The sequence below is a fragment of the Microbispora sp. KK1-11 genome (assembly GCF_006874435.1).
In the GTDB taxonomy this organism is placed as follows: domain Bacteria; phylum Actinomycetota; class Actinomycetes; order Streptosporangiales; family Streptosporangiaceae; genus Microbispora; species Microbispora catharanthi.
On record NZ_VIRJ01000015.1, the window covers coordinates 173015 to 217204 of the forward strand.

Consider the following 44190-nt stretch of genomic DNA (forward strand, 5'->3'; position numbering starts at 1 on the left):
TCGGCACGGGTGATGCCCCCGGCCCCGAAGCAAGCGGCCCCGACCCCGACGGCGCGGCTCCGCCGGCCCCGGCAGGCAGGCGGGAGACCGCGATCCAGGTCCCCGCGAGGGCCGCGACCACCGCTCCCGTGCCGGCCAGCAGAGCCCGGCGGGGCAGCCGGTGCTCCCCGCCGCCCGTCCTTTCCGGCGCGATCTGCCCGATCGCCGCCTGCCGGCCCATCTGGAGCGCCGCGACGTCCCCGCCGGAGGGCGGCACGTCGTCCAGGAGGCTCAGGAGGACCTCGCGGGCGGTCGGTCGTCGCGTCGGGTCCTTGTCCAGGCAGCGTGCCACCAGGTCGCGCAGCCCGCCCGCCAGGTCACCGAGGACGGGTTCGCCCTGCACGATCCGGTAGGCGATGGCCGCGGGCGTGTCCCGGCCGAACGGCGGCGCCCCCGTGGCCGCGTACGTGATGGTGGAGCCCCAGGCGAACACGTCCGCCGGAGGGCCGATCCGGTCACCGTGGAAGTGCTCGGGCGCCATGTAGGGCGGCGTGCCGGCGGTGGGACCGGTGGTGGCCGAAGCGTCCACCAGCCGGGCGATGCCGAAGTCGATGACGCGTGGCCCGTCGGGGCCGACCAGCACGTTGCTCGGCTTGAAGTCGCGGTGCACCACCCCCGCTCGATGGACGGCCGCCAAGGCGGTGATGGTGCCGATGGCCAGCCGGTGCAGCACCGCGCCCCTGAGCGGTCCGCCGCTCTCGATCACCTGCTGGAGCGACGGGCCGTCGACGACCTCGCTCACGATGTAGGGCGGGTCGGCGTCCAGCCTGGCGTCGAGGATGCGCACTGTGCAGAACTCGGCCACCTGGCGTGCCGCGGCCAGTTCCCTGGCGAAGGACGCGGGAACGCCGAGGGACGGCCGCGCCCGCATGACCTTCACCGCCACCCTCTCCCCGGCCGGGGTCTCGCCGAGATACACGACGCCCTGGCCGCCTTCCCCCAGGCGGCCCAGGAGGCGGTAGTCACCCAGCCGTTCAGGGTCTCCGGCACGTAACGGACTTTCGGCCATGTAGCCCCTCATCCATCGCGATCACCGCTCTGCGGGCCAGCGTAGCGAAAGCGCCTGCCCCGTCCAGGCGTCGTGCCAGGCGCCCGATGGGTCGGCTCCGGCCGGGGATCCGGCCCGGCCGGAGCGGAATTGTCCGACGGGGGCACTAGGCTCTGTGGCGATCTTCTATGGCCCCCCAGGAGTCCTTCGTGCGTGAACGTGTCCGCCGCCTGATCGAGTCGCGGCGGTTCCAGCAGGCGATCACCGCGGTGATCCTCTTCAACGCGGCCACGCTGGGCGTCGAGACCTCCGCCGAGGCGGTCGCCCGGTACGGCACGGAACTGCACGTCGCCGACCATGTCGCCCTGTACGTCTTCGTGGCGGAGATCCTTGCCAAGATCTACGTCTACGGGTGGCGGTTCCTCCGCGACGCCTGGAACGTCTTCGACCTGCTGATCATCGGCTTCTCGTTCCTCCCCACGGCGGGCGGTCTGTCGGTGCTGCGGGCCCTGCGCGTCCTGCGGGCGCTGCGGCTGATCTCGGTGGTGCCGTCGCTGCGGCGGGTGGTCTCCGCGCTGCTCACCGCCATCCCCGGGATGACCTCGATCGTCGTCCTGCTCGGCCTCGTCCTGTACGTCGCCGGCGTCATGGGCACCAAGCTGTACGGCGCCGCCGCGCCCGAGTACTTCCGCGACCTGCCCACGTCGCTGTACACGCTGTTCCAGGTCATGACGGGCGACGGCTGGTCGGACATCAACCGTGAGTTGATGGAGACCCATCCCTCGTCGTGGATCTACTTCGTCGTGTTCGTGCTGATCTGCACCTTCGTCGTGCTGAACCTCTTCATCGCGGTCGTGGTGAGCGCGATGGAGGAGGAGGCCAGGGACGAGCGCTCGACGCTCGCCGAGCTGTCGGCCCTGCGCGAGGAGATCAGGAGCCTGCGCGAGAGCCTGGGCGAACGGGTGCCCTCCTGAGCCGGGTCTCTTGGACCATGATCGTCGCTTGCTAGACTCCGCGCATGCGGCTTCCGACGGACGCCGAGATCCGCGCACTGCACGTGAGACACGCGCCCACGGAGGAAGCGTTCGATCTCGTCCACACGCACTGCGAGATCGTCTGTGCGATCGCGCTGCGGCTGGCCGGCCGCGCCGGGCTCGACGTCGACGCCGAGCTGGTGCGGGCCGGCAGCCTCCTGCACGACATCGGCGTCTACCTGCTCTACGACGAGGACGGGCGGCTCGACCACGCCGGTTACGTACGCCACGGGATCCTCGGCCACGAACTGCTCCGCGGGGAGGGACTACCCGAGAGCCTGTGCCGGTTCTGCTCTCACCACACGGGGGTGGGGATCAGCCGGGAGGACGTGCTGCGGCAGGGCCTGCCGCTGCCTCCCGCCGACTATCACGCCGAGTCGGTCGAGGAACAGCTCGTGATGTTCGCGGACAAGTTCCACAGCAAGACCGAGCCGCCGAGGTTCGTCACCGCCGACGCCTACGCGGCCCACGTCCGCCGCTACGGCGAGGACAAGGCCGAGACGTTCGCGTCGATGTGCGCGGCCTTCGGCGTTCCCGACCTGCGGCCGCTCGCCGCGGCGTACGGGCACGAGATCGTGTGACCGGCGACCGGCGACCGGCGTGAGCCGCGAGGGCTACGGCGTCAGCACGATCCTGCCGAACACCTCGCCCGCGTCCATCTTCCGGTGGGCCGACACGGCCTGCTCCAACGGCAGCACCTCGTGCACCACCGTCTGCAGCGCGCCGCGGCTCGCGGCGGCGAACTGCTCGACGCGCACGGCACGCCGATCGGGCCCGGCCACCGTGTCGGCGCTGAAGGTGGCGAACGACATCGACTTCCGGAACGCCGCCATCATCCTCATGCCGAAGTCCGCCGGCGGCCGGCCACCAACCGCGCCGACGGCCACCAGGCGACCGTTCGGGTTGAGCCTGGCGAAGAACGAAGGCATGTCCGCGCCGGCGACGACGTCGATGATGACGTCGTAACCCGCGGGAGCGTCCGCGCCTCCCTCGCCGGAGCGGTCGAGCACGTGGGTCGCGCCGAGCTTGCGCAGGCGCTCGCCGCGCTCCGGCGACGATGTCGTGACCGCCACCGCTCCGGCGCCGCGGTGAGCGGCGAGCTGGACCGTCATGATCCCGATGCTGCCGGCCGCGCCGCGCACCAGCACCGACTCGCCGGGAGCGAAGCGGGCATGGGCGAGGCCGAAGTGGGCCACCACACCGGAGCTCCCGAGCGTCACCGCGTCGACGGCGGACAGGTTCGCGGGAAGGGGAAGGATCTCCTCGGCCGCGGCAGTCGCCTGTTCGACGTAGCCGCCGCCCACGCCGGTGAACGCCCACACCCGCTGACCGATCCACGAGGTGTCGACGTCGTCGCCGACGGCGATCACGGTGCCCGCCACCTCGCCGCCGGGGATATGGCCTTCCGCGAAACCGTAGGCGGCCAGAGCGCCGCTCCGGATCACCGCGTCGACGCCGCCCACGCCGATCGCCTCGGTGGCGATCAGCACCTGCCCGGCGGCGGGAGCCGGGGCAGGGAGGTCGATGACCGCCAGACCTTCGGGGCCTCCGAACGCCTGGATCGCGACTGCCTTCAATGTCTTCTCCGAGTTCTGGGATCGACCGGGACCCGGCCCGCGCCGGACACCGGCGGAAGCGCGGCGCCTCCACGCCTCGGACCGTAACGGGCGCCGCCGTCCGCACAGCCGAAGTGAGAGGGGCGATCGGCCCTTTGCCTCACATCCCGCGTTCCCGGGCGGCGAGAACGTTCGAACGCGCCTACGCCCTCGCCAGCAGCCCGTCGATCTGGTCCTCCAGCGGGGGCGCGCCGAGGCGGTTGTCGACCTCGTCGTACGGCACGGCGGGCGGCTCGTCGACGCGGATGGCGCGCAGGTATTCGGCGAACCTCTCCAGCTTCTGCCCGTCCCTGGCGAGGCCCCGGCGGATGAGCCGCTCACGCAGCGTCGGGCCGTCGGAGCGGATCCAGACCAGGCGCACCTCGGGTCCGCCCAGCGCCTCCACCCACGCGTGCCAGAGCGCCGCGTCGTGCACCTGGGAGGTGAAGGGCCCGCCGAGCATCACCGGGCAGCCGTGGGAGCGGATCTCCCTGGCCGTCGCCGTCATGCCGGCGTACTCGTGCCGCTTGACGTACTCGTCGTACCACGGCCCCTCGCGCTCGCCCGGGGGCCTGCCGTGCGCGGCGAGCGTGGCCTCGACGAAGCCGCCGTACATCGTGTCCTTGTCGAGCAGGGCGGGCACAGGGGCGAGGCGGGCCAGCAGCAGGTCGCAGACGGTCGACTTGCCCGCGCCCGGCGGACCGGACACCACCCAGACGGGAGCGGTCATCGCGGCGGGCCGTAGGGCTCGATGGGCGGATCGGAGTACGGCCCGCCGTCCGCCGCCCCGTCGCCCGAGTCGCCGACGCGCCGTCCTGCGTCCTCCGTCACCCGCAGGACGTACAGGTTCCTGCCGGGATCGACCGGCACCAGGCCGTACGCGGTGTCGACCTCGTCCTCGGTGAGGCCGAGCCGCCGCATCGCGGCCTCCAGCGTCGCGGGCGCGGCGAGCCGCACGGTGATGAGCACCTCGGCCACCGGCCCCGCCTCCCCCTGCTGGACGTCTCGTCACCGGACGGCGTGGCGGCCTAAGGCCGCCTCCGCGGCGCTGTGGGTTCTCAGGCCGCTTTCGCGGCGCGGTAGTGGTCAGGCCGCCTTCGCGGCGCGGCGGCGCAGCGCGGCGATGATGCCGGCGGCGTCCACCACGCCGTATCCGTAGTCGTGGTCATACCCTACGGCACTGCGATCATCGGCCGTCCGGCGGAGCAGGGTCCTGAGCTGGGCGGGCGGCAGCACCGTGGAGGGCCATCGCGAGCGGACGGCGGCGACCAGCCCGGCCGCGACGGGGCAGGCCGCGGAGGTGCCCGAGTCGGGCTCGTCGTCGCCGAGGGCTCCCGAGCCGGCGAAGTGCGTGTAGGCGCAGACGTCCGGCTTGCGCGCGGCCAGCCGCCCGGGGCCCTGCGAGGAGTAGCCCACCCGCGTCCCCGCCGTGTCGATCCCGCCGATCGACAGCGCGCGGGGATGGGAGTTGGCCCCGACGATGGGCCGGTCGGGGTAGGCGCACCTGCTGTCGCGGCACTGCGCCCCGCAGTTGCCCGCGGCGAACAGGATGTCCGCCCCCGCCTCGGCCAGGCTGCCGACGATCAGGTTGAACGGATGGGCCGGGTTGTCGGAATAGTTGCCGGGGTGGCCGGGCGGGAAGTCCCAGCGCGGGGAGAACGACCCCCAGCTGTTGGTCACCACGAGCGCCCGCGACTCGGCGGGCTGGGCGTCGAGGACCTCGCGCAGATGGGCGTACGCGGCGATCGCGTCGGACAGCAGGCCGTCGAGCGTCGAGCCGCCCTGCCGCCGCGACAGCAGCACGGGCACGTCCACCAGCGACGCCTTGGGCGCGGCGATCAGCGCGTCGAAGGCGCACATCGTGCCATGGTCGACCGGAAAGTCCCCCGGGGTTCCGGAGACGCTCTGCGGGTTCCAGCTCCGCTCGTGATCCACTGTCACGTCGTGGCCGCGGGCGGACTTGACGTACGCCGCGTTGATGCCGGTGTCGATGACCGCGAGGGGGACGCCGGAACCGTCCAGCCCCTCGGCCGTCAGGTCGGGCACGCGCAGCAGGCGTTCGACGTCGTGCCAGTCGCCGACGGCGGGGTCGCCCCCGCAGGTGAGCGAGGTCTCGATCGCCGGGTCGGCGTACACGGCGACCACGTCGCGGCGGGCCGCGGGCAGGAGGGCGATCCTGCTGGTGACCTCGTCGTCGGCGATCTCCCCGCGGACCACGACCGAGGCGTCCTGGGGCGCCATGGAGAAGACCAGCGGCTGATTGAGCGACAGCGGGTCCCCGCCGGGGGACGCGGGCATCGGGCGGGGCACGGCCACGGGGGCGTACGAGTGGTCGAGGACGACCCCGGGCAGGCCGTCGGCGACGTCCGACGCCATCGAGGAGACCGACGGGTCGGCGACGGCGGCGACCAGGTCGGGGGACGGACGCAACTGGATGAGTACGCGCACGACGAGTCCACTCCGTTACTAGGCGGATCGTGACTGGGCGGATACGTTACGTGACAACCTTGCTGCATCCGGAGGGCGGCGTCCACGCCTTCGCGGAAAATCCCGCCGGTGTCGCCCGGTCGGAAGCCCTGGCTCAGAAGTGCCCGTTCAGAAGTGCTCGTTCAGAAGCCTTCGACTCAGAAGCCGCACAGCTCCGACAGGCTCTTGGCCGCCTTGTCGTTCGTGGTGGGCGTCTTGCGGGGGCTCGCCCCGGCGACGACCGGGGTACGGGAGGGAGACGGACTCGGCGACGCGGACGGGGAGTGCGAGCCGGAGGGGGTGGCGGACGCCGCCGATCCGGCGGACGTCATCGGCGAGGCGGTCGCCGCGACCACGTTCCGGTCGGACATCGACTCCCGGATCGCGTCCTTGGTCAGCTGCCTGATCTTGACCCAGTCCGGGTTGCCCGTGTAGATGAGAGGCGGCACGAACTGGAGGCTGGTGATCTTGGCGCTGCGCACCTTCATGCCGAGCGGGACGAGGTGCTCCAGCAGGTCGCGGGGGATGTCGGTGCGGAACATGTGCCGGGCCGCCGCGGCGATCTTGTTGAAGTTCGCGAGCACCGTGGCCGGGGTGACCTGCTGGGCGAGCGCGCCGATGACGCAGCGCTGGCGGGCCATGCGGGAGAAGTCGTCGCTGTCCACCCGCGAGCGGCCGTACCAGAGCACCTCCTCGCCGTTGAGCGTCCGGTAACCGGCCTTGATGGTCCCGGCGGTGCCGAACTTGCCGCCCCACCTGATGTCCTGCTCGACCCGGATCTTGAGCCCGCCGACCGCGTCGATCAGGGCCGCGAAGCCGTACATGTCGACAATCGCGTAGTAGTCGATGTTCAGACCAAGGGTGTAGCCGATGGCGTCCTTCAGCGCCTGCGCGCCCTTGTTCTTGCCACCCATGACCTGGGGGTTGTTGTCGGCGTAGTACCAGACGGAGTTGAGCAGGCCCTGCCCCTCGGCGTTGAAGCCGTTGGGGAACACCTTGCGCAGGGGGCTGCTCGGGGGGAAGCGGACGTACTGGAGGTTGCGCGGGAGGCTGAACAGGACGGTGTTGCCGGTGGCGATGTTCACGCTGGCCACGGTCATCGAGTCGGTGCGCACCCCGAGCCGGTTGCCCGCCGCGTCGCCGCCGATCAGCAGGAAGTTCACGCGCGTGCGGCCGTTCCACGGGTCCTCGGCGCGTACGGGGACGGGGGTCGAGCCCTCCACCGGAGCCGTGACGTCGTCGAGTAACTGGCTGGCCGTCCTGATCGTGTTGGCGGTGAAGGCGAACGGGGCCGTCACGGCCACGCACAGCACGCCCGCGACGATGCCGGACACCACCTGCCCGGTCTGCGTCAGGCGCTGCGGGCGCAGAGCGACGAACGACAGGAGCACGAGCGCGAACCAGGCGAGCGCGCACACGGCGGCGCCGGCCATGACGGCGGTCATCGTGCTGCCGCGCAGCGCGACCCCCGCGTTGTCCTTCAGGCGCAGGACCAGGACCACCAGGGCGACCAGCACGACGCCGAACGTCGCCAGCAGCACGATCCCCGTGCGGCGGTTGCCCGCCCGCAGGTGGGCCGCCCCGGGCAGGACGGCCGACAGCGCCGTCCAGCCGATAAGGGAGGCGGTGGACAGCGGAGGGCCGAAACGCGGCCCCTTGCCGCGCGCGGCCGCGGGGGGCGGCGGGGGCGGCGGGCCCGTGGGTTCCTTGTCGTTCCCACTCCCGCCACGCCGGCCTGCGTCGCCACCGGGCCGAGCCGCGCTTCCGCTGCGCTGAGCTGCGTCGCCACCGGGCTGAGCCGCGCTTCCGCTGGGCTGAGCGGCGCTTCCGACGCGCTGAGCTGCGTTTCCGCTGGGCTGACTTGGGTCTCCGCTGCGCTGAGCCGCGCTTGCGCTGCCTTCGCCGGTCTGACCTGGCCGCTGACCTTCCCCAGGCCCTCCGGCCTCGTCAGCGGGACCCCCGCCTCGCATGGTTCACCGCTCTCTCCTCCGAAGCTGTGGCTAGGGATTCTAACCCCCATATCGGGACAAGGTAGACGTAAATCGGGGGGTCCATCACGACACGGAACTGGAGCCGACGACCCAGGTGTTGCACTGGTAGGCCATCGGGCGGGTGTATCCCTGGCGGAACCAGGCGGCGTTGCTGCGCGTGTTCCCGTGGTCGCGCGGCCCTCCCGGCTGGTCGCCCAGGTGGCTGTACGCCCACAGGAGCGTGTTGCGCCGGGTGGTGTCGATCGGATACGAGGCGGCGACCGACCGCATGAACATGCCGCCGAAACACGTCGCCTGCAGTTCGTGCCGGCGACTCAGGGCCATCTTTCCGCTCCGCGAGCCGGAGTCGAGCGTCTGCCGCCACCAGGAGTCGGAGATGCCCGACAGATTCTGGATGTGGTGGCCGTACTCGTGGGCCATCATGCTGATGATGATCCCGTTCCACGACCCGAGCGGGCCGTACTCCCTCGTCATGGCCGAGGTGGATGCGTAGATCGTGCTGTTGCTCGGGCAGTAGTACGGCACGTTGCTGCCGGGAGAGGGGTAGTCGCCGCACGCGCCCCTGCCCCTGCGGGCCGCGATCATGTACTTCGGCGGGCTCCAGTCGATCCCGACCCGCTCCAGTGCCGGCCCCCACGCCTTGCCCATGCACGCGCCGGTCTTGAGGATCAGCGCCTTGAACTGGGCGTGGTTGTAGATGCTGGCGTTCCCGGCCCGGCAGCTCGTCTTCGCCAGCGATCCGGCCCGGTAGAGGGTGTTGTTCTTCGTCGTGCGGTTGAGCACCGGAGTCGGCCGCGTCGTGGGCTGCGACGTCGGCTTCGAGGTGGGCTCCCGGGTCGGTTCCGTGTCCGTGGTGGCTTCGTGCGAGGGGAACGGCGAGAAGGTGAAGGTCGGGATCGCGATCGGCGAGACAGTTTCGTCGTGGTCCGACAGGCCGGCCAGTGCGCTCACGATCACGACGAGCACGAAGACCAGCGCCAGCACGCCCATGAGCGCGCCGACGACCGCCCCCGCGCCGGACTTGCGGCGGGGCGGCCGCCAGGCGGGCGGCGGATACGGGGCGGCGGGCCCGCGCGGGGGAGGCGGAGGCTGGGGGGCCCACCCCGGCCCCTGCGGCGGTGCCGTCTGCGGTGGTGCCTGCGGTGGCGGTGGCACCTGGAACGGCGCCGCCTGTGGTGCTGCCAGGGGCGCCGACTGCGGCGGTGCCTGGGGTGGCGCCGCCTGGAACGGCATGCCCTGCGATGGGACGGGGGCCGCCGTGTTCCCCTGCGACCCCGCTAAACCCTGCGGGTACGCAGGCCCGTTCGGCGTGTACGCCTGGCCTCCCTGGTAGCCCGCCGCCCCGTTCTGCGGCGCGTACGGAGCGCCGGGTGGGGCGGCGGGAGGCGGCGGGGGTGCGTAGGACTGCGCGTAGGGCCCCGCGTGAGCCTGAGCGGGGGGCTGCGAGGGTGGCTGCGCAAAGGACTGTGCGGGGGGCTGTGCGTGCGGTCCGGAGCCCGCCGCGCCCGGCCACCCCGGGGCCTGCGGCTGCGATTGCGCCCCGCCTTGGAACGGCGGCCCGAACTGCGGCCCGCCCTGGTAGGGCGTCGCGCCCGGGTATGGGCCGTTCGGCGCGTAGGCGCCGCCCTGCGCCTCGGCTCCTGGGTGCGCGCCTTGGCTATAGGTCGGCGCGGCCTGGGGGTAGGGGGTGCCGCCATTCGGTCCGGGGCTCGTCGGCCCGGGGCTCTGAAGACCGCCCTGTGGCTGAGACCCGGGGTAGGCCCCGGCGCCCTGCGGCGGGCCGCTCGGCGGGTAGACGGCGCCGGAAGGCTGCTGGCCGAAGGGAGGGGGGCTGGAAACGGGGGAGCCGGAAGGGTGGGGGCCGCTCTGCGGCGAGGCGTTCCCCGGATAGGCCGGGCCGTAGGACGGTGCGTTCCCCGGGTACGCGGCCGGGCCCTGGGGATGTGCCCCGGGCGGATAGGGACCGCCGTAAACCTGGCCTCCCGGCGCCTGGGAGCCGTTCTGCTGCTGCGCCTGCGGCGGGTAAGGAGCGGCGCCCGGCGCCTGCTGCCACGCGCCGCCCTCCGGGCCGCCCCACCCCGTCGGACCGTACGGCCCCGGCGCCGCGCCGGGAGATCGCGATCCGTCCGGCGAGCCGGGCACAGCCTCCGGTTGCGGCGAATACGGCGGCCCTGAATAGGGAGAACTCTCCCCGGGGGGATCTTGGGGAGGGTACTGCTGCGCCACGACTTTGCCCCCTTTGTGGATTTGGGGCAAAAGAATACTGAAATCTCATCCATCACGGATGTAGCAGATGTCGGGCACGATGTGTAATCGACCGGCGTGATCTCTGCGATGTTCCGGAATCGCCGGGCTCGTCTGCCCTAGCGTTTTTCGCATGAATCTGCAGCAGCTCCGTTACGTGGTCGCCACTGCGGAGCACCGCACCATGACCGATGCCGCCAGATCGCTCTATATCGCGCAGCCCGCTCTGTCCCGCGCGATACGCGACCTGGAACGTGAACTCGGAATGACGCTTTTCGCGCGCTCGGGCCGCGGGGTCGTCGTGACGGCCCAGGGACGCCGGGTCGTGAAGCTGGCCCGCGAGGCACTCGACGCGGTGGCCGAGATCGAGGCTCTCGCGACGCAGGGCAACTCCTCCGGCGCCGAATTGCGGATCGCGTCCACGCCGAGCCTGGAGCCCGGTCTCGCCGGGCGCCTGCTGCCCGCCTACGCCGCCGAGCATCCGGGGATCCGGGTGCACATCGTGCGGTGCGAGGGCCGGGAGGGGGTGGTCAGCGCGGTACGCGAGCAGCGCGCCGATCTCGGGCTGACCGACCTCCCGGTGCCCACCGACCTGGTGAGCCACCCGCTCGAACGCCAGGAGATCGTGCTGATCTCCCCGCCCGGCCTCGACCTGCCCGATCCCGTCCCCGTGGCCCGCCTCGACGGCATGCGGCTGGTGCTGCCCGCCCCCGGCAGCCCCCGCCGCAGGGAGTTCGACCAGATCTTCGCCACGTACGGCGTCCGCCCGATCCCGGCCCTCGAGTCCGACGAGCGGCGGGGCTGGCTGCGGACCGTACGGGAGGGGCGGGCCTCGCTGCTGTGGTATCGGGGCATGGCCGAGCAGGCGGGCAGGGCCGGCCTTGTGGTCCGCTCGCTCGACCCCTCGCTCCGGAAGATCATCGCGGTCGTGCACGCCCGGCGGCGGTTACCCGCGATGGCACAGGACTTCGTGGCCCTGGCCGAGGGCGGCTCCGCGGCGTGAGCGCATGCCGTGCGATTGGACCGTTCCACGACCGCGGCCCGCGGCGGGCACGCGATAGGACGACGTCCACCTAGTACGCTGGCGGCGATGTCCACTACGCCGATGCCCGCCGAGGCGCCCGGCCTGTCGGCCGTCCTGCGCCTGCGCGGCCGTGCCTTCGGTCCCGGCGACTTCGCGGTCATGGCCGTGGTCAACCGGACCCCCGACTCCTTCTACGACAGGGGATCGACCTACGCCTTCTCCGCCGCGGTCGACGCCGCCTCCCGCCTCATCGAGGAGGGGGCGGACATCGTGGACATCGGCGGCGTGAAGGCCGGTCCCGGCACGGAGGTCGATCCGGCCGAGGAGATCCGCCGCGTGGCGGAGGTGGTCGCCGCGGTGCGCGACCGGCACCCCGACGTGATCATCAGCGTCGACACCTGGCGGTCGGAGGTCGCCAAGGTCGTCGCCGAGGCCGGGGCCGACCTGCTGAACGACACCTGGGGCGGCGTGGACCCCAAGCTCGCCGAGGTCGCCGCGGCGTACGACATCGGCCTGGTGTGCGCGCACGCCGGGCGGGTGGAGCCGCGCACCCGGCCGCACCGCATCGCGTACGCCGACGTGGTGGCCGACGTGGTCGCGTACACGACGGACCTCGCGGAGCGCGCGGTCGCCGCGGGAGTCCGCCGCGACGCGATCCTGATCGACCCGGCTCACGACTTCGGCAAGAACACCTGGCACTCGCTGGAGGTCAGCAGGCGGCTCGGCGAGCTGGCCGCCACCGGATGGCCGGTGCTGGTGGCCGTCTCCAACAAGGACTTCGTCGGCGAGACGCTGGGCGGCCTTCCCGTGGACGAGCGCCACGCGGGCACGCTGGCCACGCTCGCCGTGTCGGCGCTGCAGGGCGCCCGGGTGTTCCGCGTCCACGACGCGGCGAGCGCCCGTACGGCTCTCGCGGTCGTCGCCCGCCTCGGCGGCGCGCTGTCCTGACCCTCCAGGGGCCCGGCACGCCCAGTGCGTCGTCCCCTGAGGTTCACTGCCTTCGACGAGAAGGGCCTGGCCGTCCCGAGCCCTCAGCGGGCCGGAGGCCGTCCCCGCCTGATCGGTGACGACGACGTCGCGTTCATCGTCGCGACGGCCTTGGTCTAGAGGTCGATGACGACCTTGCCGTGCACGTGCCGGCCGGCCTGAAGCTCGGCCGCGCGGCGGATCTGCTCGACCGGGAAGCTCGCCGCGATAGGCACCCGGAGTCGGCCCGCCGCGACCAGGCGGGCGACCTCTTTCAGGGCGCCGGGGGCGGCGTTCGCGCCGTTGGCCGCCGACACTCCTTCGACGTGCGCGGCGATGGTGCAGATGCGGCCGTCCGGGACGGCGAGTTCCCTTGCGGCGTGCACTGTCTCCGTCCCGTGCAGGTCGATGGCGGCGGTGACACCGCCGGGAGCGAGGGCTCGGACCCGGTCGGCCAGGCCGTCGCCGTAGGCGACCGGCTCGGCTCCGAGATCGCGCAGGAAATCGGATGATGTCGCCGATCCCGTCCCGATCACGCGCGCTCCTGCGATCCGGGCCAACTGGACAGCGAACACCCCGACCCCGCCCGCCGCGCCGCCGATCAGCACGGTGTCGTCCGGACCGGGGTCGACCACGGCGAGGGCGGCGGATGCCGTGCGCCCGGCGATCGTGAGGGTGGCGGCGGTGCGGTCGTCGACGCGGTCGGGAGTGTGATGGGCCTCGTTCGCCGCGATCCCCCCGGCCGGGTCGACCACCACGAAGTCGGCGACCGCGCGGGACAGGGCGCCCCCGAACACCCGGTCGCCGGGCGCGAAACCGGTCACCCCGTCACCGACCTGGTCGACCACTCCCGCGTAGTCGGTCCCGAACCCGGCCGGGAGGCTCAAGCCGAACCGGGCGGCGGTGTCCGCGTCGGCGGTCATGATCCAGTCCATCGGGTTCAGACCGGCCGCGGTGACCCGCACGCGGATCTGTCCCGGGCCGGCCTGCGGAGCGGGAACGTCACGGATGTCCAGGACGTCGGACCCGCCGAATGAATCGAGCCGGACCGCCCTGCTCCTGCCCGTCGACCGTTGATCGCTCTGTTCCTGCATGTACGCCTGTCTCCTTGGGGATGGAGGGAACGCCTTGAAACGGACTATGCTCCGTTTCCATGGATGACCCTAACACAACCGGAGCGTGATCCGTTTTGACTGAGGCGGAGATGCGCGCGCCACGGGCGGACGCAACCCGTAACCGCGACCAGTTGCTCGCGGTGGCGACCCGCGTGTTCGCGTCGGCTGACGCCGAGCCGTCGATGCGTGCGATCGCCCGCGAGGCCGGAGTCGGCATCGCCACGCTCTACCGGCACTTCCCCACCCGCGAGTCGCTGGTCGACGCGGTCTACCGGGACCAGGTCGCGCGGCTGACGACCGGCGCCCGCGAACTGCTCGGCCAGCTGCCCCCGGCCGCGGCGATGCGGCGCTGGATGGACTTGTTCGGGGACTGGATCGCGACCAAGAACGGCATGCTCGACACGCTGCTCGCGATGATCGAGTCGGGCGAGATCGCCCATGCACAGACCCGGAGCGAGCTACTGGCGGCCATCACCACGATTCTCGACGCCGGTCGCGCGGCGGGCGACCTCCGCTCCGACGTCAGCGCCGAAGACATCGCCGCCTCCCTCATCGGCATCTTCACCGTGGCCTCCCGGCGCGAGCAGGAAGCCAAGGCCGGTCGCCTGCTGGACCTCCTGATGGACGGCCTCCGGCCCGCCGCCCGGCCTGCCTGAGCCCGGATCGAGGCGGCCAGTACTCCAGTGACACATCAGGACGTCGCGGTGGCGGGCGTTGACGTTGCGCCGGCGCAGGCAGGCGTGCAGGGCCGGGCCCTGGCACGGTTTCCGGCAGAGCCCGGGGCGCCAGCGGAAGCAGGCGGGCCGGACTGGCCGCGATCAAAGCGGTGGACAGGGCGCTCGCGCCGTGACTAACGTGTCGGCCATGTCGAGCCCCGAGGCGTCGAGACGCTAGCCACCGGTCATTCGGTGGCTGACTCGTCGTACCGCTGAGCTGTCGCACCGCTCGTCTGGCGCGCTGAACCGCCGCGGCCGGCGCCGCCCGGCGTTGCCGTATGGGGACTCCCGCACGCGATCCGCGCCGCTGCGCGGTTCCTGTCACCGAATCACCGTCGTACGGGCCGTTCGTCCCGGGCCCCGCGCACGGTCGCCCCCGTCATCGAGTGCTTCCGTCGCCGGACCCCGGGTTCCCTCGCGCGGTGATCCCGCGTGCCCGGCCGGACGCTCCCCTCGTCGTCCGGCTGTGGCCCGCCGTGTCGCCGCGTCCTCATCGACCGTTCGCGATCCTTCGTGGGCTTTCGCGACCTCTTCGACGCGGTGTGGAGCTGTCATGCCAATCGCCATCTACATGCTCGGACTGGCGGTCTTCGCCCAGGGGACCTCCGAGTTCATGCTGTCGGGCCTGGTGCCCGACATCGCCCGTGACCTGCACGTGTCCGTCCCGGCCGCCGGGGCGCTGACGTCGGCCTTCGCCGTGGGGATGATCGTGGGCGCGCCGCTGACTGCCGTCCTCAGCCTGCGGTGGCCGAGGCGGCGGGCGCTGCTGGTCTTCCTGACCGTCTTCATGATCCTTCACGTGGCCGGCGCGGTCACCACCGACTTCGGCGTTCTGCTGGCCGCCCGCGTCGCCGGAGCGCTGGCCAACGCCGGGTTCCTGGCCGTGGGTCTCGCGACGGCGACCGCCATGGCCGGGCCCGGCGCCAAGGGCCGGGCCGCCTCCGTACTGCTCGGCGGGATCACGCTCGCTTGCGTCGCCGGGGTGCCGGCCGGCGCCGTGCTCGGCCAGATGTGGGGCTGGCGCTCGGCGTTCTGGGCGGTGGCGGTCGTCTCGGTGCCGGCCGTCGTCGCGGTCGCGCGCGCCGTTCCGGCCACGCCACCGGACGCGGCCGTGCCCGACGCGCGGCGGGAGTTGCGGGCGCTGCGCCGGCCCCGGCTGCTCGTGACCCTGCTGCTGGGCGCCCTGGTGAACGGCGCCACTTTCTGCACCTTCACCTACCTCGCTCCGGTGGTCACCGACGTCGGCGGCTACGGCCGGCAGTGGGTGCCGGTGCTGCTGGCGCTCTTCGGCCTGGGGTCGTTCGCCGGGGTGTCGATCGGCGGCCGGATGGCGGACAGGCGGCCGATGCGGCTGCTGGTGCCCGGCGGCCTGGCCCTGCTGGCCGGCTGGATCGTGTTCGGCGTGGCCGCGGGCGACGCGGCGGCGGTGTTCGTGCTCGTCTTCGTGCAGGGCACGCTGTCCTTCGCCGTCGGCTCCACGCTGATCGCGCGGGCGCTCTACGCTGCGGCCGACGCGCCGTCCCTGGGCGGCTCGTTCGCGACCGCCGCCTTCAACGTGGGCGCGACCGCCGGGCCCCTGCTGGGCGGGGCCGCCATCGAAGCCGGTCTGGGCTACCGATCTGCGCTGTGGGTCAGCGCGCTGCTGGTGGCGCTGGCGTTCGCCGTGGCGGGGCCGGCTCTGGCGGTGCGAAAGGCCGGCGGGAACGGCAGGAGAACGCCGTCTCCACGCGATGCCGTCCGCTGAGCACCGGCCCGCGACCTCGAAGCAGGCGCGGACGGCGTCGCAGTCGCGCGAGCCCCGCGCGGGGCCGGTGAAGACCTCGCCGTCAGTCGTCGTCAGTCGCCGTCCTCGTGCCTCCCGGCCCGGTCGCCGGGCACAAATCCCCGTATCCAGTGCCTGGGCGCGGGCATGATCGACGCGTCACCCTTGACGCTCTTCCAGATGGCCTGGTTGAAGACCTGTTCGTCGATCTGGTCCTCCTTGCCCAGGCTCTGCTCGGCGGACTGCGCGGCCATGGGAGCGTCCGCGCCGTTCACCTCGGCCATCGTGCCGGGCCGGATCGCCTTGTACGGCGTGAAGGCGGGCTTGTTGGTGAAGGACCCGGTCATCGGAGTGGCGTACGCGTCGAACTGGGTCAGCGGGCGCAGCCCGGCGAACAACTCGATCGTGCGGAGCATCGACGCGGTGCTGTAGAAGGTGGAGTCCACCCGCCCGGTCTGGGTATAGGGGCTGATCACCAGGGCGACCGTGCGGTGCGCGTCGACGTGGTCGGGGCCGTTCTGGGAGTCGTCCTCCGTGACGAAGACGGCGGTCGACTTCCAGTATCTCGAGTGCGACACGCTCTCCACGAGCTTGCCGAGCGCCCAGTCGTTGTCGCCGACGTACGCCCGCGGGGTGGGCGAGCCGGCCCTGGTGCCGGCGGTGTGGTCGTTGGGCAGGCGCACGAACTCCACGGCCGGCAGACCGCCGTCTGCCACGTACCGGTCGAACTCCCGCTTCCACTCGGTGAACCGGTCGGTGGGGCCGCATATGGCGGCCCGGGGCTCGAAGGAGCCGGGACCGTCGGGGCAGCCGAGGGCGAACCCGGTGAAGGCGTGGTCGGTGTGCGCGTCGAGCACCGGGTCGCCCGCGACGAACCGCCGCTTGGAGCCGCGGGTCACGTAGAAGCCGTAGTTCCGGAACGAGACGCCGGCCTTGGCGAGCCGCTGCCAGATGTAGGCGTCGTCGGGCCTCTGGGGGGCGATGGCCGGGTCGTCGCTCTCCGAGGGGTAGGAATGGTTGCGGCCGGAGTAGTTCGCGGGCCATCCCTGCTCGGAGTAGGGGTTGGAGTTGGCGGCGACCACCCAGTTCCAGCCCTGCGCGCTGACCTCGGCGTCGGCGTAGAAGTTGTCGATCGTGACGAAGCGCCTGGCCAGGGCGCGGGCGTTCGGCGCCGACTCGTCGCCGAAGAGGTTCAGCGAGGGGTCGCCGTCGCCCTTGCCGATGCTGCCGAGCTCCTGGTCGAACGTACGGTTCTCGCGCACCACGTAGATCACGTGCTTGATGGGCGAGGGCTCCCTGGCCCGGCGCGGCACCACGCTGGAGGCTGCCCCCGGCGTCGTGCCGCCGCCCGCGCGGTGGAAGCCGTTGTCGGCGTCGACCTGGCGGGTCCACTTGGCGAGCCGGTCCTGCCGGATCGGCAGCGAGATCCGGGACAGCGTGCCGACGATCATCGTCCCGGAGTACCGGCCGGGGGAGACGGAGGGGGCGTAGGGGTCGGGACGGCCGGGACCGTCGTTGGGCCCGGCGCCCAGGCCCTTGGCGTTCGTCACCAGCAGCCGCCCGCCGAGGGACACCACAGCAGTCGGATACCAGCCCGTCGGGATCAGGCCCCTGACCCCGCCCCGGGCGGCGTCGACGACGGCGACGTCGTTGTTGCCGGAGTCGGCGACGTAGAGCGTTTTCCCGTCCGGGGACAGCGCGAGCGCGTCGGGATTGCTTCCGACCCGCGCCCCGCGGTACGGCGCCAGGCTGATGGTGCGGATCGTCCTGCCGGCCGTGGTGTCGACGACGCTCACGTCGTCGCTGTCGCCGTCGGCGACGTAGAGGAGGCTCCGCGCCGGGTCCAGGACCGACTGGTTGGGGTGGGTTCCCACGGTGATCGTGGACAGGACCGCGGGCTCGGCCGCCGTCAGGTCGAGCACGGAGACGGTCTCGGCGCCCTGGTCGGTGACGTACGCCCTGGTGCCGTCCGGGCTGATCGTGACGCCGTACGGCGCGTGGCCGACGGCCACGGTCCTGCTCGTCCCGTCGGCGAGTGTGATGACGGTGGCCGCGTCGGCGAGGTGATCGGCGACGACCAGCCTCGCGCCGTCGGGGGTGACGGCGATCTGGGCCGGATAGGGATTGATCGTCTGGCCGTCCGGGTTCGTGACGGGCAGCGGGATCGGCGTGGTCTCGGTCAGCCGGTCTCCGGCGACGGTGTACACACGGATCTTGTTGTTGCCGCCGGCGCTGACGTACGCCTTCGTCCCGTCCGGGCTGAAGGCCGCACCCGCGAACACCGCCTGGGGCGAGGCGTACCGGATGGTCTGCCGCACGCCGCCGTCCCGCGGGGAGACCACCTGGACGGACTGGACGCCCTGGCCCGCGTTGACCACGAGCACCGCCCGCCCGCCCGGGAACGGCTTGGCGACGAGCGGAAGGTCCCCGAGCCTGCTCTGCGAACCGGCCGGGGTGACCCGGTATCCGACGGGAATGACGGCGGTGCCGTCGTCTTTTTCGACGCGGGGCCGCGGCCCCGCGTCGAACACGCCGGCACCGGCGGTCGCGACGCCGATGCCCAGCAGCGTGACGCCGGCCCCGGCGATGAGGGCGCGGGTCACCGCTCCGTGACCACGCATACCGACTCCCTTCCCGAAGACGCGTACGGGACGGCAGGGAGCGACCGATAAGTACAACGAGCGGCCGGCCTGGTAGCCGGGCATGACCCGCGTAACGGTTCGGCGAAGAGTGCGTCGACTCCTCAGGAGTACAGGACCGACAGGAACCGGACGAGGATCGCCTCGCGGGTCGCGGCCGGCAGCGCGTCGAGCACGGCGTTCACGACCGCCATTCCGGGCTGTCCCGCCGCGGTGAGGTCGATCCCCACCGACGCGGCGAGCTCGGCGAACGTGGCGTCGTCCAGTGAGTCGAGGTCGAGGGACGCGATGAGCTCGGGCAGGCCCTCGGGCACATCGGCCGGCCCCCGTCGCCGGGCGGCCTCGGCCGCCTCCGCGATCACTTCCAGCATCGCGTCCACCCCCGCGAGGGTCACACCGGTGACCGTCACGTGGATGTTGGCCGGGATCCCGGCGTACGACAGTTGCGGCTGGAGGAACCAGCCGAGCCGGCGCGCCTCGTCGGCGAGCACGAAGACGTCCACCTCGGCGGAGCCGGCGATGGCGACCAGGGCGGCCTCCGGCTCCCCGAGCACCCGCAGTCCGGGGATCTTGCCCACGCCCTCCGCCAGCCGCCGGGTCGCCTCCAGCGTCCTGCGGCCGAGCTCCAGGTAGCCCTCCCTGCCGAGGGCCTGCAGGGTTGCCCAGGCGCCGCCGAGCGGCCCGGCCGACCGGGAGCTCTGCACGGTCGCGTTGATGATCGTGTAGCCGGGCCAGGCCGCGGAGGCGAAGTAGGCCCGGCGGCGCAGTTCCGCGTCGCGGAACAGCAGCACCGAGGCTCCCTTCGGCGCGTACCCGAACTTGTGCAGGTCGCACGAGATCGAGGTGACGCCGGGCACGCCCAGGTCGAAGGGCGGGATCGCCGCGCCCGCCTCGCGCAGCCACGGCAGCAGCCAACCGCCGACGCAGGCGTCCACGTGGCACGGCACGCCGCGCGCGGCGGCGAGCGCGGCCACCTCCTCGACCGGGTCGACGACACCCTGCGGATAGGACGGCGCGGAGACCACCGCCAGGGCCGTACGGTCGTCCAGTGCGGCCTCGAACGCCGGGACGGAGGCCCGGTAGGTGCCGGGGTCGACCGGGACCGGCACGATCTCCATGCCGAGGTAGTGCGCCGCCTTGTGGAACGCCGGGTGCGCGGTGACCGGCAGCACGACCCGGGTGGCGCCGGGACGGGCGTCGCGGGCGGCCTTCACGGCCAGCATGATCGACTCGGTGCCGCCGCTGGTGAAGATGCCCGGCGCACCGGGCCGTCCGAGCAGCTCGGCGACGGCCCCGACCACCTGCCGCTCCAGCGCGACCATGCTGGGGAAGGCCGTCGGGTCGAGCATGTTCACTTCGAGCATCTCCGCGTACGCCCGGTGCGCGGCCTCGTGCACCTCCGGCAGCCCGGTGTCGTAGACGTAGGCCGTCACCTTGCCGCCGCGCACCGGCAGGTCGGCCTCCTTCAGGGCGGTCAGCTCGGCGAGCAGTTCGGTGACGGGCCTGCCGTACTCGGGAAGCATGAAACTCCTCAACGTGCCAGGGGGAGCCGGACGACGGCGCGCAGTCCGGGGGAGGCGTCCTCCAGGTGGACCGTACCGCCGTGAGCCTCGACCGTGGTGCGCACGATCGCGAGACCGAGCCCGGCCCCGCCGTCGTCGCGGCTGCGGGCGTCGTCGAGCCGGGTGAACCGGTCGAAGACCCGCTCCCGGTCCTCGGGCGGGATACCCGGCCCGTCGTCGGTGACGGTGAGCTCGGCGGCGCTCCCCTCGGCGCGTACGCCGATCCGGATCGCCGACGCTGCGTGCCGCAGGGCGTTGTCGACCAGGTTGGCGAGCACCCGCCGCAGGTCCAGCGCGTCGCCCAGCACGACGGGAGACGCACCGGGCGCGAGGTCGAGGCCGAGGCCGTACCGCTCGGCCGTACGGCGGGCCATCTCGGCCAGGTCGACCGGTTCCCGCCGCCCCAGGCGGCCCTCGTCGAGCCGGGCGAGCGCGAGCAGGTCCTCGGCGAGGCGGGACAGCCGGAGGGTGTCCTCGAGCACCCCCTCGGCCGTCTCCTTCCAGTCCTGTCCCTCCGGGTGGCTGAGCGCGACCTCCAGCTGGAGCCGGATGCTCGCGAGCGGGCTGCGCAACTCGTGCGCCGCGTCGGAGACGAGGGCCCGCTGGCGCGCGTCGGCCTCCTCCAGCCGCCCGAGCATGTCGTTGAGGGTCGTGGCGAGCGCGCGGACCTCGTCGCGCGCCTCGGGCACCGGCAGCCGCCGCGACCGCGCCGTGGCGCCCACCTCGGCCGCGCCCCGCCGCAGCAGCGCGATCGGCCGCAGCGTGCGCCCGACGACCAGCCACGAGACCGCCGCCAGCAGCGCGAGCAGGAGCGGCACGCCGGCGATCAGCACGTGCCCGATGGTCACCAGGCTGCTCTCCACCTCGCCGAACGACCGCGCCACGATCACCGTCACGCCGCGGTCCGCGCTCAGCGCCCGCACCCGCAGCGGTCCCGGCAGGGCGTACGGCCGGCCGTCCAGGAAGCGGGGCGCGCCGGTGCGCACGGCGGCCTCCCGCGCCTCCGCGGGCAGCAGGGGAACCAGGCGGTCGGTGTTCGGGGTGGCGTCGACGATCCGCCCGTCCCGGTCGAGCACCTGCACGATCGTGTTGTCCACCGAGACGACGGGATCGGACAGCCGGTTCGCGTCGGACAGCGCGACGATCTCACGTCCCCGCTGGTAGACCTGGTCGTCGATGCCGCGGACGAGCGCCTCGCCGAGCACCGCGACGAACACGTACGCCGACCCGGCGAGGGCGAGCGCCAGCACGGCCGTCGCGGCGGCGGTGACCCGGAACCGCAGGCTCTGCCGCCGCCACCACGTCACCGGGCGCGCGAGCACGGCCAGACCGGATGCGGGTGATTTCGGCCCCGGTGAGGTGGACACGGCTCAGCCGCCGTCGCTCGCGAGCCGGTATCCGGCCCCGCGCACGGTCTGCAGGGCGGCGCGGCCGAAGGGCGTGTCGATCTTCCTGCGCAGATACCCGACGTACACCTCGACCACGTTCGGATCGGTGTCGTAGGTGTCCCACACGTGCTCCAGGATCTCCGGCTTCGAGACCACCTCGCCCGGCCGGCGCATGAGGTACTCGAGCAGGGCGAACTCCCTGGGCGTCAGCTCGACCGGCGCCTCGCCCCGCGTGACCTCCCGCGCCGCGGGGTCGAGCGACAGGTCGCCCGCGCGCAGCACGGCGGGCCTGCGGCCGCCGCCCCGGCGCAGCAGTGCCCGGAGCCGGGCCACCAGCACCACGTACGAGAACGGCTTGGTGAGGTAGTCGTCGGCGCCGAGATCGAGCCCGTCGGCCATGTCGTACTCGCCGTCCTTGGCCGACAGCATGAGGATCGGCACCCAGTTCTCCTCCGCGCGCAACTGCTTGCACACGTTGTAGCCGGACATTCCGGGCAGCATGATGTCGAGCACGACCACGTCGTAGTCGCCGATACGGGCCAGGTGCAGGCCCTCGTTCCCGTCGTGCGCCAGGTCGACGGCGAAGCCCTCCGCCTGCAGCCCGCGGCGCAGCGCCGCCGCCATCCGCCGCTCGTCCTCCACCACCAGAACCCGCATTGCCCCAGTGTGGACCCTTCCGGACGTGGGGTGCGGCGAGCCTGAGAGCCCTCTCAGCCCGTCTCAGCGTCGGCACAGGAACGTCCCGGCAGTCTCGGGTCGTCAGGTTTTCCGCCCATAGTGGGAGATGTGAAATGGCGAAGAGAGCCCGCGCCGTGAGGTGGGGAGTGCCGGTGGCGGCGGTGGCCGTGGTGGCGGCTGCCGTGGGGACGGGACCGGTGATCGCGGCGGTGCGCGGCGACGCGTCCCTGCCGGACCGTACGGCGGAGCAGTTGCTGGCCGACGTCGCGCGCACCTGGCGGAGCGGCGGGATGCCGCCGATGTCCGGCACGATCGTCGAGACGGCGTCGCTCGGCCTGCCCGCGCTGCCCGGCCTGTCCGGGGGGCCGGGGCCGTCCGGGGCCTCGGCGGCGTCGCTGCTGTCGGGGTCGCACCAGCTCAAGATCTGGTACGCGGGGGAGGACCGGTTCCGCCTCATGCTGCCGGGGGAGATGAGCGAGACCGACGTCGTCGCCGACGGCGACACGGTCTGGCTGTGGGACAGCGCCGCCAACAAGGCGACCCGTCTCACCGCCCCGGCGGCCGCCGGCGGCAGACCCGAACACCCCTTCCCGCTGCGGTCCGGAGCCGCGTCGCCGTACGCGACGCCGGAGCAGGCGGCGCGGCAGGCGCTGCAGGCGGCCGGGACCGACACCGCGATCAGCGTCGGCGACGACGTCACGGTCGCGGGCCGCGCGGCCTACCAGATCGTGCTGACGCCGAAGTCGGCCGACTCGCTGATCAAGGACGTCCGGGTGGCGCTCGACGGCGAGAAGCTGATGCCGCTGCGCGTCCAGGTGTACACCAAGGGGGCGGCCGAGCCGGCCTTCGAGGTCGGCTTCGAGTCGCTGTCGTTCACCGCTCCCGCGCCGGAGAACTTCTCCTTCACGCCGCCGGCCGGCGCGAAGATCGAGCAGGGGACGGCCACGCCTCCGGCCGGCCACCGGCCGGAGGCGGCCGCCGAGGCGCACGACCGCGGTCGCGTCGTCGGCTCCGGCTGGGACAGCGTGCTCGTCACCTCCCTGCCCGACGTTCCCGCCCAGAAGCAGGACGGGAAGGGGCCTGACGGCGTGGACGTGACCGCGCTGCTCGACGGCCTGAAGGGGGCGGCCACCCCCGTCAGCGGAGAGTGGGGCAGCGGCCGGCTGCTGCGCACGAAGGTGGTGTCGATCCTGATCACCGACGACGGCCGCCTGCTCGCCGGCGCCGTGACCCCGGAGGCCCTCTACCGCGCGGCCGGTGTGAAGGGATGACCGAGCCCACGCACCGCGGACGAGCGGGGGTCGCGGTGGACGCGGTGGACGCGGTGACGGTGGGCACGCGCGCGGGGGCGCCACGGGAGGACACCGGGGCGCCCCCGCCCTCCCCCGAGGGTGCCGGCGCGCACGCCATCGTCACGTCCGGTCTCACCAAGCGCTTCCGCGGCGGTCAGGTGGCCGTCGACGGCGTCGACCTGGCCGTGCCGCGCGGATCGGTCTTCGGCTTCCTCGGCCCCAACGGCTCGGGCAAGACCACGACGATCCGCATGCTGCTCGGCCTGGTCGCCCCGACCTCCGGCACGTGGTCGCTCCTTGGGACGCCCATGCCCGCCGGACTGGCCCGGGCGCTGCCGCGCGTCGGCGCGGTGGTCGAGGGGCCGGCCTTCTATCCGTACCTGTCGGGCGAGGCCAACCTGCGCCGCCTCGACGCGGCCGACCCGTCGGCCGACGCGCGTACGGCGCGGGCCAGGATCGGCGCGGCGCTGGAGCGGGTGGGGCTGACGGCGGCGGCGGGCAAGCGCTACCGCACCTACTCGCTCGGCATGCGCCAGCGCCTGGCCATCGCGGCCGCGCTGCTGGTCTCGAGGGAGCTGCTCGTGCTGGACGAGCCGACCAACGGCCTCGATCCGCAGGGCACCCGGGAGGTCCGCACGCTGATCAGGAGGATCGCCGAGGACGGCACGACCGTCTTCGTCTCCTCCCACCTGCTGAGCGAGGTCGAGCAGATGTGCACCCACGTGGGCGTCATGCGCACCGGCAGACTCGTCGCCCAGGGCCCGATCGCCGCGCTGCGCGCCTCGGGCGAGGAGCCGCGCCTGCGCGTCGAGACGCCGGACGTCGGCGCGGCGGCGGCCGTGCTGGCCCGGGCCGGGCTCGGCGACGTGCGCGCCGCGGACGACGAGGTCACGGCGGTCATCGGCGCCCGGGCGCCGGAAGAGATCTGCGCGCTGCTCGTCGGCGAGGACGTGGCCGTGCGCGGGTTCGGCGTGGTGCGTCCCACGCTCGAGGAGGTCTTCGTCGGTCTGACGGGGGAGGGGTTCGATGTCGGTGCGTGAGAACACGGCGGCCGTGTCCGAGGCCCGGACGGAGGAGGAGGCCACGCCGTCAGGGCGGGCGGAGGCGCGGACGGTGCCACGGGAGGAGGGGCCGTCGGCGCACGCCGCCGGGCCCGCCCCGGGCCACGTGCGGCACCTGACACGGCTGCTGGCCTCCGAGATCGGGCTGACGTTCCGCCGCCCGCGCAATCTCGCGATGCTCGGGGTGCTCGCGGTCGTGCCGGTGCTGGTCGGCGTCGCGGTGCGGGTCGCGTCGGACGGCGACGCGGGCGGCTCGATCATCGGCCAGATCGCCGGCAACGGCCTGATGCTGACCTTCGCGGCGTTCGTCGTCATGATGCCGATCGTGCTGCCGCTGACCGTGGCGGTCGTGGCGGGCGACGCGATCGCCGGCGAGGCGGCGCAGGGCACGCTGCGCTACCTGCTGGTCGCTCCGGCGGGCCGGACCAGGCTGCTGCTGGTGAAGTACGCCAACGTCGTGGTCTTCTGCCTCGCGGCGTGCGCGCTGGTGGCGCTGTCGGCGCTGGTGACCGGGCTGGTGCTGTTTCCTGTCGGACCGGTGACGCTGCTGTCCGGCACGACGATCCCGGCGGCCGACGCCCTGCTGCGCGTCGGGGTGGTCGTCCTGTACGCCGCCGCGGGGATGGCCGCGCTCGGCGCGGTGGCCCTCGCCGTCTCCACGCTGACCGAGGCGCCGATCGGGGCGGTGGCCGCGAGCGTCGTGCTGGTGGTGGTCAGCCAGGTCCTGAGCGCGATCCCGCAGGTGGCGGCCGTGCGGCCGGTCCTGCTGACCTCGTGGTGGGGCGCGTTCGACGGGGCGTTGCGGGCGCCGGTGGCGTTCGACCAGATGGGGCAGGGGCTGCTCGCCTTCGCCGCGTACGTCCTGGTTTTCGGCTCCCTCGCCTGGTCGCGCTTCACGAGCAAGGACATCACGGCGTAAGTGCTGCCCTTTACCGTTCTTTGTCGCTAGTGTTGCCGCGGACCTCTCACCCAAGGCGGTGTTCATGCGGCACTTCTTCGGGCTGCTCCTGGGCGTTGTCGTCGCGGCGGCTCTTCTCCTCGGTGGTGGATGGGCGTCCCAGGAGGCGGTCCGGGGAGCGGCACAGAGCATCGATCCGGCCAAGGACACGCGGATGCTGATCGCCCTCGGCGTGATGGCCGTCGTGGGCCTGCTGCTCGGGCTGGTGCTGGTCGGCCGGGTGTCTCCGCTGGCGACGTTCGTCCCGTCGATGGCGTTGCTGGCGTGGACCGTGGTCTACGTCCTCGACGTGTCGCGCGCCGCGAGCCTCCTGCCCACCGGGCCGTCCGTGCAGGCCGAGTTGCTGCAGGCCGGCCGGGGCATGCTCACGCTGCTGTCCACCGGCGTGTACGGCCTGCTCGGCGTCGCGCTGTTCCTCCCGGTGCTCATGCCGTCCCGCTGGGCCCGTCCTGAGCCGGACGAGGAGCAGGAGGAGTACGAGGAGTCGTTCGGCTTCTGAGATAGAGGTCGGCCACCACCTCCTCGATCGACGTCACGCCGGGCGCTGTCGCCCGCAGGTCGTCCGGGGTGCCGTCGAAGGCCGGCCGGCCGTGGTCGATCAGCAGCACGCGGCGGCACAGCCGTTCCACGTCGCCCAGGTCGAGCAGGTCGCACATCTCGTCGAGCCGCTCGCGGAACCCACCTTGCGATCTACTTTGTAAAGGGGCCGGACCGGTTCCAGGCTGTCCCGGAGCGGCAGGTCCCACCACAGTGTCGTCCGCTGGCCGAAGACGACGCCGATCCTGCGGGCGAGAGCCGTACGGCGCCGGGAGGGATCGAGACCGGCCACCCTGATCCGGCCCGACGTGGGCGTGAGGATCCCGGTCAGCATCTTGATCGTGGTGGACTTGCCCGCGCCGTTCGGGCCGAGGCAGGCGACGAACTCCCCGGCCCCGATGCCGAAGGACAGGTCCCGTACGGCGTGCACGACACGGCGGCGATCACCGGTCGGCGAGGCGGTGGACGAAGCGCAGCCCCGACCACACCTCGTCCACGGCGCAGACCTTGTTGTCCACCAGCCCCTCGGCGAGCCCGAAGGCGCGGACGACGTCGCCCGACAGGTCGGTGGCGACGCCGCTCGACTTCTTGGGCCAGCCCACCCACAGGCCGCCGTCCCGCGCCAGGCGCTCGCGCGCCCGGGGGAACCCCGATCGCAGGGCGGCCTCGTCGGGGCAGAACACGACGATCACGTCATACGGCTCGGGACTTCCGTCGTCCTTGTCGTGGCCGTCGATAGGCAGATTTTGCGGAGCGTTTACCAGCAACACGCGGTGGCCGGGCTTGACACCGAGCTTCCGGGGCAGCGGAACCCCCGAATATCTATTCATAGGTGGCTCATGTCCTGCGACGTTACCCTCTCGTAACACCGCTGTAAGGGGAGTGAAACGTACCTACCGGTAGAACGGATGACCTATTGGGGAATGTCCCTTTTGGGAGGCTTGCATGGGACATGAGCTGAACGTAGACATCCGTCCGGAATATCCGGTCAGTTGGCAGGCCGCCGCGATCAACGGGGTCCTGCGGGGCACCATGAAACCGATCTCCACCATCCTCGTGCGCAACACCACGGGGATGGCCGTGGCCAGCCGCATCATCTGCCTCGGCGAGCGGGTCCCCGGCATCCTCCCCAAGCACGTGTCCATCGTTCCAGACGCGTTCGGCGCGTGCACGGGGGAATGGGTGCACGGCGGGCCCGGCCTGGACGAGGACAAGGTCGTGCTCTACTTCCACGGCGGGGCGTACTTCGTCTGCTCCCCGGCCACCCACCGGCCGATCACCTGGCGGCTTTCGGCCGTCACCGGCCGTCCGGTGTTCTCCCTCGACTACCGCCAGGGGCCGGTCCACTCCCTCGCCGAGTCGCTGACGGACGCGCTCCAGGCGTACGAGTGCCTGCTCGACCTCGGGTACGCCGCCCAGGACATCGTGCTGGCCGGGGACTCCGCCGGAGGCCATCTCACCCTCGCCACGCTGCTGTCCCTCCGCGACCGGGGCATGCCCCTTCCCGCCGCCGGGATCTGCCTGTCCCCCTGGGCCGACCTCAGCTCCAGCCGCCGCCGCGCCAACGTCTGGTCCGACCCCATGCTCCCCGCCGGCCGCGTCGACTGGCTCGCCCGCCGCTGGACCGACGGCCTCGACTGCTTCGACCCCCTCGTGTCCCCCGTGTACGGCGACTACACCGGCATCCCCCCGCTGATGATCGTCACCGGCTCCACCGAGGTCCTGCGCGACGAGGCCCGCCGGGTCGCCGTGAGCGCCCGCGAGAACGGCGTGCAGGTGACCTACGAGGAGTGGAACCGCATGCCGCACATCTTCCCCCTCCTCGCCGACGTCCTCCCGGAAGGCCGCCTGTTCTTCGAGCACGTCTCCCGCTTCCTCGGCGCCGTCCACGCCAACCACCCCGCCTCCGGCGTCGAGGCAGCCTGATCCGGCCGGCCGCCTCCTGAGCCTCTCGATCGGGTCGAGGCGCGCTTTGTGGCATATGAGGCCTATGTGACCTGCGGCTTCTCCGCCCGGCCTTACCTCAGGGTGCTATTGGCCTTACCTCTCATGCCGCTTGGCGCTACTTGAGCGCGTGGCGCGTTCCAAACGGCCACAGTGGCTGTGCGGCACTTCGAGAGAGGTAGCTTCCGTATGGCACGTGGCGGAACGGCTTCCCAGAACGGCATGCCTCCCGGTGTGCGCCCGCTGACCGTGGGCGACCCGGTCGTCATCGGGCGCTACCTGCTGCTCGGCCGGCTGGGCAGCGGCGGAATGGGCGTGGTCTACCTGGCCGAGCATCCCCGCGGGGGGTACGTCGCGCTGAAGACGCCGCATCCGGTGCACCTGGGGGACCCCACGCTGCGGGCCCGCTTCGCCGAGGAGGTCGCGCTCTCCCGGCGCGTGGTGCCGTTCTGCACGGCCGCCGTCATCGAGGACGGTCTCGACGGCGAGCGGCCCTACCTCGTCACCGAGTACGTCCCCGGCCCCGCGCTCTCCCAGGTGGTCGCCGCCCGGGGGCCGCTCACCCCCGACCTCGCGTACGGCGTGGCCCTCGGCACGGCCGCCGCGCTCGTGGCCACGCACGAGGCCGGCCTGGTCCACCGGGACCTCAAGCCCGGCAACGTGCTGCTGTCGCCGCGCGGGCCGTTCGTCATCGACTTCGGGATCGCCCGTGACCTCGACGTCGCGATGGCGCACACGCAGGCCGGGCAGATCATGGGCAGTCCGGGCTGGGTCGCCCCCGAGCGGCTTCGCGGCCACCACGCCATCCCCGCCTCGGACGTCTTCTCCTGGGGCTGCCTGGTCGCGTTCGCGGCGACCGGGCTGCATCCGTTCGGCGCCGGCGACCTCGACGTGCTCACCCGGCGCATCCTGGTCGAGGAGCCTCGGATCGACGCCGTGCCGAGGCTGCTGTGGGCCGGCGTGGCGGCGGCGCTGCGGCGCGAGCCGGCCGACCGTCCCGACGCGGCCTGGCTGCTCGCCTCCCTGCTCGCGGCGGGCGGGGTCCACATGACCGCCGACCCCCGGCGCGCGGTCGCCGCCGTGCTCGACGAGATCTGGCAGCCCGTGCCCTACCCGGCGGGGATCGGCCGGGCCACGCAGGGCCAGCGCACGCGGGGCAGGGACTCCCAGGAAGCGGCACAGGGATCGGCGCCGGGGCCCACACAGGGGCCGACCCAGGAGCCGACACAGGGCAGGGCGGCGCGGCGCCGGGCGGCGCGCTCGCGGGCGCAGGTGTCCCACGCGGGCTTCGCGGCGCTCGCCACCGTGACGATCGCCGCGGTGACAGTGGTGGCGGCGGGCACCGGGTCGGCCCACATGGAGAGAACGGCGGATCCGCCGCCCGCGCTGCCCGTGGTCATGCCCGGCGAGGACAGCGCCCTTCCACCGGAGGACGCGCTCGGCACCGCCCGGCCACCGGTGGTGCCCATCGCGGACGGTGCCCGGCCCAGGGTGACGGTGACGGCGACGCGGACCATGCCGCCGCCCGGGTCGGTGCCCGGGGCGGCGACCGGGCCGGCGACCGAAGACGGCGGACGGACGACCTCGGTGCCCTCGCCCTCGGCGGCCGGAGCCACCCTGCGTCCGCCCGCGGGCGGTCACTGCCTCACCGGGCGGCCGAGAGACTGCCGTTCCGACCGGCCCTCCCCACCAGGGCACCCAGGCCGGCCCGGGCAGCCGGGGCGGCCGGGCCAGACCCGCTCTCCGATCCCGTCGTCGGGGATCAGCCAGGAGCCGCAGTGGGGCGACGGGGAGTCGCCCCCGCCGAGCCCGAGCCCGCCGCCGGAGAGCGGGCCGCCCAGCGTGGTGGCCACGCCCGCGCCGTCCATACCCTGAAACGACGTCCCGATCGGGTGCCTCCATACAGCATGCTGTGTGTCCATGGAAGCAGCTCTCGAACTCGACGACGTGACCGTCCGCGTGGTCGGCCGGGCCCTGGTGACCGGCGCCGACTGGCGGGTGGAGCACGGCCAGCACTGGGTGATCCTCGGCCCCAACGGCGCCGGCAAGACGACGATGCTCTCGGTCGCCGCGGCCGTACGGCATCCGAGCTCGGGGACGGCCACAGTGCTCGGGCGGCGGCTCGGCACGGTCGACCTGAGGGAACTGCGCCGGAGCATCGGCCTGGTCGCGGCGAGCCAGCGGCTCGTGGACGAGTCGCTGCTGGAGGAGGAGGGCGCCACCGCGCTGACCGTCGTGCTCACGGGGCACACCGGGACGAGCGCGCCGTTGTGGGACCGGTACGGCGACGAGGAGCGGGAACGGGCGCACCGGCTGCTGGCGGACCTCGGCTGCAAGGACCTGGCCGACCGCAGGTTCCAGGTGTGCTCGCAGGGGGAGCGGGCCCGGGTCCGGGTGGCCAGGGCGCTGATGGCCGACCCGGCGATCCTGCTGCTCGACGAGCCGTTCGCGGGCCTCGACCTGCCGGCTCGGGAGGACCTGATCGAGGCGCTGGAGGACCTGGCCCGCACCCGCCGAGGGCTCACGACCGTGATGGTGACGCACCACCTGGAGGAGGTGCCGGCCACGACCACGCACGCCCTGCTGATGCGGGACACGCGCATCCTGACCGCCGGTCCCGTGGGTCAGGTGCTCACCGGGCCGAACCTGTCCGACTGTTTCGGCCGGCGGCTGCGCATCGACGCGCTGGACGGCCGCTGGTACGCCCGCGCGCTGCGCGTCTGACCGGCCCCGCGCACGGCGAGGCCCCGCCGCCGATCCGTCAGATCCCCGGGGGTGACCTGCGGATGGGCGGCGGGGCCCGCCACCGACCTGTGTCCGAGATGTCCGCTGTGGTTAGTGAGCCCCGGCGAACTGCGCCTCCTCCGTCGAGCCCTTCAGGGCCGTCGTGGAGGAGTCCGGCGCGACGGCCGTGCTGACCAGGTCGAAGTATCCGGTGCCGACCTCGCGCTGGTGGCGGGTGGCGGTGTAGCCGCGCTGCTCGGCGGCGAACTCGGCCTCCTGGAGCCCGACGTACGCCGTCATGCCCTCCTGGGCGTACCCGCGGGCCAGGTCGAACATCGAGTAGTTCAGCGAGTGGAAGCCGGCCAGGGTGATGAACTGGAACTTGTACCCCATGTGGCCCAGCTCGCGCTGGAACTTGGCGATCGTCGCGTCGTCCAGGTGCTTCTTCCAGTTGAAGGACGGCGAGCAGTTGTAGGCCAGCATCTGGTCGGGGTAGTCCCGCTTGATCGCCTCGGCGAACTCGCGGGCCACGTCGAGGTCGGGCGTGGAGGTCTCCATCCACAGCAGGTCGGCGTACGGCGCGTAGGCGAGGCCCCTGGCGACGCAGGCGTCGACGCCGTTGCGGACCCGGTAGAAGCCCTCGGCGGTGCGGTCCCCGGTGCAGAAGGCGCGGTCGCGGGGGTCCACGTCGCTGGTCAGGAGCGTCGCGGCCTGGGCGTCGGTCCGCGCGATGACCAGGGAGGGGACGCCCGCCACGTCGGCCGCGAGACGGGCCGCGTTGAGGGTCTTGATGTGCTGGCCGGTGGGGATCAGCACCTTGCCGCCGAGGTGGCCGCACTTCTTCTCCGAGGCGAGCTGGTCCTCCCAGTGCACGCCCGCGGCGCCGGCCGCGATCATGGCCTTCATCAGCTCGAACGCGTTGAGCACGCCGCCGAAGCCGGCCTCCGCGTCGGCCACGATGGGCGCCAGCCAGTGCGGGGCGTCCTCGTCGCCCTCGGCCCAGCTGATCTGGTCGGCCCGCAGCAGCGCGTTGTTGATCCGGCGGACCACGGCGGGGACCGAGTTGGCCGGGTAGAGGCTCTGGTCGGGGTAGGTGTGGCCGCTGAGGTTGGCGTCGGCGGCCACCTGCCAGCCGGACAGGTAGATGGCCTTGAGGCCCGCCTTCACCTGCTGGACCGCCTGGTTGCCGGTCAGTGCGCCCAGGGCGTGGACGTAGTCCTCGTGGTGCAGCAGGCCCCACAGGCGCTCCGCGCCGAGCCGGGCCAGCGTGTGCTCCTCCTGCACCGAGCCGCGCAGGCGGACCACGTCCTCGGCCGTGTAGGTCCGCTCGACGTTCGTCCACCGCGGATTGGTGTCCCAGTCCTGCTGCAGCCGCTGGGCGGCTGCGGTGAGGCGATCCGACATCTCCGGTCACTCCCTTGTTGCGTACGTTGTCGTCACCTGGGGCTTGCTTCCGAGTTTGTGTCGATATCAAGACACTCACAAGGAGGCGTCAGTCGAAAGAAGCCCAAATCTTCCGATCTAAGGAAGACTGGCGGGTATTCGACGGTGAAGAAACGCAGAGTTTTCGCTGTGGACTAGACCAATCCGTGTGGGGTGGATCACGCACCGCTGGAAGAAACGCCGATTTTCCGCATAAGATCGGGTCATGACCTCCGTTCTGGGCGAAGAACCGCTGTCTTTGACGCAGGAGCTCGATCTCCTGGCCTTCGGTCAGCGGCTCAAGCACCTGCGCAAGCAGCGCGGTCTCACGCTCTCCGAGCTCGGCGAGCGGGTCGGGCGTGCGCCCAGCCAGCTGTCGCTGCTCGAGAACGGCAAGCGCGAGCCCAAACTCTCGCTGCTGAAGTCGCTGGCCGCCGCGCTGAGCGTGCCGGTGGAGGAGCTGCTGCGCAGGCAGGCGCCGAACCGGCGGGCCCAGCTCGAGATCGCCCTGGAGGAGGCCCAGCGCGACCCGCTCTACGCGGGGCTCGGGCTGAGCCGGCTGAAGGTCTCCTCACGGGTGCCCAACGACGTGCTCGAGCACATCCTCGGCCTCTTCGAGGAGCTCAAGGCCAGGGAGGCGAAGGGCACGGCCACGCCGGAGGAGGCGCGGGCGGCCAACGCGGAGCTGCGGCGCAAGCAGCGCGAGCTGGGCAACTACTTCGAGGAGATCGAGAAGGCCGCCGCCGAGGCCCTGACCGCCGTCGGCTACCGGACCGGCGCGCTGTCGGAGAGCACCGTCCAGGCGCTGGTGTCGCACTTCGGGTTCGCCGTGCACACCGCGCCCGACCTGCCGCGATCGGCGCGCTCGGTGACCGACCTGCGCAACCGGCGCATCTACGTCAAACGCCAGCAACTGGGCATGCACACGCCGCGTACCGTGCTGCTGCAGACACTCGGGCACATCGCGCTCCAGCACCACAAGCCGCGCGACTTCGCCGACTTCCTGCGCCAGCGGGTGGAGGCCAACTACTTCGCCGCCGCCGTCCTCGTGCCCGAGGCGGCGGCCGTGCCCTACCTGCGGGAGGCCAAGCAGGACAAGGCGCTGTCGGTGGAGGACCTGCGCGACGTGTTCGCGGTGTCCTACGAGATGGCGGCGCACCGCTTCACCAACCTCGCCACCCGCCACCTCGACCTCGTCTGCCACTTCGTGCGCAACGACGCCGGAGGGATCATCTACAAGGCGTACGAGAACGACGGGATCGTCTTCCCGGCCGACGAGCAGGGGGCGATCGAGGGCCAGCGGATGTGCCAGCAGTGGTCGGGCCGCCAGGTGTTCCTCTCGCCCGACCGGTTCTCGCTGTACTACCAGTACTCCGACTCGCCCACCGGCACGTACTTCTGCGTCGCCCACGTGGACCCGTCGCAGGAGAAGGACTTCGCGATCACCCTGGGCGTGCCGTACCGGGAGTCGCGGTGGTTCCGCGGGCGCGAGACCACCCACCGCACCAAGTCGAACTGCCCGAACGGCGAGTGCTGCCGCCGCCCGCCTGCCGAGCTCGCGCAGCGCTGGGAGGGCTACGCCTGGCCGTCGGCGCGCGCCAACTCCCACGTGCTCGCCGCGCTGCCGCCCGGGTCGTTCCCGGGTGTCGACGAGGCCGACGTGTACGCGTTCCTGGAGCGCCACGCCGCCCACGGCTGAAACGCTGTCACTCCCGAACGCGCCGGAGACGGTCGTCTCAGCCGGGTGAGGGAGAAAGCCGTGGTTCCCTCCCGGTGACAGAGGCAGAAAAAAGTGCCTTCTGCCGCCGGCCGTGGCACTCGTGCAAGATCGAGGTCGTGAGATTCCTCGCCGCCACCCTGCTGTCCGACGATCCGAGCCTGCCCGGGTACGCCCCGGGCGGCGAGCGTGAGCGGTTCCGGGAGGTCGTCGACTTGGCGGTGTGGGCCGAGCGGATCGGCTACGACGCCTTCGGGGTCGGGGAGCGTCACAACCCGGTGTTCCTGTCGTCGGCGCCGGCGGTGGTGCTGTCGCACATCGCCGCGAAGACGACCCGCATTCGGCTGGTCACGACCGTGGCGGTGCTGTCGCTTGCGGATCCCGTACGGACCGCCGAGGAGTACGCGACGCTCGACCATCTCAGCGACGGACGTCTGGATCTGATCATCGGTAAGGGGAACGATCCCGTCTCGCCCGGAATGTTCGGCGTGGCGGAGGACGAGCTGTGGGACCGTCTGGAGGAGAGTTACGAGCTGGTACGGCGGCTGTGGCGCGAGGAGCGGGTGACCTGGTCCGGACGGTACCGGCCCGAGCTGAAGGACGCGACGACCCGGCCGCGCCCGTTCCAGCGGCCGGCCCCGCGGGTGTGGCACGGCTCGGCGACGAGTGAGCGCTCGATCGACCTGGCCGCGAAGTGGGGGGACCCGCTCTACTCGGCCAACGGGTTCCGGCGTACCGAGCACTACCTCGGCCTGGTGCGCCGTTATCGGGAGCGGCTCGCCCGGTACGGGCACGACCCGGATTCCACGCTGGTGGGCGTGGGGGCGCACTCGCCGGTCATCACCGATCGGTCCCAGGACGCGCTCGCCTTGGCCCGGCCCGCCTTCGAGTCCTTCCGGCGCCTGCCCGTCGCGGATCGCAACCACTTCCCGTTCGACTCGTTCGAGGACTTCCTGGCGAACGGGTCGGCGCTGGTGGGCACCGCCGAGCAGGTCACCGCCAAGCTGCTGGACCTGCATGCCTCCTTCGGCAACCAGCTCTTCGGCGTGGGCCTGGAGGGGTTCTTCTTCGCCGATTCCGCGGTCACCCGGGCCCACCTGGAGCGCTTCTTCGCCGAGGTGGTCCCCGTCGTGCGCAGGGAGATCCCCACACCCGCCTGGGAGGCGGCGGCCGAATCCCCACTGGGTCTATCGGGAAGGTGAAGTAATATCGCCATGGGGGTGGTGACCATGGCCGCGAGATCCTCCGACGGCGACACGCGACGGGAGTGGGTGCCCGCGGTCCTGGCCGCACGCGACGACACGACCTGCCGGGTACGCGAGGTGCTGGACCGGGTGGGCGAGAAGTGGGCGGTGACCGTCATCGCCGAGCTCGGCAGGAAGCCGCGGCGCTACAACGAGCTGCGGCGTGCCATCCCGGGCGTCAGCCAGCGCATGCTGACCGCGACCCTGCGCGGCCTCGAACGCGACGGACTGGTGCGGCGCACCGTGCATCCGGTGGTCCCGCCGCGCGTCGACTATGAGCTGACCCCGCTCGGCGGGACCCTGCTGGACACCGTGTCGGCGCTGCTCGACTGGGCCGTGAAGCACATCGACGACGTCGACGGGGCCCGCGCCGAGTACGACGGTCGGCAGGAGGTCGCGGCTCCGGGATGACGACGCCCGAGCGGGTCGGGACGGCTCAGGCGCCGACCTCGATCACGATCTTGCCGCGGGCGTGACCGTCCTCCACCGCCCGCAGCGCCGCGGGCGCCTGCTCGAAGGGGAACGCCTGCGTGACGAACGGCCGGAGCGCGCCGGTCGCGGCCAGGTCCGCCACCGCCTCCAGCACCGTCCTGTCGCGGACCCGCTCGACCGCCGAGCCGCCGAGACGGGTGACCGTCTCCAGGTCGACCGCCGTGATCAGCTTCGACCGGTCCTCCAGCAGACCGGCCACCTCCTCCAGGGCGCTGCCGCCGACCAGGTCGTAGATCGCGTCGACGCCGTCCGGCGCCGCGGCCCGCACGCGGTCGGCCGCGCCCGGTCCCGGCTCGACGTGGACCACGCCCAGCGACTCGAGGAAGTCCTTCTTGCCCGCACCGGCGGTGCCGATCACCCTCACACCGGTGTGCTTGGCGATCTGCGCCGCCGCCACCCCGACGCCGCCGCCGGCCCCGGTGATCAGCAAGGTGGCGCCGGGCGGCAGACCCAGTTGCCGCACGCCGTCGTACGCGGTGGCGGCCGCGATGGGCAGCGTCGCCGCGTCGGCGAACGACAGGCCGACGGGCTTGGGCGCGGTCAGTTCGAGCGGAAGCAGTGCGTACTCGGCGTACCCGCCGGCGACGGTGTTACCGAAGACCTCGTCGCCGGGCGCGAACTCACCGGCGCCGTTCCCCACCTCTTTGACCACTCCGGAGACCTCGCCGCCGAACACGGCCGGGAAGTCGACCGGAGCGATCTGCGCGAGGTAGCCGCTGCGCCGCTTCCAGTCGACGGGGTTGACCCCCGCCGCCCGCACCGCGACCAGCACCTGTCCGGGACCGGGGACCGGCCGCTCCACCTCCGCGAACGTCTCCACCTCCGGACCGCCGTACTGCGTGAACACGTATGCCTTCGGCATGGGAACCTCCTGCATCGGACAGGGACGACGAGGAATAACCTACCTAACAAGTAGGACTTAGCGGAATATGGGTTCGCGGTGAACATGAGGACATGCCCGGCGAGCGGTGCGGACGCGCCGGCTCTCGCGGCGGTGCGCCGAGTCGCGGCCGCGCCGGCGTTGTCCTCCACCACCCGCTCTCCGCACCTCCGGGCTGAACTCCCCGGAGGAGGATCCGCAGCGCGGCTTCCAGGGCCGGAGGGAGGTGCGCGAGTTCTACGAGCAGTGGGCCCCAGCCGAAGCCGGCGGCACCCGTCGGCGGGCGCCGGTCAGTTTCCGGCGGCGCCGGTCATCTCTCGACGGCGGGCGCTCATTTCTTGACGGCGGCGCGGACGAACGCCACGAGGTGCTCGCGCAGCGCCGCGTGTCCCTCGGGGGTCGCCGCCTCCTCACCCACCGTGATCCGGGCGAGCTGCGGCATGACGGTCGGCCACATCGCCATTCCCACCAGCGAGAACACCATCCGGGCGACCGAGACGTCCGGCTCCCGGCCGAGGCCCTCGGCGAGCGATTCGGTCTTCGACCGGCACTTGTCCACCCGGAGCTCCTGGCCGGGCAGCAGGTCGTCCTCACCCCTGTAGTGCAGCGCCTCCCACATCAGCAGGCGTACCAGGTCGGGGTGGGCGGAGTAGAAGTCGAAGAGGTTGCCGACGTACTCCGCCGGGTCCTTGCCCGGCATCGCCACCGCCGCGGCGACCTCGTCGAGCGCCGCCTTGATGACGGTGTCGAACAGCTTCTCCTTGCTGCCGAAGTGCCCGTAGATCCGCTCCTTGTTGACCCCGGCCCGCTCGGCGATGCGGTCCACCCGGGCGCCCGCCACGCCGTACGCCGCGAACTCCGTCCGCGCGGCCTCCAACAGGGCGGCTTTGGTGGCGGCGGTCGGGTCCTTGGCGTCTTTGCGGGGCGACATCGGCATCCTCCGTGTTCATGGCGGACGGGGCTCAGGGGCGCCCCTCAGCATACCCATTCCTGCCACCAACTAGTTGGTTGACACCCAACTGGTTGGTTGGTTACTGTCCCCGCCATGAGCACATCGACTCCCGTCGTTTCCGCACCCGCCGGACCCGCTGCTCCAGCCACCCCGCGTGAGACGTACGCGCCGGCGTGGCGCACCGTGGCCGCGTTCGTGCCGGCCGGGCTCCTCGCCACCGGACACCTCTACGTCGTGATCCCCCTGCTGTCCCGGATGTCGGCCGATTGGGGCGCCCCCGCCGCCGTCCTGACCTGGCTCGTCAGCGCCTTCGGCCTCGGTTATGCGGGTGGCTTCCTGCTGTTCGGCCCGCTGTCCGACCTGTACGGCAGGCGCCGCGTGATGACCTGGGGCATGGCTGCCACGGCGGTGACGACCGCGCTGGTCGCGCTGAGCCCAGGGCCCGGGGCGGCGCTCGCCCTGCGGGTGGTCGAAGGCATCACCACCGCGGTCTTCGCCCCCACCGCGTTCGCGTACATCGCCGAGCGCGTCGAACCCCGCCGCCGGGCCGTCACGATGACCTCCGTGGTCAGCGCGCTGTTCGCCTCGGCCGTCGTCGCCCAGCTCGCCGCCAAGACCCTCGTCGACCTGCTCGGGTGGCGGCCGGTCTTCCTGCTCGGCGCCGCCGCGTTCGCCGTCGTGACCGTGATGCTGCGCCGGGTGATGCTGCCCGACACCGCCCGGCGTGCCGGAGCGAACCCCTACGCCGTCGTCCCGGTGCTGCTGCGCAACCCGCGCCTGGTCCTGGTGTACGCCGCCACGCTGACGATCCTCGGCGCGTTCGTCGCCCTCTACACCGCGTTGCAGATCGAAGGTCCCGCGGGCATCGCCGGCGACCCTTCGGCATTGCTGACGCTGCGGGCCACCGCGCTGCCGGCGATCATCGCGATCCCGTTCGCCACGCCGTACCTGGCCCGGATCTCCCCGGCCCGCAGGGCGGCGCTTGCCATCGGGCTCGCCGCGCTGCTCGCGCTGGTGGTGGGGCTGGCCGCCCCCGGGGTCGCCGCGCTGGCGGTGCTGCTGGCCGTGTTCGCCTTCGCGATCGGCGTCGCCGCCCCCGCCGTGATCGAGACCGTGGGCCTGCTGGCCGGTCCCGCACGGGGCACGGCCGTCTCCCTGTTCACCTTCTTCCTGTTCACCGGGGCCAGCGTCGGCCCGGTCGTGGCCTCGGCCGCCGCGCCGTACGGCTTCGCCGCCCTCATGTACGGCGTGGCGGGGGTGCTCGCGCTGGGAGGGGGACTCGTGCTGATCGCCTCCTCCGGCCGCCGCATAAGGTGATGCCAGTGAACGTGGCGGACAGGGGGAGGACGGGCGTGCTGCCTGAGGTGGAGGCCTGGCTGAGTCGGCGTACCTCGTCGGCGGCCGACTGGCCGGCCCGCGCCCTGCTGTCCGCCAAGGGCGGCGCCACCATCTCGGTGGTGCTGCCCGCGAGGAACGAGGAGGAGACGGTCGGGGAGATCGTCTCCGCCGTGCGGCGCGACCTCGTCGAGGCCGTGCCGCTCGTGGACGAGCTGGTCGTGATCGACTCCCGGTCGTCGGACGACACGGCGGCCCGCGCCTTACGCGCAGGGGCGAAGGTCTTCGCGCAGGACGAGATCCTGCCCGAGCTGCACGATCCGCGCTACGACGGCAAGGGCGAGGCGCTCTGGAAGTCGCTCGCGGTGACGACCGGCGACCTGGTGGTGTTCGTCGACGCCGACCTGCGCGAGTTCCGGACCTCGTTCGTGACCGGCCTGCTGGGACCCCTGCTGACCGACCCCGCGGTCGGATACGTGAAGGCGTGCTACGACCGGCCCCTGTTCGGCGCGACGGAACCGAACGCCGGGGGCAGGGTCACCGAGCTGGTCGCCAGGCCACTGCTCAACCTGCACTGGCCGCTGCTCGCCGGATTCGTGCAGCCGCTCGCGGGGGAGTACGCCGGCCGCCGCGCGGTCCTGGAACGGGTGCCGTTCGTCACCGGGTATGGCGTGGAGCTGGGACTCCTCATCGACCTCCTGGACATGGTGGGGCTCGACGCGCTCGCCCAGGTCGACCTGGGCCGCCGGGTCCACTCCCACCAGTCGACGGAGGCGCTCGGCGGGATGGCCGGGCAGATCATGTACACCGCCTGGGCACGGCTGGAGCGCCAGGACAAGATCGTTCCGTTGCACGAGCCGTCCACGCGGCTCGTCCAGTTCGAACGCGGGCCCGCCGGGCACCGCCCGCTGACGCGGGACGTCGGGGTGGCCGAGCGCCCGCCGATGGCGACGGTCCCGCAGTACGCGTCCCGGCTGCACTGACCGGCTCCTTCCGCCGAGGTGTTACCGTTGGTAACACCAAGGAGAGGAGAGCCCCCGATGACCTTCTGCCCCGAGTTGAGCGACGACCTTCGCGAACTGCGCGACTGGGTCCACGAGTTCGCCCGGGATGTCATCCGCCCGGCTGGGGCGGAGTGGGACGAGCGCGAGGAGACGCCCTGGCCGGTCATCCAGGAGGCCGCCAAGATCGGGCTGTACTCGCTGGACTTCTTCGCCCAGCAGTGGTTCGAGGAATCGGGGCTCGGCCTGCCCGTGGCGTTCGAGGAGTTGTTCTGGGGGGACGCCGGGATCGGCCTGTCGATCGTCGGCACCGGCCTCGCCGCCGCCTCCATCGCCGCGAACGGCACCCCCGAGCAGATGGGGGAGTGGCTGCCCCAGATGTTCGGCACTCCCGACGACGTCAAGCTCGGCGCGTTCTGCTCCTCGGAGCCGGACGCGGGCAGCGACGTCGGCGCGATCAGGACGCGGGCCGTCTATGACGAGGCGAAGGACGAGTGGGTCCTCAACGGCGTGAAGACCTGGGCCACCAACGGCGGCATCGCCAACGTCCACGTCATCGTGGCGACGGTCGATTCCTCCCTGGGCACCCGGGGGCAGGCGTCCTTCATCGTCCCGCCGGGAACGCGCGGCCTGTCCCAGGGGCAGAAGTTCAAGAAGCACGGCATCCGCGCCTCGCACACCGCCGAGGTCGTCCTCGACGACGTACGGGTGCCCGGCCGGTGCCTGGTGGGCGGCAAGGAGAAGCTGGACGAGCGGCTCGCCCGGGTACGCGCCGGCGCCCGGTCCGGCGAGCAGGCCGCGATGCGGACCTTCGAGACCACCCGCCCCCTCGTCGCCGCCATGGCCGTCGGCGTCGCCCGTGCGGCCTACGAGTACGCCCGCGACTACGCCAGGGAGCGCGAGCAGTTCGGCCGCAAGATCGGGGAGAACCAGGCGGTCGCGTTCCTGCTGGCCGACATGGCCACCCGGGTGGACGTCGCCCGGCTGATGACCTGGCGGGCGGCGTGGACGGCCCGGAACGGCCGGCGGTTCGAGCAGGCCGAAGGGTCGATGAGCAAGCTGGTCGCGAGCGAGACGGCCGTCTGGACGACCGAGCAGGCCATCCAGATCCTCGGCGGGGCCGGCTACACCCGCGAGCACCCGGTCGAGCGCTTCCACCGCGACGCCAAGATCTTCACGATCTTCGAGGGCACCAGCGAGATCCAGCGCCTCATCATCGGCCGCGCCGTCACCGGCCTCCCCGTCCGCTGATTCGCCCCCGTCCGGACCCCTGTTCCGCACCTGTTCCGCCCGAGACGGAGCGCGGGCGGAACAGGCGGTCGTCGATCGCCTGTTCCGAGCACATCAGCGGGAGATGATTCCCTGGCGAAGTGGCGTCCGGGTCACGTCCGCTGAAGAGGACTTCCGCAACGGAGAGCCCGTCGGTCTGCTGCCACGCGAGTGGTCATCCGTCGATGACCGTGACCGGCTCGCCGCTGAGCCTGTCGATGATCTTCCGCTCCGCCAGCGGTGCTTTCAGCCGGAATTCCACCTTCAGTGGGTAGCCTTCGAGTGAAATGTATTCCTGCTGCCAGGGGAAGGCCGGTGCGCAGTTGTTACGCAATTGGACCGCGATGCGCACCTGGGTGGCGGACTCCTCGGTTTCCTTGTCCGTCACCTCGTAACAGGAGGTGCCGTCGTCTTCAGGAGGCCCTACCATCATTTCCGCGACAATGGTCCGCTCGTCATCCGAGACCGTCGCGCTGAGGACCCGATCCCAGTACGGCTGTCTGCCGCAGCCTGCCAGTAACGCCATCTGGCCGACAAGAAGCAGGCTCAAAGCGGTCCTCTTCACTGATCAGCCCTTCAGCAGCAGGCCTGTTCCGAGAACGACGATGACGACGGCTATTCGTATCACCCAATGGAAGTGGCGCCGGTGACTGTCTTCGATTATCCCCGCTCGCTGATAACTCTGCGCGACGGCGAGAGCTTGCATGGCGATGGTCAGGCCGATCCCGATCGAGACAACCGTCAGGGTAGCGTCGGAGCGGATGATCGATTCGGCCAGCTTGTGTGACCCCGGTTTGCCGCCGGCGACCACCAGGGCCGCCATCTCGAGCACGGTGAGCACGGAAAGGAATATGGTCTGCACGGCCAGGATGATCAGGAACTGGTTGGCTAATCCGCGTCCCTGTTCCGGGGACATCTTTTTTCGCGATTCCGTGCCGACGATACGCCAGGCCTCATAGGCGCCGCGGTATTCCACAATCACGGCCAGCAGGACCACCGGTATCACCTGCGCCAGCAGACCTGCGTAACTGGATGTGTCCATCTATGGTTTTTCTCCCGTTGTGCCGCCCGTGAGGGAACGGGAGCCCATCTTGCCAGACCGGCGAGCAGTATCGATCTTGCCCGGGACGGCTGATCGGACGGCATCGGCGGTCGGCCGGGTGCCGTGCTGGAAATCGAGTGTCGCGGTGAGTCGCCGCACTCTGTCGGCAGCGACGGCCTTCGCTCTCCGCTGCGCATCGTCAAAGCAGAGGTTCGCCGGTCAGGAACTCGTTCAGGGCCGCGATGATGATCTCACGTGCTTCCGGGCTCGCGAGGGCGGCCGGCTGGAGCGACGGGTACTTCGCGTAGCCGGCGGATTCGAGTTGACCGCGGAGACGGGCCGATCCCGGAAGGACGCTGAGCTTCTCGGCAAGCCGTGCCATGCGCTCTCGTGAAGCGCCGTGGTTGCGTATGGACCCGAAGTTGACGGCCAGGACGGACTTGGCCGGACCGGTGTAGATGCTCCACACGGAGGCCTTGTCGGAGCCGAGGTTGAACCAGGCGGTGACCGAGGGATACTCGCCTTCGCCGAAGTAGTACTCGTGGAAGGACGGGTGGCTCTCCGCGTGACGGTAGACGGCCAGCAGCGTGTCGCGCACGCCGGCGGGGCAGTACTCATGGACGGTCTCCAGGAAGCTGGGCTCGTCCCACGTGCGCTTTCCCCGGAGGCCGGTGACCGGTTCCGCCGCAACGGTCAGTGGGGCGGCTCGGAGTTCATCCCCGGTGTCGGGGGTCATGGCCGGAAGCGGGTCGCCGAGGGCTTGCTGGATGGCTATGGCCATCGTTTCGAGCCACTCGATGGTGGCCTCCGCCTCGGCGGCGGTGATCGGGGCCTTCTGCCCGGGACGTTCCGGATCGTGGTCGGCGGTGTGGGCGATGTTGTTCCTGCGCCAGGCGATCTCCCTCAGCCGGGTACGGACACCGTCTGCGGTGATCGGGTTCCTGGGGTCCTGTTCGGTCAGGACCTCGGCGACCTTCACCCAGAGGTTCACCGTGCTGACGTGCGCGAAGCCTTCCTTGATCTTCTCTGGGTTCTGAAAGGTCATGAAGGAGAAATGCCGCTCCAGGTGCGCACGGAAAGTCTCCCCGAGAGGTTTGTCGCGGTAGTGAATTCTTTCGAACAGCTCGACCGGGATGCTCAGATTGTTGAACTTGGGAGGACGGGGCGCTTCCGGAGTCAGAGCGAGGGCGACGGCCCGGTCGACGATCTCGCGCGTGATCCAGTGATCGAGGGCCGCCACGGACTGGGTCCAGGCTGCGCGGTAGAGGTCGGTGACGTCGAAGGAGCCGACCGCGAGCCGCTCCAGACTGCGGCCGCCGTCGATGAGTTGCCGTGCGTACTCGAGGTTCTGCTGGAACTGCTCGAACGCGGCCGGAGTCGGGTCGGGCGGAGACACGGGCCGGTGATCACCCGCTTCCGGCAGGACGATGCCGGCCTGGGTGAGCATCTCGCGCAAGCGGTCGGAGGTGATGCGCCGGCGGGGGTCGGCTCGGCCGCCCTGGTCGAAGGTCAGGCCTTCCGCTTCGAGCACCTCGCGCGGATCGTCGGTCCGCTCCGGGTCGGACCAGCGGAATTGGGGTGAGATCCGTCCTCCCGACTGCAGAACCCGGTGAGCATGGACGGTGTCGGCGCTCTCGGCCATGAAGCCTCCGACCGCCTGCGCTGACATGCCGACCAGAGTGGCAAGCTCGCCGTATGTGGTCCAGGAGCCCGGTTCCAGGCGCTTCAGGGCTTCCAAGACGATGTACCAGCGCGGGTCGCTGTAGACACGGCCTTGGGGCGGCAGTCTTCTCGCCCGGTATTGACGCGCTAGTTCGCGATAGAGCTCCGTGCCTTCGAAGTCGTCGAGCGCGCGGACGCCGGCTTCGGTGATCGCCCAGCCGTTCCGTTTGGTCATCCAGCCGAGTGAGGCGGCCTCCCCCGTGCGAAAGCCCAGTTGCGCCCGCCACCGCGCCTGACCGTGCGCGTTGGGCCCCCGGAGCTCCGGGTCACGTCCAGGGAAGTGGTGTACGAGCTGCCACCGCGTGATCCGTTTCTGCAGGTTATGCGGTGAGGCTGTCCGGGAGCTGTTCCTGGTCCGGTGTGTCGCCGGGGATCACCCGTAGGCGGGCTT

General features: G+C 72.0%; 39 protein-coding genes and 1 pseudogene (1 of these 40 running past the window's edge). 20 read left to right on the forward strand and 20 right to left on the reverse strand.

What is annotated here, in order from left to right; translation table 11 throughout:
* On the reverse strand, positions 1-1048 hold the 5' portion of the coding sequence (locus FLW16_RS22330; protein ID WP_185949553.1) for a serine/threonine-protein kinase. Its footprint begins 767 nt before the window's first position; 1048 of the gene's 1815 nt are visible here — the first part of the coding sequence; its start codon is at positions 1046-1048; its stop codon lies beyond the left edge, outside the window.
* 188 nt (positions 1049-1236) lie between these two features.
* Between FLW16_RS22330 and FLW16_RS22335 the strand changes: the two genes are divergently transcribed.
* A complete protein-coding gene (locus FLW16_RS22335; protein WP_142562049.1) occupies positions 1237-2001 on the forward strand; it encodes an ion transporter in 765 nt (254 codons plus the stop codon).
* A 44-nt stretch (positions 2002-2045) separates the two neighbouring features.
* The gene (locus tag FLW16_RS22340) at positions 2046-2642 is read left to right on the forward strand and encodes an HD domain-containing protein (RefSeq protein ID WP_142562050.1); all 597 of its coding nucleotides are present in this window, start codon (positions 2046-2048) and stop codon (positions 2640-2642) included.
* A 33-nt stretch (positions 2643-2675) separates the two neighbouring features.
* Here FLW16_RS22340 and FLW16_RS22345 read toward each other — a convergent pair whose 3' ends face one another.
* The 6 genes from FLW16_RS22345 to FLW16_RS22370 form a co-directional block, all read right to left on the reverse strand.
* Positions 2676-3638: a zinc-dependent alcohol dehydrogenase family protein gene (locus FLW16_RS22345; protein WP_142562051.1), complete on the reverse strand. Its 963-nt coding sequence runs from the start codon at positions 3636-3638 to the stop codon at positions 2676-2678.
* Between the two features lie 181 nt (positions 3639-3819).
* Positions 3820-4386 carry an AAA family ATPase gene (locus FLW16_RS22350; protein ID WP_142562052.1) on the reverse strand — a complete coding sequence of 189 codons (567 nt, stop codon included), beginning with the start codon at positions 4384-4386 and terminating at the stop codon, positions 3820-3822.
* A complete protein-coding gene (locus FLW16_RS22355) occupies positions 4383-4634 on the reverse strand; it encodes a hypothetical protein (RefSeq protein ID WP_260615472.1) in 252 nt (83 codons plus the stop codon). Before FLW16_RS22355 ends, FLW16_RS22350 begins: the two co-directional genes overlap by 4 nt.
* Positions 4635-4742: 108 nt before the next feature.
* Complete coding sequence (locus FLW16_RS22360; protein WP_142562053.1) at positions 4743-6104, reverse strand: S8 family serine peptidase; 1362 nt, start codon at positions 6102-6104, stop codon at positions 4743-4745.
* A gap of 176 nt (positions 6105-6280) precedes the next feature.
* Positions 6281-7663, reverse strand: coding sequence for an LCP family protein (locus FLW16_RS22365; protein WP_260615473.1), 1383 nt, complete (start codon positions 7661-7663; stop codon positions 6281-6283).
* A gap of 513 nt (positions 7664-8176) precedes the next feature.
* Positions 8177-9346 (reverse strand): neutral zinc metallopeptidase, encoded by a 1170-nt coding sequence (locus tag FLW16_RS22370; protein WP_142562055.1) that lies wholly within the window; start codon positions 9344-9346, stop codon positions 8177-8179.
* A 1144-nt stretch (positions 9347-10490) separates the two neighbouring features.
* Between FLW16_RS22370 and FLW16_RS22375 the strand changes: the two genes are divergently transcribed.
* From FLW16_RS22375 to FLW16_RS45300, 3 genes are all read left to right on the forward strand, one after another.
* A complete protein-coding gene (locus tag FLW16_RS22375; RefSeq protein WP_142562056.1) occupies positions 10491-11360 on the forward strand; it encodes a LysR family transcriptional regulator in 870 nt (289 codons plus the stop codon).
* An 87-nt stretch (positions 11361-11447) separates the two neighbouring features.
* The gene (gene folP, locus FLW16_RS22380; protein ID WP_142562057.1) at positions 11448-12329 is read left to right on the forward strand and encodes a dihydropteroate synthase; all 882 of its coding nucleotides are present in this window, start codon (positions 11448-11450) and stop codon (positions 12327-12329) included.
* Positions 12330-12353: 24 nt separating this feature from the next.
* Positions 12354-12488, forward strand: coding sequence for a hypothetical protein (locus FLW16_RS45300; protein ID WP_260615474.1), 135 nt, complete (start codon positions 12354-12356; stop codon positions 12486-12488).
* On the opposite strand, the gene FLW16_RS22385 is transcribed toward FLW16_RS45300, so the two are convergent.
* Positions 12485-13441: an NADP-dependent oxidoreductase gene (locus FLW16_RS22385; protein WP_142562058.1), complete on the reverse strand. Its 957-nt coding sequence runs from the start codon at positions 13439-13441 to the stop codon at positions 12485-12487. The genes FLW16_RS45300 and FLW16_RS22385 overlap by 4 nt on opposite strands.
* Positions 13442-13551: 110 nt before the next feature.
* Here FLW16_RS22385 and FLW16_RS22390 point away from each other — a divergent pair, with 110 nt between their 5' ends.
* Entirely contained in the window at positions 13552-14118 is a 567-nt protein-coding gene (locus FLW16_RS22390) for a TetR/AcrR family transcriptional regulator (RefSeq protein WP_221891220.1), read from the forward strand.
* Positions 14119-14731: 613 nt separating this feature from the next.
* On the forward strand, positions 14732-15922 hold the full coding sequence (locus FLW16_RS22395) for a Cmx/CmrA family chloramphenicol efflux MFS transporter (RefSeq protein ID WP_142562060.1): 1191 nt from the start codon (positions 14732-14734) through the stop codon (positions 15920-15922).
* A 92-nt stretch (positions 15923-16014) separates the two neighbouring features.
* Here the strand turns inward: FLW16_RS22395 and FLW16_RS22400 are convergent, their stop codons facing one another.
* The 4 genes from FLW16_RS22400 to FLW16_RS22415 all read right to left on the reverse strand — a co-directional run bounded on the left by FLW16_RS22400 (position 16015) and on the right by FLW16_RS22415 (position 22186).
* Entirely contained in the window at positions 16015-18561 is a 2547-nt protein-coding gene (locus tag FLW16_RS22400; protein WP_142562061.1) for a bifunctional YncE family protein/alkaline phosphatase family protein, read from the reverse strand.
* Between the two features lie 122 nt (positions 18562-18683).
* Positions 18684-20102, reverse strand: a complete 1419-nt coding sequence (locus FLW16_RS22405; protein WP_142562062.1) for an aspartate aminotransferase family protein — start codon at positions 20100-20102, stop codon at positions 18684-18686.
* Positions 20103-20110: 8 nt separating this feature from the next.
* Entirely contained in the window at positions 20111-21463 is a 1353-nt protein-coding gene (locus FLW16_RS22410) for a cell wall metabolism sensor histidine kinase WalK (protein WP_260615475.1), read from the reverse strand.
* 48 nt (positions 21464-21511) lie between these two features.
* Positions 21512-22186, reverse strand: a complete 675-nt coding sequence (locus FLW16_RS22415) for a response regulator transcription factor (RefSeq protein WP_142562063.1) — start codon at positions 22184-22186, stop codon at positions 21512-21514.
* 134 nt (positions 22187-22320) lie between these two features.
* Between FLW16_RS22415 and FLW16_RS22420 the strand changes: the two genes are divergently transcribed.
* The 4 genes from FLW16_RS22420 to FLW16_RS22435 all read left to right on the forward strand — a co-directional run bounded on the left by FLW16_RS22420 (position 22321) and on the right by FLW16_RS22435 (position 26017).
* Positions 22321-23478, forward strand: coding sequence for a DUF2092 domain-containing protein (locus FLW16_RS22420; RefSeq protein WP_142562064.1), 1158 nt, complete (start codon positions 22321-22323; stop codon positions 23476-23478).
* Positions 23475-24539 carry an ABC transporter ATP-binding protein gene (locus tag FLW16_RS22425; RefSeq protein WP_142562065.1) on the forward strand — a complete coding sequence of 355 codons (1065 nt, stop codon included), beginning with the start codon at positions 23475-23477 and terminating at the stop codon, positions 24537-24539. The genes FLW16_RS22420 and FLW16_RS22425 overlap by 4 nt, the downstream gene beginning before the upstream one ends.
* A complete protein-coding gene (locus tag FLW16_RS22430; protein WP_142562066.1) occupies positions 24526-25479 on the forward strand; it encodes an ABC transporter permease in 954 nt (317 codons plus the stop codon). The genes FLW16_RS22425 and FLW16_RS22430 overlap by 14 nt, the downstream gene beginning before the upstream one ends.
* A gap of 64 nt (positions 25480-25543) precedes the next feature.
* Positions 25544-26017 (forward strand): hypothetical protein, encoded by a 474-nt coding sequence (locus tag FLW16_RS22435; protein WP_142562067.1) that lies wholly within the window; start codon positions 25544-25546, stop codon positions 26015-26017.
* A gap of 40 nt (positions 26018-26057) precedes the next feature.
* Here FLW16_RS22435 and FLW16_RS45305 read toward each other — a convergent pair.
* Positions 26058-26485, reverse strand: a pseudogene (locus FLW16_RS45305) (ATP-binding cassette domain-containing protein); the annotation flags it as partial.
* 13 nt (positions 26486-26498) lie between these two features.
* Complete coding sequence (locus FLW16_RS22445; RefSeq protein ID WP_142562068.1) at positions 26499-26885, reverse strand: DUF3052 domain-containing protein; 387 nt, start codon at positions 26883-26885, stop codon at positions 26499-26501.
* Positions 26886-27000: 115 nt separating this feature from the next.
* Between FLW16_RS22445 and FLW16_RS22450 the strand changes: the two genes are divergently transcribed.
* The 3 genes from FLW16_RS22450 (at position 27001) to FLW16_RS22460 (ending at position 30723) form a co-directional block, all read left to right on the forward strand.
* Complete coding sequence (locus tag FLW16_RS22450; protein ID WP_142562069.1) at positions 27001-27981, forward strand: alpha/beta hydrolase; 981 nt, start codon at positions 27001-27003, stop codon at positions 27979-27981.
* A 207-nt stretch (positions 27982-28188) separates the two neighbouring features.
* Entirely contained in the window at positions 28189-29874 is a 1686-nt protein-coding gene (locus FLW16_RS22455) for a serine/threonine-protein kinase (protein WP_142562070.1), read from the forward strand.
* A gap of 45 nt (positions 29875-29919) precedes the next feature.
* Entirely contained in the window at positions 29920-30723 is an 804-nt protein-coding gene (locus FLW16_RS22460) for an ABC transporter ATP-binding protein (protein ID WP_142562071.1), read from the forward strand.
* A 111-nt stretch (positions 30724-30834) separates the two neighbouring features.
* Here FLW16_RS22460 and aceA read toward each other — a convergent pair whose 3' ends face one another.
* Positions 30835-32127, reverse strand: coding sequence for an isocitrate lyase (aceA, locus tag FLW16_RS22465; RefSeq protein ID WP_142562072.1), 1293 nt, complete (start codon positions 32125-32127; stop codon positions 30835-30837).
* A 244-nt stretch (positions 32128-32371) separates the two neighbouring features.
* Here aceA and FLW16_RS22470 point away from each other — a divergent pair, with 244 nt between their 5' ends.
* From FLW16_RS22470 to FLW16_RS22480, 3 genes are all read left to right on the forward strand, one after another.
* On the forward strand, positions 32372-33844 hold the full coding sequence (locus FLW16_RS22470) for a helix-turn-helix domain-containing protein (RefSeq protein ID WP_260615476.1): 1473 nt from the start codon (positions 32372-32374) through the stop codon (positions 33842-33844).
* 137 nt (positions 33845-33981) lie between these two features.
* Positions 33982-35064 (forward strand): LLM class flavin-dependent oxidoreductase, encoded by a 1083-nt coding sequence (locus FLW16_RS22475; protein ID WP_142562073.1) that lies wholly within the window; start codon positions 33982-33984, stop codon positions 35062-35064.
* A gap of 27 nt (positions 35065-35091) precedes the next feature.
* Positions 35092-35517 carry a helix-turn-helix domain-containing protein gene (locus FLW16_RS22480; protein ID WP_142562074.1) on the forward strand — a complete coding sequence of 142 codons (426 nt, stop codon included), beginning with the start codon at positions 35092-35094 and terminating at the stop codon, positions 35515-35517.
* A 25-nt stretch (positions 35518-35542) separates the two neighbouring features.
* On the opposite strand, the gene FLW16_RS22485 is transcribed toward FLW16_RS22480, so the two are convergent.
* The gene (locus tag FLW16_RS22485; protein WP_142562075.1) at positions 35543-36460 is read right to left on the reverse strand and encodes an NADP-dependent oxidoreductase; all 918 of its coding nucleotides are present in this window, start codon (positions 36458-36460) and stop codon (positions 35543-35545) included.
* A gap of 349 nt (positions 36461-36809) precedes the next feature.
* Positions 36810-37409, reverse strand: a complete 600-nt coding sequence (locus tag FLW16_RS22490; RefSeq protein WP_142562076.1) for a TetR/AcrR family transcriptional regulator — start codon at positions 37407-37409, stop codon at positions 36810-36812.
* Between the two features lie 114 nt (positions 37410-37523).
* Between FLW16_RS22490 and FLW16_RS22495 the strand changes: the two genes are divergently transcribed.
* From FLW16_RS22495 to FLW16_RS22505, 3 genes are read left to right on the forward strand one after another with little or no spacing between them, the layout of a single operon-like run.
* Positions 37524-38747, forward strand: a complete 1224-nt coding sequence (locus FLW16_RS22495) for an MFS transporter (protein ID WP_142562077.1) — start codon at positions 37524-37526, stop codon at positions 38745-38747.
* A 35-nt stretch (positions 38748-38782) separates the two neighbouring features.
* On the forward strand, positions 38783-39748 hold the full coding sequence (locus FLW16_RS22500) for a glucosyl-3-phosphoglycerate synthase (protein ID WP_185949556.1): 966 nt from the start codon (positions 38783-38785) through the stop codon (positions 39746-39748).
* Between the two features lie 57 nt (positions 39749-39805).
* Complete coding sequence (locus FLW16_RS22505; RefSeq protein WP_142562079.1) at positions 39806-41017, forward strand: acyl-CoA dehydrogenase family protein; 1212 nt, start codon at positions 39806-39808, stop codon at positions 41015-41017.
* A gap of 193 nt (positions 41018-41210) precedes the next feature.
* Here the strand turns inward: FLW16_RS22505 and FLW16_RS22510 are convergent, their stop codons facing one another.
* From FLW16_RS22510 to FLW16_RS22520, 3 genes are all read right to left on the reverse strand, one after another.
* A complete protein-coding gene (locus FLW16_RS22510) occupies positions 41211-41585 on the reverse strand; it encodes a hypothetical protein (RefSeq protein WP_142562080.1) in 375 nt (124 codons plus the stop codon).
* An 18-nt stretch (positions 41586-41603) separates the two neighbouring features.
* Positions 41604-42077: a hypothetical protein gene (locus FLW16_RS22515; RefSeq protein ID WP_142562081.1), complete on the reverse strand. Its 474-nt coding sequence runs from the start codon at positions 42075-42077 to the stop codon at positions 41604-41606.
* 199 nt (positions 42078-42276) lie between these two features.
* A complete protein-coding gene (locus FLW16_RS22520; protein ID WP_142562082.1) occupies positions 42277-43974 on the reverse strand; it encodes an MGMT family protein in 1698 nt (565 codons plus the stop codon).
* Positions 43975-44190 lie beyond the last annotated feature (216 nt).

Coding starts and splice junctions, on each gene's coding strand:
- FLW16_RS22340 (WP_142562050.1), top strand. CDS start 2,046: ATGCGGCTTCCGACGGACGCCGAGATCCGCGCACTGCACGTGAGACAC.
- FLW16_RS22370 (WP_142562055.1), bottom strand. CDS start 9,346: ATGCCGTTCCAGGCGGCGCCACCCCAGGCACCGCCGCAGTCGGCGCCC.
- FLW16_RS22490 (WP_142562076.1), bottom strand. CDS start 37,409: ATGTCGCCCCGCAAAGACGCCAAGGACCCGACCGCCGCCACCAAAGCC.
- FLW16_RS22350 (WP_142562052.1), bottom strand. CDS start 4,386: ATGACCGCTCCCGTCTGGGTGGTGTCCGGTCCGCCGGGCGCGGGCAAG.
- FLW16_RS22390 (WP_221891220.1), top strand. CDS start 13,552: ATGCGCGCGCCACGGGCGGACGCAACCCGTAACCGCGACCAGTTGCTC.
- FLW16_RS22485 (WP_142562075.1), bottom strand. CDS start 36,460: ATGCCGAAGGCATACGTGTTCACGCAGTACGGCGGTCCGGAGGTGGAG.
- FLW16_RS22460 (WP_142562071.1), top strand. CDS start 29,920: ATGGAAGCAGCTCTCGAACTCGACGACGTGACCGTCCGCGTGGTCGGC.
- FLW16_RS22505 (WP_142562079.1), top strand. CDS start 39,806: ATGACCTTCTGCCCCGAGTTGAGCGACGACCTTCGCGAACTGCGCGAC.
- FLW16_RS22445 (WP_142562068.1), bottom strand. CDS start 26,885: ATGAATAGATATTCGGGGGTTCCGCTGCCCCGGAAGCTCGGTGTCAAG.
- FLW16_RS22395 (WP_142562060.1), top strand. CDS start 14,732: ATGCCAATCGCCATCTACATGCTCGGACTGGCGGTCTTCGCCCAGGGG.
- FLW16_RS22375 (WP_142562056.1), top strand. CDS start 10,491: ATGAATCTGCAGCAGCTCCGTTACGTGGTCGCCACTGCGGAGCACCGC.
- FLW16_RS22385 (WP_142562058.1), bottom strand. CDS start 13,441: ATGCAGGAACAGAGCGATCAACGGTCGACGGGCAGGAGCAGGGCGGTC.
- FLW16_RS22520 (WP_142562082.1), bottom strand. CDS start 43,974: ATGACCAAACGGAACGGCTGGGCGATCACCGAAGCCGGCGTCCGCGCG.
- FLW16_RS22415 (WP_142562063.1), bottom strand. CDS start 22,186: ATGCGGGTTCTGGTGGTGGAGGACGAGCGGCGGATGGCGGCGGCGCTG.
- FLW16_RS22480 (WP_142562074.1), top strand. CDS start 35,092: ATGGCCGCGAGATCCTCCGACGGCGACACGCGACGGGAGTGGGTGCCC.
- folP (WP_142562057.1), top strand. CDS start 11,448: ATGTCCACTACGCCGATGCCCGCCGAGGCGCCCGGCCTGTCGGCCGTC.
- FLW16_RS22470 (WP_260615476.1), top strand. CDS start 32,372: ATGACCTCCGTTCTGGGCGAAGAACCGCTGTCTTTGACGCAGGAGCTC.
- FLW16_RS22495 (WP_142562077.1), top strand. CDS start 37,524: ATGAGCACATCGACTCCCGTCGTTTCCGCACCCGCCGGACCCGCTGCT.
- FLW16_RS22515 (WP_142562081.1), bottom strand. CDS start 42,077: ATGGACACATCCAGTTACGCAGGTCTGCTGGCGCAGGTGATACCGGTG.
- aceA (WP_142562072.1), bottom strand. CDS start 32,127: ATGTCGGATCGCCTCACCGCAGCCGCCCAGCGGCTGCAGCAGGACTGG.
- FLW16_RS22425 (WP_142562065.1), top strand. CDS start 23,475: ATGACCGAGCCCACGCACCGCGGACGAGCGGGGGTCGCGGTGGACGCG.
- FLW16_RS22420 (WP_142562064.1), top strand. CDS start 22,321: ATGGCGAAGAGAGCCCGCGCCGTGAGGTGGGGAGTGCCGGTGGCGGCG.
- FLW16_RS22405 (WP_142562062.1), bottom strand. CDS start 20,102: ATGCTTCCCGAGTACGGCAGGCCCGTCACCGAACTGCTCGCCGAGCTG.
- FLW16_RS22400 (WP_142562061.1), bottom strand. CDS start 18,561: ATGCGTGGTCACGGAGCGGTGACCCGCGCCCTCATCGCCGGGGCCGGC.
- FLW16_RS22455 (WP_142562070.1), top strand. CDS start 28,189: ATGGCACGTGGCGGAACGGCTTCCCAGAACGGCATGCCTCCCGGTGTG.
- FLW16_RS22450 (WP_142562069.1), top strand. CDS start 27,001: ATGGGACATGAGCTGAACGTAGACATCCGTCCGGAATATCCGGTCAGT.
- FLW16_RS22435 (WP_142562067.1), top strand. CDS start 25,544: ATGCGGCACTTCTTCGGGCTGCTCCTGGGCGTTGTCGTCGCGGCGGCT.
- FLW16_RS22430 (WP_142562066.1), top strand. CDS start 24,526: ATGTCGGTGCGTGAGAACACGGCGGCCGTGTCCGAGGCCCGGACGGAG.